At 68.3% G+C, this 57,671-nt stretch carries 50 protein-coding genes (1 of these 50 running past the window's edge); 28 read left to right on the forward strand and 22 right to left on the reverse strand.

Annotation, left to right across the window (positions count from 1 at the left end):
- Positions 1 to 959 (forward strand): patatin-like phospholipase family protein (locus tag BKH28_RS07515; protein WP_256695532.1); only part of this gene is annotated, 959 nt, incomplete at its 5' end.
- Between the two features lie 2 nt (positions 960 to 961).
- Here the strand turns inward: BKH28_RS07515 and BKH28_RS07520 are convergent.
- The gene (locus BKH28_RS07520; RefSeq protein ID WP_075418218.1) at positions 962 to 1,528 is read right to left on the reverse strand and encodes an NUDIX domain-containing protein; all 567 of its coding nucleotides are present in this window, start codon (positions 1,526 to 1,528) and stop codon (positions 962 to 964) included.
- Positions 1,529 to 1,915: 387 nt separating this feature from the next.
- Between BKH28_RS07520 and BKH28_RS07525 the strand changes: the two genes are divergently transcribed.
- The 18 genes from BKH28_RS07525 to BKH28_RS07610 all read left to right on the forward strand — a co-directional run bounded on the left by BKH28_RS07525 (position 1,916) and on the right by BKH28_RS07610 (position 27,090).
- Positions 1,916 to 2,941, forward strand: coding sequence for an alpha/beta hydrolase (locus BKH28_RS07525; protein WP_075418219.1), 1,026 nt, complete (start codon positions 1,916 to 1,918; stop codon positions 2,939 to 2,941).
- Between the two features lie 131 nt (positions 2,942 to 3,072).
- Positions 3,073 to 3,681, forward strand: coding sequence for a biotin transporter BioY (locus tag BKH28_RS07530; RefSeq protein WP_009393990.1), 609 nt, complete (start codon positions 3,073 to 3,075; stop codon positions 3,679 to 3,681).
- 117 nt (positions 3,682 to 3,798) lie between these two features.
- Entirely contained in the window at positions 3,799 to 4,914 is a 1,116-nt protein-coding gene (locus BKH28_RS07535; protein ID WP_075418220.1) for an LLM class flavin-dependent oxidoreductase, read from the forward strand.
- A 164-nt stretch (positions 4,915 to 5,078) separates the two neighbouring features.
- Positions 5,079 to 6,704 (forward strand): ABC transporter substrate-binding protein, encoded by a 1,626-nt coding sequence (locus BKH28_RS07540; RefSeq protein WP_075418221.1) that lies wholly within the window; start codon positions 5,079 to 5,081, stop codon positions 6,702 to 6,704.
- 19 nt (positions 6,705 to 6,723) lie between these two features.
- On the forward strand, positions 6,724 to 7,653 hold the full coding sequence (locus BKH28_RS07545) for an ABC transporter permease (protein WP_075418222.1): 930 nt from the start codon (positions 6,724 to 6,726) through the stop codon (positions 7,651 to 7,653).
- Entirely contained in the window at positions 7,646 to 8,605 is a 960-nt protein-coding gene (locus BKH28_RS07550; protein ID WP_075418223.1) for an ABC transporter permease, read from the forward strand. Before BKH28_RS07545 ends, BKH28_RS07550 begins: the two co-directional genes overlap by 8 nt.
- A complete protein-coding gene (locus BKH28_RS07555; protein WP_075418224.1) occupies positions 8,602 to 10,449 on the forward strand; it encodes a dipeptide ABC transporter ATP-binding protein in 1,848 nt (615 codons plus the stop codon). The genes BKH28_RS07550 and BKH28_RS07555 overlap by 4 nt, the downstream gene beginning before the upstream one ends.
- Positions 10,450 to 10,714: 265 nt before the next feature.
- Positions 10,715 to 11,674, forward strand: coding sequence for an ABC transporter permease (locus BKH28_RS07560; RefSeq protein WP_075418225.1), 960 nt, complete (start codon positions 10,715 to 10,717; stop codon positions 11,672 to 11,674).
- A gap of 30 nt (positions 11,675 to 11,704) precedes the next feature.
- Entirely contained in the window at positions 11,705 to 12,691 is a 987-nt protein-coding gene (locus BKH28_RS07565) for an ABC transporter permease (RefSeq protein ID WP_075418226.1), read from the forward strand.
- Positions 12,688 to 14,895, forward strand: coding sequence for an ABC transporter ATP-binding protein (locus BKH28_RS07570; protein WP_075418227.1), 2,208 nt, complete (start codon positions 12,688 to 12,690; stop codon positions 14,893 to 14,895). The genes BKH28_RS07565 and BKH28_RS07570 overlap by 4 nt, the downstream gene beginning before the upstream one ends.
- A 93-nt stretch (positions 14,896 to 14,988) precedes the next feature.
- A complete protein-coding gene (locus BKH28_RS07575) occupies positions 14,989 to 16,656 on the forward strand; it encodes an ABC transporter family substrate-binding protein (protein WP_075418228.1) in 1,668 nt (555 codons plus the stop codon).
- 60 nt (positions 16,657 to 16,716) lie between these two features.
- Positions 16,717 to 17,424: a PH domain-containing protein gene (locus tag BKH28_RS07580; protein WP_081380085.1), complete on the forward strand. Its 708-nt coding sequence runs from the start codon at positions 16,717 to 16,719 to the stop codon at positions 17,422 to 17,424.
- An 87-nt stretch (positions 17,425 to 17,511) separates the two neighbouring features.
- Positions 17,512 to 18,714 carry an MFS transporter gene (locus tag BKH28_RS07585; protein WP_075418229.1) on the forward strand — a complete coding sequence of 401 codons (1,203 nt, stop codon included), beginning with the start codon at positions 17,512 to 17,514 and terminating at the stop codon, positions 18,712 to 18,714.
- Positions 18,715 to 18,920: 206 nt separating this feature from the next.
- Positions 18,921 to 20,843: a translational GTPase TypA gene (typA, locus tag BKH28_RS07590; RefSeq protein WP_075418230.1), complete on the forward strand. Its 1,923-nt coding sequence runs from the start codon at positions 18,921 to 18,923 to the stop codon at positions 20,841 to 20,843.
- Between the two features lie 15 nt (positions 20,844 to 20,858).
- Entirely contained in the window at positions 20,859 to 23,567 is a 2,709-nt protein-coding gene (locus tag BKH28_RS07595) for a VanW family protein (RefSeq protein WP_075418231.1), read from the forward strand.
- Positions 23,568 to 23,805: 238 nt separating this feature from the next.
- Positions 23,806 to 24,156, forward strand: a complete 351-nt coding sequence (gene fdxA / locus BKH28_RS07600) for a ferredoxin (RefSeq protein ID WP_075418232.1) — start codon at positions 23,806 to 23,808, stop codon at positions 24,154 to 24,156.
- 58 nt (positions 24,157 to 24,214) lie between these two features.
- Positions 24,215 to 25,423 carry a succinyldiaminopimelate transaminase gene (dapC, locus tag BKH28_RS07605; RefSeq protein ID WP_075418233.1) on the forward strand — a complete coding sequence of 403 codons (1,209 nt, stop codon included), beginning with the start codon at positions 24,215 to 24,217 and terminating at the stop codon, positions 25,421 to 25,423.
- 245 nt (positions 25,424 to 25,668) lie between these two features.
- Positions 25,669 to 27,090: a citrate synthase gene (locus BKH28_RS07610; protein ID WP_143224101.1), complete on the forward strand. Its 1,422-nt coding sequence runs from the start codon at positions 25,669 to 25,671 to the stop codon at positions 27,088 to 27,090.
- A 358-nt stretch (positions 27,091 to 27,448) separates the two neighbouring features.
- Here BKH28_RS07610 and BKH28_RS07620 read toward each other — a convergent pair whose 3' ends face one another.
- From BKH28_RS07620 to BKH28_RS13375, 5 genes are all read right to left on the reverse strand, one after another.
- Entirely contained in the window at positions 27,449 to 27,688 is a 240-nt protein-coding gene (locus BKH28_RS07620) for a toxin (protein WP_075418236.1), read from the reverse strand.
- On the reverse strand, positions 27,685 to 27,933 hold the full coding sequence (locus BKH28_RS07625; protein ID WP_075418237.1) for a ribbon-helix-helix domain-containing protein: 249 nt from the start codon (positions 27,931 to 27,933) through the stop codon (positions 27,685 to 27,687). The genes BKH28_RS07620 and BKH28_RS07625 overlap by 4 nt, the downstream gene beginning before the upstream one ends.
- A gap of 65 nt (positions 27,934 to 27,998) precedes the next feature.
- Positions 27,999 to 28,847: a VOC family protein gene (locus BKH28_RS07630; protein ID WP_075418238.1), complete on the reverse strand. Its 849-nt coding sequence runs from the start codon at positions 28,845 to 28,847 to the stop codon at positions 27,999 to 28,001.
- A 96-nt stretch (positions 28,848 to 28,943) separates the two neighbouring features.
- Positions 28,944 to 30,692, reverse strand: coding sequence for a VWA domain-containing protein (locus tag BKH28_RS07635; RefSeq protein WP_334070543.1), 1,749 nt, complete (start codon positions 30,690 to 30,692; stop codon positions 28,944 to 28,946).
- 1,530 nt (positions 30,693 to 32,222) lie between these two features.
- Positions 32,223 to 32,576: a hypothetical protein gene (locus BKH28_RS13375; RefSeq protein ID WP_143224102.1), complete on the reverse strand. Its 354-nt coding sequence runs from the start codon at positions 32,574 to 32,576 to the stop codon at positions 32,223 to 32,225.
- A 393-nt stretch (positions 32,577 to 32,969) separates the two neighbouring features.
- Here BKH28_RS13375 and BKH28_RS07640 point away from each other — a divergent pair, with 393 nt between their 5' ends.
- Positions 32,970 to 33,797: a class I SAM-dependent methyltransferase gene (locus BKH28_RS07640; RefSeq protein WP_075418240.1), complete on the forward strand. Its 828-nt coding sequence runs from the start codon at positions 32,970 to 32,972 to the stop codon at positions 33,795 to 33,797.
- Positions 33,798 to 33,921: 124 nt separating this feature from the next.
- Here the strand turns inward: BKH28_RS07640 and BKH28_RS07645 are convergent, their stop codons facing one another.
- From BKH28_RS07645 to dapD, 4 genes are all read right to left on the reverse strand, one after another.
- Entirely contained in the window at positions 33,922 to 34,677 is a 756-nt protein-coding gene (locus BKH28_RS07645) for a succinate dehydrogenase/fumarate reductase iron-sulfur subunit (protein ID WP_075418241.1), read from the reverse strand.
- A complete protein-coding gene (locus tag BKH28_RS07650; protein ID WP_075418242.1) occupies positions 34,674 to 36,635 on the reverse strand; it encodes a fumarate reductase/succinate dehydrogenase flavoprotein subunit in 1,962 nt (653 codons plus the stop codon). The genes BKH28_RS07645 and BKH28_RS07650 overlap by 4 nt, the downstream gene beginning before the upstream one ends.
- Positions 36,632 to 37,411 (reverse strand): succinate dehydrogenase cytochrome b subunit, encoded by a 780-nt coding sequence (locus BKH28_RS07655; protein WP_081380087.1) that lies wholly within the window; start codon positions 37,409 to 37,411, stop codon positions 36,632 to 36,634. Before BKH28_RS07655 ends, BKH28_RS07650 begins: the two co-directional genes overlap by 4 nt.
- A gap of 171 nt (positions 37,412 to 37,582) precedes the next feature.
- A complete protein-coding gene (gene dapD / locus BKH28_RS07660; protein ID WP_075418243.1) occupies positions 37,583 to 38,566 on the reverse strand; it encodes a 2,3,4,5-tetrahydropyridine-2,6-dicarboxylate N-succinyltransferase in 984 nt (327 codons plus the stop codon).
- 60 nt (positions 38,567 to 38,626) lie between these two features.
- Between dapD and BKH28_RS07665 the strand changes: the two genes are divergently transcribed.
- Positions 38,627 to 39,334, forward strand: a complete 708-nt coding sequence (locus tag BKH28_RS07665; RefSeq protein ID WP_075418244.1) for a histidine phosphatase family protein — start codon at positions 38,627 to 38,629, stop codon at positions 39,332 to 39,334.
- The gene (locus tag BKH28_RS07670; protein WP_256695534.1) at positions 39,331 to 40,101 is read left to right on the forward strand and encodes a hypothetical protein; all 771 of its coding nucleotides are present in this window, start codon (positions 39,331 to 39,333) and stop codon (positions 40,099 to 40,101) included. Before BKH28_RS07665 ends, BKH28_RS07670 begins: the two co-directional genes overlap by 4 nt.
- Before the next feature lie 35 nt (positions 40,102 to 40,136).
- On the opposite strand, the gene BKH28_RS07675 is transcribed toward BKH28_RS07670, so the two are convergent.
- On the reverse strand, positions 40,137 to 40,571 hold the full coding sequence (locus BKH28_RS07675; RefSeq protein ID WP_075418245.1) for a PLD nuclease N-terminal domain-containing protein: 435 nt from the start codon (positions 40,569 to 40,571) through the stop codon (positions 40,137 to 40,139).
- Between the two features lie 109 nt (positions 40,572 to 40,680).
- Here BKH28_RS07675 and BKH28_RS07680 point away from each other — a divergent pair, with 109 nt between their 5' ends.
- On the forward strand, positions 40,681 to 42,036 hold the full coding sequence (locus tag BKH28_RS07680) for an AMP-binding protein (protein WP_075418246.1): 1,356 nt from the start codon (positions 40,681 to 40,683) through the stop codon (positions 42,034 to 42,036).
- On the opposite strand, the gene BKH28_RS07685 is transcribed toward BKH28_RS07680, so the two are convergent.
- A complete protein-coding gene (locus BKH28_RS07685; protein ID WP_075418247.1) occupies positions 42,020 to 42,952 on the reverse strand; it encodes a PfkB family carbohydrate kinase in 933 nt (310 codons plus the stop codon). The genes BKH28_RS07680 and BKH28_RS07685 overlap by 17 nt on opposite strands.
- Positions 42,949 to 43,923, reverse strand: a complete 975-nt coding sequence (locus tag BKH28_RS07690; protein WP_428978943.1) for an ADP-ribosylglycohydrolase family protein — start codon at positions 43,921 to 43,923, stop codon at positions 42,949 to 42,951. Before BKH28_RS07690 ends, BKH28_RS07685 begins: the two co-directional genes overlap by 4 nt.
- A gap of 254 nt (positions 43,924 to 44,177) precedes the next feature.
- Between BKH28_RS07690 and BKH28_RS07695 the strand changes: the two genes are divergently transcribed.
- Both BKH28_RS07695 and BKH28_RS07700 read left to right on the forward strand, forming a co-directional pair.
- Positions 44,178 to 45,158 carry a 1,4-dihydroxy-2-naphthoate polyprenyltransferase gene (locus BKH28_RS07695; protein WP_075418249.1) on the forward strand — a complete coding sequence of 327 codons (981 nt, stop codon included), beginning with the start codon at positions 44,178 to 44,180 and terminating at the stop codon, positions 45,156 to 45,158.
- A gap of 27 nt (positions 45,159 to 45,185) precedes the next feature.
- Complete coding sequence (locus BKH28_RS07700) at positions 45,186 to 45,959, forward strand: hypothetical protein (RefSeq protein ID WP_075418250.1); 774 nt, start codon at positions 45,186 to 45,188, stop codon at positions 45,957 to 45,959.
- A 539-nt stretch (positions 45,960 to 46,498) separates the two neighbouring features.
- Here the strand turns inward: BKH28_RS07700 and BKH28_RS07705 are convergent.
- Positions 46,499 to 47,080, reverse strand: a complete 582-nt coding sequence (locus BKH28_RS07705) for a YagU family protein (RefSeq protein WP_075418251.1) — start codon at positions 47,078 to 47,080, stop codon at positions 46,499 to 46,501.
- Positions 47,081 to 47,359: 279 nt separating this feature from the next.
- Positions 47,360 to 47,869 carry a hypothetical protein gene (locus BKH28_RS07710; RefSeq protein WP_075418252.1) on the reverse strand — a complete coding sequence of 170 codons (510 nt, stop codon included), beginning with the start codon at positions 47,867 to 47,869 and terminating at the stop codon, positions 47,360 to 47,362.
- 225 nt (positions 47,870 to 48,094) lie between these two features.
- On the opposite strand from BKH28_RS07710, the gene BKH28_RS07715 reads away from it, so the two are divergent.
- From BKH28_RS07715 to BKH28_RS07725, 3 genes are read left to right on the forward strand one after another with little or no spacing between them, the layout of a single operon-like run.
- Complete coding sequence (locus BKH28_RS07715; protein ID WP_075418253.1) at positions 48,095 to 49,789, forward strand: cytochrome c biogenesis protein CcdA; 1,695 nt, start codon at positions 48,095 to 48,097, stop codon at positions 49,787 to 49,789.
- A gap of 39 nt (positions 49,790 to 49,828) precedes the next feature.
- A complete protein-coding gene (locus BKH28_RS07720; protein WP_081380088.1) occupies positions 49,829 to 50,461 on the forward strand; it encodes a sigma-70 family RNA polymerase sigma factor in 633 nt (210 codons plus the stop codon).
- Entirely contained in the window at positions 50,458 to 51,375 is a 918-nt protein-coding gene (locus BKH28_RS07725) for an anti-sigma factor (RefSeq protein WP_075418254.1), read from the forward strand. The genes BKH28_RS07720 and BKH28_RS07725 overlap by 4 nt, the downstream gene beginning before the upstream one ends.
- Positions 51,376 to 51,735: 360 nt before the next feature.
- On the opposite strand, the gene BKH28_RS07730 is transcribed toward BKH28_RS07725, so the two are convergent.
- The 7 genes from BKH28_RS07730 to BKH28_RS07765 all read right to left on the reverse strand — a co-directional run.
- Positions 51,736 to 52,827, reverse strand: coding sequence for a 1,4-dihydroxy-2-naphthoyl-CoA synthase (locus tag BKH28_RS07730; protein WP_075418255.1), 1,092 nt, complete (start codon positions 52,825 to 52,827; stop codon positions 51,736 to 51,738).
- 60 nt (positions 52,828 to 52,887) lie between these two features.
- Positions 52,888 to 53,559: a response regulator gene (locus tag BKH28_RS07735; protein WP_075418256.1), complete on the reverse strand. Its 672-nt coding sequence runs from the start codon at positions 53,557 to 53,559 to the stop codon at positions 52,888 to 52,890.
- Positions 53,552 to 54,355: a sensor histidine kinase gene (locus tag BKH28_RS07740; protein WP_256695537.1), complete on the reverse strand. Its 804-nt coding sequence runs from the start codon at positions 54,353 to 54,355 to the stop codon at positions 53,552 to 53,554. The genes BKH28_RS07735 and BKH28_RS07740 overlap by 8 nt, the downstream gene beginning before the upstream one ends.
- Positions 54,356 to 54,881: 526 nt before the next feature.
- Positions 54,882 to 55,076, reverse strand: a complete 195-nt coding sequence (locus BKH28_RS07745; protein ID WP_075418258.1) for a hypothetical protein — start codon at positions 55,074 to 55,076, stop codon at positions 54,882 to 54,884.
- Positions 55,077 to 55,457: 381 nt separating this feature from the next.
- Complete coding sequence (locus tag BKH28_RS07755; RefSeq protein ID WP_256695538.1) at positions 55,458 to 56,723, reverse strand: galactokinase family protein; 1,266 nt, start codon at positions 56,721 to 56,723, stop codon at positions 55,458 to 55,460.
- Positions 56,720 to 57,562, reverse strand: a complete 843-nt coding sequence (locus BKH28_RS07760) for a nucleotidyltransferase family protein (RefSeq protein WP_075418292.1) — start codon at positions 57,560 to 57,562, stop codon at positions 56,720 to 56,722. Before BKH28_RS07760 ends, BKH28_RS07755 begins: the two co-directional genes overlap by 4 nt.
- Positions 57,563 to 57,620: 58 nt before the next feature.
- Positions 57,621 to 57,671 carry the 3' end of a phosphoglucomutase/phosphomannomutase family protein gene (locus tag BKH28_RS07765; protein WP_075418259.1) on the reverse strand. Its footprint extends 1,368 nt past the window's final position, so the window shows 51 of its 1,419 coding nt (coding positions 1,369-1,419); its start codon lies off the right edge, out of view; the stop codon is at positions 57,621 to 57,623.

The following is a 57,671-nucleotide window of genomic DNA, read 5'->3' on the forward strand; positions in this document are numbered from 1 at the left end:
TACGGCCCGTCCCCGTCTCCGGCCCTGTTCTACGGCCCGTCCCCGTCACCGACCCCAACCACCGGCCCGCTCCCATCACCCACGGCCCCGACGACGTCGCCCTCGTCTTCGAGAGCGGCGGCATGCGTGGGGCCTACACGGCCGGCCTCGTGCGCGTCATGCTGGAGGCCGGGCTCTCCTTCCCCTGGGTCGGTGGCATCTCCGCGGGCTGCACCAACACCTGCAACTTCGTCTCCCGGGACACCTGGCGCACCCGCGAGGCCTACCTGGGACTGACCACCGACCCCAAGGCCGGCGGCTGGGGCAGCTTCGTGACCGGCAAGGGCTACTTCAACTCCGAGCACATCTACCTGCACACCTCCGCGCCCGACGAGTCCATCCCCTTCGACTGGGAGACCTTCGCCGCCTCACCGGCCACGGTGCGCCTGGGCGCCTTCCGCTGCGACACCGGCCAGGAGGTCTACTGGGGCCTGGAGGACATGCCCACCATGGCGGACCTGCTGGTACGGGCCCGCGCGTCGTCGTCGATGCCGGTGCTCATGCCCATGGTCGAGGTCGACGGCGCCCCCTACGTGGACGGCGCCGTCGGACCCACCGGCGGCTTCGCCATCGACGCCGCCCGCGCCGACGGGTACGACAAGCTGCTCGTGGTCATGACCCGCCCCGAGGACTACCGCAAACCGCCCATGCGACGCCACGAGATCGAGATCCTCCAGCGGCTCTACGCCCGCTACCCGGCCCTAGTTCAGGCCGTCATCGACCGCCCCGAGAACTACAACCGCACTGTCGAGGAGCTGGAGCACCTGCGCAGCCAGGGGAGCGTCTACCTCTTCCGGCCCGAGCGCATGCCCATCGCCAACGGCGAGCTGCGCTACGACCGCATCGTCACCGCCTTCGAGGCCGGCCTGGCCCAGGCCCGCCGCGAGCTGCCCGCCATCGAGGCCTTCCTGGCGAGCTGAGCTCAGTGCGGCAGGGCGACGCCGTAGCGAGCGATGTCCTGGCCCTCGTCGAAGCCGAAGGTGATGACCGGCGGCACCGGCCGGCCGCCGTCGAGGGAGGCGGCCAGCAGATCCAGGACGTGGCGCTCGTGCGGCGGAACCGCCTCGGGCAGGTCGGTCAGGGAGAACCAGCGCAGGCCCGCGTTCTTGGCCGGCTCACGCACACTCGGCGTGCCCGCCCAGGTCCGCAGCGTGAAGAACAGGTCGATGCGCTGCTCCAGAGCCGCGCCGCCGAGGTCATTGGTGCGGTGCATCGCCGTCAGCGCCGTCAGGTCCTTCGCCTCGACGCGGATCCCCAGCTCTTCGTCGGTCTCACGCACAGCCGTCTCGAGGACACTCTCGGCGGCCTCGACGTGACCCGAGGCGCCGCAGGCCCAGTGTCCGTCCATGTAGCCGGTGCCCTGCCGCAGCTGGAGGAGCACCTGGGGCGCGGTGCTCACCGGGCCGGCGTCCCAGTCGGAGACACCCGGATGGGGGCGCAGGAGGTAGACGTAGGCGGCGGGAACAAGGGTGAAGGAGTGGACGGCCATGACGACCACCGTAGACCAGGTGCCCGACCGGAGTAGGTGGAAGGGTTTGTGGGGAGAACTGTCGGGATATGGGTGACAGGGACTCATGAAACCATCAGGAATGTAGGCGATGCTCCGGTGCAGTCAGTCATCAGTGGCCGTCTGTGGCAATTCTGCAGTGTGCCCGCTCTGGGGGCATCGGAGATTCACCTCGGCGGTAACGCTGCCGGCTCGGCGTCGGACAACTAGGCTTCTACCTGGGGCGACGGGACACTGTGGGCCCAGCCCGCGAACCCGGTTCCACTGCCGATCGTCAGCCGTCGACACGATCAATGATGACCGATGCCGACCCGAGCACGACCGACGCCCCGTTGACGTCGATTGACGACGCTGCCTGAGGAGGACTCGATGCAGACCAGCCTTACTCGGCTCACGGCCGACGACGGAGTGCGTCTGGTCGTGCACATCTGGCTCCCCGAGTGGCTCATTGACGGCTCCCTCCTGGTGGCCGACGCTCCCGAGGACGGCGCCCCGGTGCGCCCTATGGCCGCGCCGCGCCCGCAGGTACCCGGCGCCGCCCGCCCCCGGGGCATCATCGTCATCGCCCACGGCATGGCCGAGCACGCCTCGCGCTACGCCCGCTTCGCCGCCTCCGCGGTGGAGGAGGGCTACGCGGTCCTGGCCGAGGACCACCGAGGCCACGGGGCCACCGCCGCACCGGATGGCTTCGGCTTCATCGCCGAGCGGGACGGGTGGGACAGGGTCGTGGCCGACATGGGCACCGTCCTGGACGCGGCCCGGCGGGCCTGGCCCGATGTTCCGGTCTTCCTGGTGGGCCACTCCTGGGGCTCCTTCCTGGCCCGCGACCTGGCCGCCCGCCGCGGCGGCGAGCTGGCCGGCCTCATCCTGTTGGGGACCGGTGCGGGAATCGGTGCGTTGGCCGGCCCCGCCGCAGCGATCTGCGCCGGGGAGTCCCGGCTGCGCGGCCCACGCCGCCCCTCCCGGCTGCTCAACGCACTCGCCTTCGGTCCCTACCAGCGGCACTTCGCCCCCAACCGCACCGAGGCCGACTGGATCAGCCGGGACGTTCACGAGGTCGACCGCTACGTCGCCGACCCCTGGTGCGGGTTCGCCTACCCCTCGAGCTTCTACCGCGACATCATTTCAGGGCAGGAGGTCGTCAACACGGCCGCCCACGCCGCGGCAGTGCCCGCGGGGCTGCCCATGCTCCTGGCCTCCGGGGGCCGGGATCCGGTCGGTGCCATGGGAAGGGGCGTCCAGCGGGCCGCCACTCTCTACCGCCGCGCCGGCGTACGGGAGGTCTCCGTCATCCTCTACCCGGGCGGGCGCCACGAGCTGCTCAACGAGACCAACCGGGACCAGGTCACCGGCGACATCCTCACCTGGATTGACGGACACCTGCCTGAACTGTGAGAACCACCGGGTAATCGCGGATTCTAAGGCGGACACCCGCGTAATTCTTGTAGGAAACCTACAAGTCATGGTCTGGCTCTTCGGTGGGAACCGGTCGTTCGTCATGTCGGCGGTCCCCGTATGGTGGAGCCATGATCACCAAACCCTCCACCCCGGCCGCCGGCTCCGCGGCCCGCTCAGAATCCGTTACCAGCGCCGCCAACCCCGCTCTTGTCCGCGTTCGTGAGGTCGGGCTGATCCTGGCCGGCACCGTCGCCCTGATCCTCATCGGTCAGATCGCGATCCCCCTGCCCTTCACCCCTGTGCCGATCTCCATGGGCACCTTCGCCGCTCTGGGCGTCGGCGCCGTCCTCGGTTCGCGCCGCGGCGCCCTGTCCGCGATGCTCCTCGGCGTCCTGGCCGCCGTCGGCGCCCCGGTCCTGGCCGGCTGGAACGGTGGCGTGGGCGTCACCTTCGGCTACGTCATCGGCTACACCCTCATCGCCGCCATCGCCGGACGCGCCGCCACCGTGTGGTCGCGCCACTCCGGCTCCACGACCGCTCGGGTCGCCACTGGCGTCGCCCTCATGCTGCTGGCCTCGGCCTCGGTCTACGTCCCGGGCCTGATCTGGCTGAAGGTCGCCACCGGCGCCAGCTGGGGCACTACCCTGACCCTGGGCCTGGTGCCCTTCATCGTGGGGGACATCCTCAAGTCAGTGGTCGCCACCGGCCTGCTGCCCGTGCGCAGCCGGATTCGCTGACCATCCCCGAACGGCACGAGTCCGACCCTCCGTGTGCCCTGCCGCGCTGCGCGCTCGGCGGGGCACACGGGCCTCAAGGCCCGCTTCCGGGCGGTCGGTGCGGGTTAGAGTGCCCGTATGAGTCAGCCCGAAAGGCGGGCCATACCCGTCCTGTCCGTCATGGACATGGTCCCCGTCAGCGCCGGATGCAGCCGCACCGACGCCCTCACCGACATGATCGCCCTCGCTCGAGCCGCCGACGCCGCCGGCTACGAGCGCTACTGGTTGGCCGAGCACCACGGCTCCGCCACCTACCTCTCCTCGGCGACCATCGTCCTCATGGGGCAGGTCCTGGCCGCCACCGAGCGCCTGGGTGTCGCCTCCGGTGGGATCATGCTGCCCAACCATGCCCCGCTCGTCGTCGCCGAGCAGATCGGAACCCTGGCCACCCTCTACCCAGGCCGGGTCGAGCTGGGACTGGGGCGGGCCCCGGGCACCGACCGGCGCACGGCCGCCGCGCTGCGCCGAGGGGCCTCCGACCCGGGACACTTCGCCGAGGAGATCCTCGAGATCCTCACCTACCTCGGTGACGAGCCCGTACCGGAACGGGTCCCCGGATCCCTCCTCCTGGGCGCCCCCGGCGTTCCCGACGACGCCGTCCAGACACCCGATCCCGACGGCCCCCGGGTGCGGGCCATCCCGGGGGAGGGCACCCACCCGAACGTCTGGGTGCTCGGCTCCTCCGTCAACGGGGCGCGTGTGGCCGGCCGGCTCGGACTGCCCTTCGCCGTCGCCTCGCACTTCGCCCCGGTCCAGGCCGAGGCGGCCATCGCCACCTACCGCTCCGTCCTCGAGTCCAGGACGGAGGACGCCCAAGGACACCAAGGCGCGCCGGGTGCTCCGCGGGTCGCGGCCGCCGTCAACGTCATGGTGGCTCCCAGCCAGGAGGAGGCCCGCCTGCTGTTCAGCACCGCCATGGCCGCCGCCGCCCGTATCGTCGGCAATCGGCCCGGCCCGCTCGACTCACCCAGCGAGGACCCGCAGGCCTGGCGCGCCTACGCGCCCGGCAGGGAGGGCGCCGTCGAGGCGGCCATGTCCCTGTCCTTCGTCGGGACGGCCGACGACGTCGCCGCCCGCCTGCGTGAGCAGGCCGCCCGGTGGGACCTCGACGAGATCCTCGTGGTCACCTACGCCCACGACCCGGCCCTGCGGCGCCGCTCCTACGAGTTGCTCGCCCAGGCCTGGACCGCCTGAACACGCCAGTTTCTCACGGTTTAACACCTGTTCCACGTGTTGGTCCTGTTTCCTCAGTGGACGTAGTATCCCCGCCTATGGGCGGCGCCTGAGCCCCTCAGTGCGCCGGAAACCCCCTGATCCAGTGACGAATCCCAGTCGGTTCCATGCCCCATGGAGGTCGCATGAACAACGCCCTGACAGTGTCGCGCCGTGGCTTCGGGCTCGGCGCGGCCGCCTTCGGCCTGCTCCTGGTCTCAGGATGCTCGCGCGGATCGAGCTCGACAGGAGGCGGACTGGGCAGCGGCAGCGGCAAGCTGACCCTGGCCTACAACTCCGACGGTCCTCACAAGACCTGGGCCGAGGCCGTGTGCCACTCGGTGTCCAACGTCCTGGGCATCACCATGGAGCCCCTACCGGTGGCCCAGTTCTCCGAGATGCGTTCCGCCATCACCAAGCACACCCTCCTGGGCGCCTTCCGCAGCGGCTGGTTGGCCGACTACCCCTCACTGGAGAACTTCCTCAACGCCACCTTCCAGACCGGTGCCGGCGCGAACGACTCCCAGTACTCCTCGAAGGCCTTCGACGACCTCCTGGCCCAGGCGGCGGGCGCCACCGATCCCCAGACCGCCTACGGCTACTTCCGCCAGGCCCAGTCCCAGCTCTTCGCCGACCTGCCCGGTATCCCGCTGTGGTACCAGAACGGGATCGGCGGCTACTCCCGCAACGCCTCCAACGTCGACTTCAACTGGACCGGTATCCCGGTATACGAGGAGGCCCGCTCCAGCGCCAACGACGGCGTCATCCTGGCCAATCTCTCCGAGCCGCAGAACTCCTTGCTGCCCACCAACACCAATGAGTCCAACGGTGGGCGGGTCCTCGACCTGATCTACGCCGGCCTGATCCGCTACGACAAGGACGGCAACGTCATCAACGAGGTGGCCTCCTCCATCGAGACCAAGGACAACCAGCATTACACGATCACCCTCAAACCGGGCTGGACCTTCTCCGACGGCAGCCCGGTGACATCCGACTCCTTCATCAAGGCCTGGAAGTTCGGCGCCCTGCTGTCCAACGCCCAGCTCGGCTCCTCCTTCTTCGAGAGGATCAAGGGATTCTCCTACGACGAGGACTCCGAGCTGACGGGGCTGACCAAGGTGGACGACCTCACCTTCACGGTCGAGCTGAACGCCCCGGCGTCGGACTTCAAGATCAGCCTGGGGCACTACGCCTACTATCCGATGCCGGAATCCGCCTTCAAGGACCCCAAGGCATACGGCGCCAAGCCCGTGGGCAACGGCCCCTACCGGCTCGTCTCCTGGGACCACGACAGCCGGATCGTCCTGGAGCCCAACCCCGCCTACGCCGGCGGGCGAACCGTGGCGAACAAGGGCATCACCTTCAAGCTGTACACGAGCTTGGACTCGGTCTACAACGACTTGCTCGCCGATGCCATCGACATCACTGACGGAGTCCCCGACTCCTTCCTGCCCATCTTCCAGAAGCAGCTGGGCGAGCGTGCCATCAACAAGCCGGCCGCATACTTCCAGGGACTCGCCATCGACGTCACCCACGAGCACTGGAAGATGGACGAGGAAGGGCGCGCCCGCCGCGCCGCCATCTGCCGGGCCATCGACCGCAAGCTCATCTGCGACAAGCTCTACTACGGCACCCGCACGCCCGCCAAGGACTTCACCGCTCCCACCGTTGTGGGCTGGACGCCGGATGTCCCGGGCAACGAGGTTCTCACCTACGACCCGGACGAGGCCAGACGCCTGTGGGCCAAGGCCGAGGCCATCTCCAAGTTCTGAGCGGGAGGAAGAAGGAGACATGCTTCGCTACGTCGCACGCAGGCTGCTGCAGATGGTCCCGGTGTTCTTCGGTGCCACGCTGCTCATCTACGCCATGGTCTTCGCCCTGCCGGGCGACCCGATCGCCGCTCTCGGGGGCCAGCGCTCGCTCAGCCCCGAGGTGATCGACCAGATCAAGGCCAGCTACCACCTCGACAAGCCCTTCATCGTCCAGTACCTGCTCTACCTCAAGGGGCTGTTCACCCTGGACCTGGGCCAGTCGCTGCGGGGGACCGAGTCCGTCCTCGACGTGCTGGTGCGGGCCTACCCGATCACCATCAAGCTCTCCCTCATGGCCCTGGCCTTCGAGGCCGTCGCGGGCATCGGCTTCGGCCTCGTCGCCGGGGTGAGGAAGGGCGGCTGGTTCGACGCCACCGTCCTGGTGCTCTCCCTGGTGGTCATCGCCGTGCCCACCTTCGTCATCGGCTTCGTCCTGCAGTTCATCATCGGGGTCCGCCTGGGATGGCTGCCGGTCACCGCCGGTGAGAGCCCCGGCTTCACCGAGCTCCTCATGCCGGCCATGGTGCTGGGCGCTGTCTCCTTCGCCTACGTGCTGCGCCTGACCCGCACTGAGGTGGCCGAGAACCTCACCGCCGACCACGTGCGCACCGCCCGGGCCAAGGGCCTGAGCGGGGCCCGTGTCATGATCGTCCACGTCCTGCGCAACTCCCTGGTCCCGGTCGTCACCTTCCTGGGCGCGGACCTGGGGGCCCTCATGGGCGGCGCCATCGTCACCGAGGGCATCTTCAACATCAAGGGCGTGGGAGGCACCCTCTACTCCGCCATCATCCGCGGCGACGGACCCATGGTCGTGTCCTTCACGACTGTGCTCGTGCTCGTCTTCATCGTCTCCAACCTCCTGGTGGACCTGCTCTACGCCGCCCTGGACCCGAGGATCCGCTATGCCTGAGAACAACACGTCCCCCACCACCCGCCCGGGCCAGGAGCGCTTCGTCATCGCCGACGACGAGATCGGCCTGGGGGCCGTCGACGCCGTCGCCGACGAGTCCGCTCCGGCCTCCGTCTGGGTCGACGCCTGGAGGCAGCTGCGCCGTCGGCCCATCTTCTGGGTGGCCTCGGTGCTCATCGCCGTGGCCGTGGCCTTCTCCCTCGTTCCCGGGCTCTTCGCCCCGCGCGACCCCGGCTACTGCACGCTGGTCAACTCCTACCAGGGGCCCTCCTGGGGCCACCCCTTCGGATTCGACATCCAGGGCTGCGACATCTTCGCCCGTACCGTTCACGGGGCCCGTGCCTCGGTGAGCGTGGGCATCTTCACCACCCTCGTCGTGGTCCTCGTCGGCTCGGCCGTCGGGGCCCTGGCCGGGTTCTTCGGCGGCTTCTTCGACGCGCTGCTCTCGCGCGTCACCGACATCTTCTTCGCCGTGCCCTTCGTCCTGGCCGCCATCGTCGTCATGCAGATGTTCCGCAACGACCGTTCGATCCTCACCGTCATCCTGGTCCTGGCCCTGTTCGGCTGGCCCCAGATCGCCCGCATCACGCGAGGCTCGGTCATGAGCGTCAAGAACGAGGACTACGTGACCGCCTCACGCGCCTTGGGCTCAGGACGCATGGCCATGCTGCTGCGCCACGTCATGCCCAACGCCGCCGCCCCCATCATCGTGACCGCCACCGTCGAGCTCGGCGTCTTCATCGTCTCGGAGGCCACCTTGAGCTTCCTGGGCATCGGGCTGCCGTCCTCGGTCGTCTCCTGGGGCGCGGACATCGCGGCCGCCAAGGACGCTCTCAACAGCCACCCGAGCGTCCTGCTCTTCCCCGCCGGCGCACTGGCCCTGACCGTGCTCGGCTTCATCATGCTCGGCGACGTCGTCCGCGACGCCCTGGACCCGAAGGCCCGCAAGTGACACCCTCCAACGCATCCACCGCCACCGCCTCAGGCGCCTCCGACAAGACCTTCGCCCCCGCGGCCTCCTGGAGCGCCGAGAACGACCCCCTCCTGGAGATCAGGGACCTGGAGGTCGCCTTCCGCTCCTCGACCGGGCTCGTGCCGGCCGTGCGCAAGGCGAACCTGACCCTCTACCCCGGCCAGTCCGTGGCCATCGTCGGGGAGTCGGGCTCGGGCAAGTCCACCCTGGCCCATGCCGTCATCGGGCTGCTGCCCGGAACCGGTCGGGTCACCGGCGGCACGATCCGCTTCCAGGGCCGCGACATCACCCACCTGGGCACCCAGGAGCTCACCGCCCTGCGCGGCTCCTCCATCGGACTGGTGCCCCAGGACCCCATGTCCAACCTCAACCCGGTGTGGTCCATCGGCTTCCAGGTCAAGGAGGCGCTGCGGGCCAATGGACTGGCCGGCGTCGCCGACGACCGCCTCGCCAACCTCATGGCCGAGCACACCGAACACGCCGGCGAGGCCCGGAAGCCGGCACCTTCGGCCGGCGGGCACATCGACGTCAACGAGCAGGTGGCCCTTCTGCTGGAGCAGGCCGGTCTGCCCGAGGCCTCCCGGCGGGCCAAGCAGTACCCCCACGAGTTCTCCGGCGGGATGCGCCAGCGCGCCCTCATCGCCATCGGCCTGGCCGCACGCCCCGACCTGCTCATCGCCGATGAGCCCACCAGCGCCCTGGACGTCACCGTCCAGCGACGCATCCTCGACCACCTCCAGACCCTCGTGCGCGAGCTGGGCACCGCGATGCTCTTCATCACCCACGACCTGGGGCTGGCCGCCGAGAGGGCCGAGCACATCGTCGTCATGCACCGCGGCCGGGTCGTCGAGTCCGGACCCAGCCTCGAGGTGCTCCAGGACCCCCGCCACCCCTACACCCAGCGTCTGGTCAAGGCCGCCCCCTCCTTGGCCTCCCGGCGCATCGAGTCCGCCCACGCCCGCGGCATCCAGGTCACCGACGACGAGCTCCTGGGCGCCAGCCTGGGATCGAGCTCCACCGAGGAGATCCTGCGCGTGGAGCACCTCACCAAGGTCTTCGAGGTGCGCGGCGCCAAGGGGAAGGACAAGACCCTCACCGCCGTCGACGACGTCAGCTTCGGTATCCGCAAGGGCACGACGACTGCGCTCGTGGGAGAGTCCGGTTCCGGCAAGTCCACGGTCGCCAACATCATCCTCAACCTCATCGACCCCACCTCCGGCAAGGTGTTCCACGGCGGGGTGGACCTGTCCACCCTGGGCCCCAAGGAACTCTTCGCCCTGCGGCGCATCATGCAGCCGGTCTTCCAGAACCCCTACGGGTCCCTGGACCCGATGTACTCGATCTTCCGCGTCGTCGAGGAACCGCTGAGGGTCCACGGGATCGGCACCGCCAAGGAGCGCGAGGCGCGCGTCGCCGAGCTGCTCGACATGGTCTCCCTGCCGCGCTCGGTCATGCGCCGCTACCCCCATGAGCTCTCCGGCGGACAGCGCCAGCGCGTCGCCATCGCCCGGGCCCTGGCCCTCAAGCCGGAGATCGTCGTGCTCGACGAGGCGGTCTCCGCCCTGGACGTGCTGGTCCAGGCCCAGATCCTGCGCCTGCTGTCCGACCTGCAGGCCGAGCTGGAGCTGACCTACCTGTTCATCACCCACGACCTGGCCGTCGTGCGCCAGATCGCCGACGACGTCGTCGTCATGGAGCACGGGCGGATCGTGGAGGCCGGGGCGGCCGACGAGCTCTTCGCCGATCCGCGCCAGGACTACACCCGTGAGCTGATCCGGGCCGTTCCCGGGGCCGGCATCGACCTCTACGGAGATGAGAAATGATGAGGTCTGAATGAGACCTCAATCGGGGGTGGACCCCTGGTGACGCGGCGGTGGACTCAAGGCCACCGCCGCGTTTTATTTCTCCTCCACTATTAACCATTTGGGCATTTCCTGAATACTGGAAATGTATCCATCGAGTTTCATGCGACAGGTATTGTGACCCCATTCATTTGTTCGTACACGGTGTCACCTCCAACGCCGCCAGGTGCGCCTGCTGCGGGCCAGTGATCCTTGCACCGGTGGGTTGTCCGAAGGAGGAGAACGCATGCTCCCGTACCTGGCGCGCCGGATCGCGAACTACGCGGTCCTGCTATTCATCGCCACGTCGTTGGCCTATCTGTTGGCCTCGGCCTCCCTGGATCCCTCGGCCCTGTGGAACCGCCAGGACCCATCTCTCAACTGGGACGCCATTCACGCCAACCTCGTCAAGTACAACATCAGCCACGACCTGCCCGTGTGGGACCGCTACGTCACCTGGCTGCGCAACGTCGTCCTCCACTGGGACTGGGGCCGCACCCCCAAGGGTGAGCTCATCAACACCCTCATCGGCACCAAGATCTTCGTCTCAGTGCGGCTGGTGTTCCTGGGCGCCGCCATCGGCATGGTCGGGGGAGTGGCCCTGGGGGCCTGGACCGCCACGCGCCAGTACCGCTTCTCCGACCGCGCGATCTCCCTGATCTCCATGATCATCATCTCCACCCCCGCCATGGTCATCGCGATCCTCCTGCAGGTCCTGGCCGTTCAGATCAACCGCTCCTCCGGCTACCAGATCTTCGAGTTCACCGGTGAGGGGGAGGGCGCCCTCGGTCGCCTCCAGCACCTTCTGCTTCCCACCTTGTCGATGTCGCTGGGCGGTATCGCCTCCTACTCCCGCTTCCAGCGCAACCTCATGCTCGACACCCTGGGGGCCGACTACGTGCGCACCGCCCGAGCCAAGGGCCTCGTCAAGCGCAAGGCGCTGACCCGCCACGCGCTGCGCACCGCGCTCATCCCCATGGCCACCTACTTCGCATTCGCCCTGGCCACCCTGTTCACCGGCGCCGCCATCACCGAGCGGGTCTACGGCTGGCACGGCATGGGCGAGTACTCCATCAGTGCGATCTCCGGCATGGACATCAACGGGGTGACGGCCGTCGTCGCCTTCTCCGGGCTGTGCACCCTCACTGGTGCGCTCCTGTCCGATGTCTTCGTGGCGATCGTCGACCCGAGAGTGAGGGTGAGCTGATCCATGGCGCGCAACGCTGAACCCAATGGGATGGCCTCCATCGGCAAGCAGATGACGGTGGGCGGCTACGCCGCCGTCGAGCAGGGCGGGGAGGCCCCGCTGAGCCCCGAGGACCTGGGCGACATCACCAAGGAGACCCCCAGGGACTCCCGGCGTCTGACCCGCAGGCAGATCATCACCCGGCGCTTCTGGCGCAACAAGGGGGCCGTCGTCGGCGCGGTCGGCTTCCTGGTCATGGTGCTCTTCGCGCTCTTCGGCGACGCCGTGACCCCCTGGACCTTCACCGACGTCGACTCCTCCGCCTTCCTCCAGGCCCCCAGCGCCGATCACTGGTTCGGCACCACCCAGGGCGGCCGTGACGTCTACGCGATGGTGGTGGAGGGCACCCGCAAGTCCATGATGATCGGCGTCTTCGTCGCCCTGCTTCAGACGGGCGTCGCCGCCGTCATCGGCTCCTCTGCCGCCTACTTCGGCGGCTGGTGGGAGAAGATCGCCCTGTGGGCCACCGACCTGCTCCTGGTGGTCCCCTCCTTCCTCATCATCGCGATCCTCTCCCAGCGTGCCGGAGCCGCCAAGGGCTCCATCGCACTGTTCATCATCCTCCTGGCCGGCTTCGGCTGGATGCTCACGGCCCGCGTGGTGCGTTCCCTGACCCTGAGCGTGAAGAACCTGGAGTACGTCAACGCCGCCCGGTTCATGAACGTGCCCAGTCCCGTCATCATCGCGCGCCACATCCTGCCCAACATCGCCTCTCTGCTCATCGTCGACGCCACCATCAACGTTGCCTACGCCGTCATCAGCGAGACGACGCTGTCCTACTTCGGCTTCGGGGTCCAGCCGCCCAACACCTCCCTGGGCACCCTCATCGCAGAAGGGCAGCGCTCGGCGACCACCTACCCCTGGATCTTCCTGGCCCCGGCAGCCGTGCTCGTCCTCATGCTCCTGTGCGTCAACGTCATGGGTGACGGTCTGCGCGATGCCATCGACCCCTCGTCCAAGTCCGGAGGCAAGGCATGACTCCCACGAGCAGCTCCAGCACGTCCACCGAGGCCACGAAGAGCACCGCGGCCGTTCCCGCCGTCGACGCCAGAAGCACCGACGACGCGCTCCCGGACCCCTCCAGCACCGCCCCGCTGCTGGAGGTCGCCGACCTGCAGGTCTCCTTCCCCTCCGAGGACGGGCGCGTCAACGCCGTGCGCGGAGTCAACCTGTCAGTCGCACGCGGTGAGGTGCTGGCCCTGGTCGGCGAGTCCGGCTCGGGCAAGTCCGTCACCTCCACGGCGGTCATGGGCCTGCTCGACGAGTCCGCCGAGGTCACCGGGTCGGTGCGCCTCCACGGCACCGAGCTGCTGGGGCGGCCCGACGGCTACATGTCCCGCATTCGCGGCTCCCAGATCGCCATGGTCTTCCAGGACCCGCTCAGCGCCCTGACCCCCGTGTACACGGTGGGCGCCCAGATCGTCGAGGCCCTGCGGATCCACCATCCCGAGATGAGCGAGGCGGACGCCCACAAGCGCGCCGTCGAGCTGCTCGACCTGGTGGGCATCCCCAACCCGCAGGTGCGTGCCAAGGCCTACCCCCACGAGTTCTCCGGCGGCATGCGCCAGCGGGCCGTCATCGCGATCGCGATCGCCAACGACCCCGATCTCATCATCGCCGACGAGCCCACCACGGCTCTCGACGTCACCATCCAGGCCCAGATCCTCGACGTGCTGCGCACCGCCCAGAAGGAGACCGGTGCCGGCGTCATCATGATCACCCACGACCTGGGGGTCGTGGCCGGTATGGCCGACCGGGTGGCCGTCATGTACGCGGGGCGCATCGTGGAGACCGGCGACGTCGACGACATCTTCTACCGCTCGCGCATGCCCTACACGATCGGCCTGCTCGGCTCCCTGCCCCGTCTGGACGCGCGCAAGGACTCGGCCCTGGCCACCCTCGAGGGCAACCCGCCCTCGCTGCTGGAGCTGCCCCGAGGGTGCCCCTTCATCCCCCGCTGCCCCATGGCCCAGGCCGAGTGCGCCCAGGGAGAGCCGGAGCTCGCCCTCGTGGAGCGCGGCGGGGCCGACGGCGAGGAGGCCGGCTCCGGCGCCCAGTACTCGGCCTGCCGCCGCCGCGATGAGATCGAGCGGGACCAGCTCGACTACTCCCACATCTACCCCGTCCCGGCTCTCAAGACCGCCGAGACCATGAGCCTGCCGCATGCCGAGCGCCCCGAGGTCCTGCGCGTCACCGACCTCGTCAAGGAGTTCCCCCTCATGAAGGGAGCCGTCTTCAAGAGGCGCGTGGGCACCGTCCACGCCGTCGACGGCGTCTCCTTCGACGTCCGCCGGGGCGAGACCCTGGCCCTGGTCGGCGAGTCCGGCTGCGGCAAGACCACCACCCTCATGGAGGTCCTCTCCCTCCAGGCGCCCCAGGAGGGCAGGATCGTGGTCCTGGGCAAGAACACGGCTGACCTGGGGCGGGCCGAGCGTCGCCAGGTGCGCCGCGACCTGCAGATCGTCTTCCAGGACCCCATGGCCTCCCTGGACCCGCGCCTGCCGATCTTCGACATCATCGCCGAGCCGCTGCGGGCCAACGGCTGGAAGAAGGCGGACATCGGGCCGCGCATCGAGGAGCTCATGGAGCTCGTCGGGCTCGAGCCCAGTCACGCCAACCGCTACCCGCGCAACTTCTCCGGCGGGCAGCGTCAGCGCATCGGCATCGCCCGCGCCCTGGCCCTCGAACCCAGTCTCCTGGTCCTCGACGAGCCGGTCTCCGCCCTGGACGTGTCCATCCAGGCCGGCGTCATCAACCTGCTCGACGAGCTTCGCGCCACCATGGGGCTCAGCTACCTCTTCGTGGCCCACGACCTGTCAGTGGTGCGCCACATCGCCGACCGCGTCGCCGTCATGTACCTGGGGCGGATCGTGGAGATCGGCGATGTCGACACCATCTTCGAGGCCCCGGCCCACCCCTACACCCAGGCCCTGCTCTCGGCGATCCCCATCCCGGACCCGGCCAAGGAGCGCGGTCGCAGCCGCATCGTCCTGGAGGGCGACCTGCCCAGCCCCGCCAACCCGCCCTCGGGTTGCCGCTTCCGCACCCGCTGCCCGAAGTTCGTCACAGGACTCACCGACGACGAGCGCTCGGCCTGCCTGGGAGCCATGCCGGAGTTCCTCTCCCAGGGCGAGGACCACGAGGTCGCCTGCTACTACCCCGAGCGCACGGCGGTCTTCTGACGTCCCTCGCCCCCGAGTCCACCCATCGCACTGTCCACGATCCTGCCCACCACCGCGCGCCGACGACGGCGCCCTCAGTGAACGGAGATTCCCATGAAGCTCAACCGCCGCATGTTCCTCGCCACGACGACCTCCGCGGCCGTCCTGACCGCCCTGGCTGCCTGCGCCAAGAACGGCTCCGGCTCCTCGGGCTCCACCGCCGGCGTGCCCACCGCCGCCCCCGACGAGCTCCAGGACGGGGGCACGCTGCGCTTCGGCATCGGCTCGGCGCCGGCGAACTGGAACGCCGTGACCGTGGACGGCAACATCGTCGACATGTGGCTGATCATGAAGTTCGTCTCCCCCTTCACCGTCGACTGGGCCGCGGACGGCAAGGCGACACCGAACCCCGACTTCCTCACCAAGCTCGAGGCCGCGGAGGTCGGCGGCAAGACCGTGGTCACCGTGGCCATCAACGAGAAGGCCACCTGGGGCAATGGGCGCAAGTGGGACTCCGAGGACATCAAGGTGTTCTTCGACCATGTCAAGGACCCCAGCTACTCCTGGGCCACCGTCGAGGGACTCGACAAGGTCGAGAAGGTCGAGATCGTGGACAAGCAGACCGCCAAGGTCACCTTCAACTCGGTCTACCCCGACTGGTCCTACCCCTTGGCCGGCATCACCCCCAGGGAGCTCATGGCCGACGCCAAGACCTTCAACGAGTCGATGGCCGGCGCCACCAAGTTCAACAACGACTACTTCGCCGGCCCCTTCAAGATCAAGAGCTACGACGAGTCCAAGCAGGTCATCACCCTGGAGCGCAACGACAAGTGGTGGGGCGCCACCCCCAAGCTCGAGACCGTCACCCTGCACGTCCTGGATGACTCGGCCTTGGGACAGGCCTTCGCCAACAAGGAGATCGACGTCCTGGACTACATCTTCTCCGCCGACGTCTACCAGCAGGCCAGTGGCCGCGACGATGCCGAGGTCCGCCAGAACACCGGCCTGCAGTGGCGTCACATCATGTTCAACGCCTCCTCCGGTCCTCTGGCGGACAAGGCCGTGCGTCAGGCCATTGTCCGGGCCTGCAACCGCGAGGCCATTGCGGCCTCCGACCTGGCGGGTCTGCCCGTGGACGCCAAGAAGGTTCTCCTGGGCAACCGCTTCTTCCTGCCCGTCCAGGAGGGCTACCAGGACAACTCCACCAGCTGGGGCCACGACGTCGAGGCCGCCAAGAAGCTGCTCGACGGCGCCGGCTGGGTGGCCGGCTCCGACGGCGTGCGCGCCAAGGACGGCAAGAAGCTCGAGCTGGTGATCACCATCCCCTCCAACGCCCCGGTGGCCACCAACGAGGCCAACCTCCTCCAGAAGCAGCTGAACGAGGTCGGCATCAAGCTCAGTGTCTCCACGGTCGAGATCGACAAGTACTTCCCGGAGTACATCAACAAGAAGAATTACGCACTGACGGTCTTCACCGGCGAGAAGACCCAGTACCCCCTGGCCAACACGGGTCAGTACTACGCCTCGACCAGCCAGTCGAATTACACCGGACTGTCCGTCCCCGAGGTCGACCAGTACGTCGCCAAGATCGGCTCGACCCCCGACGGCGCCGAGCGTAACAAGCTCGCCAACGAGCTCGACAAGGTCCTGTGGGAGAACGTCTTCAGCATCCCGATCTACCAGCGCATGCAGCTGACCGCCGTGCCCAAGACGCTGCGCAACTTCGGCGCCCAGGGGCTGGCCTCCTTCCGGCCCGAGAGCATCGGCTACGTCAAGAGCTGAGCTGTGCCCGCAACCGGAGCGGATGACGACGGACGAGAGCTGGTGCGGCATGATGCGCCCGTGCAAGAAGACGTGTCCTCCACTGTGCCCACCACCGTGCCCCCTGTCATGCCGACCGTCGTCATCCGGTCCCTGCCGGCTCGCCTCGGCACCGCCCTCATCGGCCTGGCCGCAGGGGGGATGTCCCTGACGATCGGCCTGGCCGACGGCGCCGCCCACGGGCTGCGCACCCTGGCCTGGGCGGGAACACTCGCCTTCCTCACCTGGCTGCTGTGGTGGGCCCCGCAGATCACCCTGACCCCGCAGGCCCTCACCATCCGCAACGCCTGGCGCACCCACGTGCTGGGCTGGGACGAGGTCGAGCTGTGCCGCACCCGCTGGGGACTGTCGATCATCACGCCCGACGACGTCGAGGTGCGCGCCTCGGCCGCTCCCCGCCGCGGCGGCATGGCCGAGTCCTTCCGGCGCCGCCAGGCGCTGCGCGAGCAGCAGGAGCGGCGCGACGGCCTGCGAGACTCCGAGCCGGCCCCAGCGGTGCGCCCGGAGTACCTCTCGGGGGAGGGGACTCACTGCACCAACCTCGACACCGGCGACGCCGGAGCCCTCATCGAGGCCTACGTCGAGCAGGTGCGCAGCCGTCCCGGTCGGGCCGCCGACAATACGGCGCCGGGCACGACCACCGGTGTGACCAGCAGCCTCAACCGTCCGGTCATCGTCGTCGCAGCGCTGCTCGCCGTCGCGCTCGCGGCCGTGACAGTGCTCCTATGACCCGCCCTATCGGCGCCTTGGTGTACTCGGTGGACGGCGGCGAGACGGACGATCACGCACGGGGAGTGCGGCGGGAAGGGTAGCTGAATGAAGCTGATGGCGGAGGAGTACGTCGTTGAGTTTCTTGTGTCGCGAGGCCTGTATGTCCTGGCGAATTCGGCGGTTCCCGTATTGCTGGCGATAGCTGTGGCGTCGGAGGGTTACAGTGCCTCCGGTGTCGGGCTGGTTCTCGGCGTGGGCGCGTTGCCGGGTATCTTGGGTGCGTTGCTGGCTCCGCAGATGCTGGTTCACGTCAGCCCCAAGACCATGTTCGGCGGTGCGGCAGCCGCATGGATCGTCATCTGCGGCGGTATCGCGATGCTGAGTCATGCCGGCTCGGTTGGGCTCGGCGTATACGTCACTGTGTCATTCGCCTTGGAGTTCGTCGCATCGATCATGTACCCAACGATGGGGTCCTATGTCGCAGACCTCGTGCGGTCGGATCTGTTGGATCGGATGAATTCCGCCAGGGCTGTTGTCGCTGGTTTGTGCGCGGTCGCCGGCCCTGGACTTATTGCGGTGGTGCAGTCATGGCGAGGTGTTGCCGACGCTTGGTGGCTGGTCTCCCTGCTGATGCTCGTATGCCTGCTGTCGCAGGCCCGCCTGCCGAAAGGGCGCAGAACGGGTCGTGCGGATCGCGTCACCGCGCTGAAGCGGGGCCTGCGGGTCGCCGCACGTTCCCGAGGTGTTCTCGTTGTGCTGGTCGGCTCCGGTGTGTGGCACTTTACGGTGTGGGGGAGTTACATGACGATATACCCGGTGATGCTGCGCGATGATTATCGGGCGTTATGGTTCATCGGAGTCAGTGAGTCCTTGTTTGCGGTCGGTGGAATCGTTGGGTCCTTGCTTCGTGTGCCATCTCGCTTGTCGCGCCCGGTGCTGTGCCTGGTTGCGCTCCTCAGCTTCGTACCGGTTCCGGTCGGCGTGGTACTCGGTGCGCCTCTTTGGCTTGTCGCGGCGTTGGTATGTGTGTCGAGTACTGTGATTGCGTCGACGAGCGTGGCTTGGGAGACGTTTCTTCAGTCTCGAGTTGAGCGTGACGCGCTGCCCTCTGTCTTCGCCTTGGACTACCTCGCCGGGGATGGTGCTGCGCCGCTCGGCTACGTGGCTGTTCCCGCCCTTGCGGTGTGGCTGGGCCAGGGTGTGGGTGTGCTGACGACCGCCGGGGCATGCGTATTGGTGCTGGTCGGGTGTCTGTGGGCGTGCGCCGTCTCCCCGGAGGTGGAGCAAGTCGAAACGGCTGTGGAGTGACCGGCGGCTCGTGGCTCGCAGTCCCGCCCGGCGGTTGATGCCGTCGGCTCCTGAATGGTCGAGGTGAGAGGCGGCACAGGCCGGGTGTCGGCCCTGCCATGGCAGGTCGCGACCGGCGTCCTCTAGTCTTTCCCTGTTTCATGCCCTGTGGCCGGTGCCGTGAGAGGTGCCTGGCCCGCGGCGTCCCCCACCGGAAGAAGTGCCCCATGAGCGTGCGCCAGGACCTGCGTAACGTCGCCATCGTCGCCCACGTCGACCACGGCAAGACCACTCTTGTCGACGCCATGCTCTGGGAGGCGGGCGCCTTCGGGGCCCGGGCCACCGAGGAGACCACCGGCGAGCGCGTCATGGACTCCGGCGAGCTGGAGCGCGAGAAGGGCATCACGATCCTCGCCAAGAACACGGCGGTCCACTACTCGGGCCCCTCGGCCGCGGACGCCGGCTGCCCCGAGGGCATCATCATCAACGTCATCGACACCCCCGGTCACGCCGACTTCGGCGGTGAGGTCGAGCGCGGGCTGTCCATGGTCGACGGCGTCGTTCTCCTCGTCGACGCCTCCGAGGGGCCCCTGCCCCAGACCCGCTTCGTGCTGCGCAAGGCCCTGGCCGCGAACCTGCCGGTCATCCTCGTGGTCAACAAGGTGGACCGCCCCGACTCCCGGCTCGACGAGGTCGTCGCCGAGTCCACCGACCTGCTGCTGTCCCTGGCCAGCGACCTGGCCGACGAGCACCCCGACATCGACCTCGACGCCGTCCTGGACGTTCCCGTCATCTACGCCTCCGCCAAGGCCCGCCGCGCCGACACCGAGGCCCCGGCCGACGGCGAGCTGCCGGCCAGTGAGAACCTCGAGCCGCTCTTCCGCACCATCATCGAACGGATCCCCGGCCCCTCCTACGAGGACGGCGCACCCCTGCAGGCCCACGTCACCAACCTGGACGCCTCACCCTTCCTGGGGCGTCTGGCACTGCTGCGCATCCATAACGGCACCCTGCGCAAGGGGCAGACGGTGGCCTGGGCCCGCCACGACGGCTCGCTCACCTCCGCCCGCGTCTCCGAGCTCCTCGTCACCGAGGGCCTGGACCGCAAGCCGGCCGAGGAGGCGCACGCCGGTGACATCGTCGCCGTCGCCGGGATCGAGGACATCACCATCGGCGAGTCCCTCGTCGACCCCGAGGACCCGCGCCCCCTGCCGCTCATCACCGTGGACGACCCGGCCATCGCCATGACCATCGGCATCAACACCTCCCCGATGGCCGGGCGCACCAAGGGCGCCAAGGTCACCGCCCGCCAGGTCAAGGACCGCCTGGACCGTGAGCTCATCGGCAACGTGTCCCTGCGGGTCCTGCCTACCACTCGGCCCGACGCCTGGGAGGTACAGGGACGCGGCGAGCTGGCACTGGCGATCCTCGTGGAGCAGATGCGCCGCGAGGGATTCGAGCTGACCGTCGGCAAGCCCCAGGTGGTCACCCGCACCATCGACGGCAAGCGCCACGAGCCCATCGAGCGCATGACCATCGACGTCCCCGAGGAGTACCTGGGCGCCGTCACCCAGCTCATGGCCGCCCGCAAGGGCCAGATGGAGACCATGACCAACCACGGAACCGGCTGGATCCGTATGGAGTTCCTCGTGCCGGCCCGCGGCCTCATCGGCTTCCGCACCCAGTTCCTCACCGAGACCCGCGGAACCGGCATCGCCTCCTCCATCGCCGAGGGATACGCCCCCTGGGCCGGGCAGATCGTCTCGCGCACCACCGGCTCCCTCGTCTCCGACCGCGCCGGGGCCGTGACCGCCTACGCGCTCATCCGCCTGCAGGACCGCGGCAGCTTCTTCGTCGAGCCCACCCAGGAGACCTACGAGGGCCAGGTCGTGGGGGAGAACCCCCGTGGCGAGGACATGGACGTCAACGTGGTCCGCGAGAAGCAGCAGACCAACATGCGCTCCTCCACCGCGGACACCTTCGAGGCCCTCGTGCCTCCGCGCCGCCTCACCCTGGAGGAGGCCCTCGAGTTCGCGGCCGACGACGAGTGCGTCGAGGTCACCCCGGAGGCCGTGCGCATCCGCAAGGTCATCCTCAACTCCCAGGAGCGTTTCCGCGAGAACGCCCGTCGTCGCCGTGCCGAGGCCTGAGAGGAACCGCCGCCCATGAGCCAGTCCGTCAACCGCGGGGAGAAGTCCGCCGCCTCCGAGGTCGCAGCCGACGTCGTCGAGCCGGCTGAGCCTGTCAAGCCGGCCGAGTCCGTCGAGAGGGAGGCCGAGGAGTCCGAGAAGACCCCGGCCGTCGTTGAGCAGCCCGAGGGGAGGGGCGCTGGGGCTGACTCCGCCGAGGGCGGGCGCGCTGATGACACGCCGACTCTCAACCTCGATGACGAGTCTCAGGATGAGTCGGCTGAGGAGCCCGGCGGCGAGGCCCAGGAGGAGCAGCCTGCCGATATTGCCGAGGTCGTCAAGCCCGTCGAGGCGGCTGAGTCGGCCCAGTCCGCTGAACCTGTCGAGCCGGCCGAGTCCGTCGAGGAGGCTCCCGTCGTCGCCGAGCAGCACGAGGAGAGGACTCCCGTCACCGAGGACACTGGCGAGGTCGCGGATCAGGGCGTGGGCGAGGCCGCCTCCCCTGCTGACGAGTCTGATGAGGCGGCCGATTCCGAGCCGGCCGCCGCCGATGCCGCAGTCGCTGAACCGGTGACGACGCCGGTGTCGACGAGCGTCGTCGACGAGGCCACCACCCCTGCCGAGGCCCTCTCGCCCTACGAGTCGATCAGTGCCGATGCAGCGGCCGAGCCCCGGCAGGGCAGCGCATGGAGCCCCGACTCCGGCGGCATGCCGCCATCGATCGCACCGAAGAGCCCGGCATCCGGGTCGTCGCCCTCGACGCCCGTGCAGGCCACGCCCGCCGTCGTCGACGCCGCCGGAATCGCTGAGGCCGCTGCGACCACCGAGGCATCCCCGGCCACCGGAACCGTCGCGGCCCCGGTCTCGCCGGGGCGGGAGCCCATCGGGGGCGCTACTGATCCGGTGGGGGAGAACGCTGTTCCCGCCGCCGTCCCCGGGGCCCTGGCCACGGCTGAGAGGGTGCAGGAGCCCGTGAAGGCCCACGTCACGCAGAAGACCAACGGTGCGGCCGCCGGATCGAGCGCCTCGCGCCGTCGGCGCCTCATTCCCGCCGCCTGCGCCGCCGGGGCCGCCGCCCTGCTGCTGGCCTGGGGCGGCATCGCCTGGTGGACCACCCAGCACATCGCCTCGGGCACCACCGTCTCCGGTGTCGACGTCTCCGGCCTGAGTCCCAAGGAGGCCCGCGACCGCATCAGCAAGGGCGTCGGTGACCAGCTCGCACAGCCCGTCACCCTCACCGTCGGGCAGGGGAGCGCCGAGCTCGTGCCCGCCAAATCAGGCGTCTCGGTCGACACCAACGCCTCGGTCAAGAAGCTCACCGGGTTCACCCTCAATCCCGTCACCCTGACCCAGCGCCTTGGCGGTCAGCGCACCGACGCCGTCATCCGGGTCGATTCCACCGCCCTGCGCGGCGCCCTGGAGGACCGGGTCGACACGATGGCCAACGGTGCGGTCTCGGCGACCGTGACCCTGGAGGGCACCAAGCCGGTCACCACCCCTGCGAGCAACGGCATCGGCCTCGACGTCGATGCCTCTCTCAAGCAGCTCGCCGGCACCTGGCCCCTGGGGAAGAAAACCCTCGCCATGGCCGAGGGCACTGCGATCCCCGCCATCACCGATGAGGAAGCCACGAAGTTCGTCGACGGCACCCTCACGCCGCTGCTCTCCAGCGGGCTGACCGTGAATGCGGCGAGCGCCGGCGCACAGAGCAAGAATCCCGGTGCGGCCGCGGCCTTCTCGCCGCAGGACACCGCCGCGATGCTGAAGATCTCCTCCGAGGGCGGCACCTTGAGCGCCACCTTCGACCCGACCGCGCTGCGCGACGCCGTCGTCGCCAGGGTCGGCCAGGTCGAGACCCCGGTCCAGAACGCGACCTGGAAGATCGATGGCTCCGCCACCGGCGCCCCCGGGGCGCGTCCCCAGTATGTCCCCGCCGCCCAGGGCAAGGTCATCGACACCGCGGCCCTGTCCGCAAGCCTGCTCAAGGCCGGCACCTCCGCCACCGATGCTGCCGGTCGGACCGTGACCCTGCCGATGGTCGTGGCCGAGCCGACGGTGACGACGCCGCAGAACGAGTGGGGCATCAGCGAGGCGATCGGCGAGTTCGCCACCCCGTACAACGCCGGGGACGCGCCGCGCACGCAGAACCTCACTCGCGGAGCCGAGCTCGTCAACGGCACGGTCGTCAAGCCCGGCGAGGTCTTCTCCCTGGAGAAGGCCCTCGGCGAGGTCGACTACGAGCACGGGTTCGCCGCCGCCGGGGTCATTCAGAACGGAGAGCATGTTGACGCGATGGGAGGTGGACTCAGCCAGGTGGCCACCACCACCTTCAACGCCGGTTTTGAGGCCGGGATGGATGACACCGAGCATCATCCCCACCAGTACTACTTCGAGCGTTACCCGGCTGGGCGTGAGGCGACCCTGTGGACCGGCAATCTCGACATGAAGTTCACGAACTCCACGCCCCACGCGGTACTGGTCCAGGCATGGCTGGACGGTGAGCAGATCCACGTGCGGATGTGGTCCACGAAGTACTACGACGTGTCGATCACCTCCTCAGAGCGCTCCAACTTTCGTCCTGTGAGGACCGAGCACGGGTCCGGTCCCAACTGTGAACCCACCTCCGGGGGGCAGCCGGGATTCGACATCACTGTCACCCGCACCCGCAAGCACGACGGCAAGGCCCTGCCCGACGACGTCCTGACCACCAAGTATGACGGCGATGTCGATATGATCTGCAACTAGTGCTGCGTGAGTCTGCGGCTCCTGTGACGGCGGGCATGCAGATCGGGATGCATCGATTGTTGCCTATGACATTCGCGCCGCGGTAGTGACGTAATCGCGGTTTGACAACCCTGAGTTTTCGGCGTGCTGACGGCCACTCTCTCACCTCTTGGGTCGACGGGCACTGGGGGACCATACTTGCTCCGACCCCGCCCACCCGCGCGGGAGGATCCCCCAGAGGAGAAAGGACACTGCTGCTATGACGTACGTCATTGCCCAGCCCTGCGTCGACGTCAAGGACCGCGCCTGCGTCGACGAGTGTCCCGTCGACTGCATCTACGAGGGTGAACGCAGCCTCTACATCAACGCCGACGAGTGCGTCGACTGCGGAGCCTGCGAGCCCGTCTGCCCCACCGAGGCGATCTTCTACGAGGACGATGTTCCCGAGGAGTGGGAGGACTACACCCGCGCCAACATCGACTTCTTCGAGCTCAAGGGACTGGGCTCGCCCGGGGGTGCCCAGAGGACCGGTGCCCTGGACTACGACGACCCCATGATCGCCGCCCTGCCCCCGCAGAACGTGGAGTGGAGAGAGGCCAACGGCTACTGAGTCGACGGGCGGGGCCGGGGTGGAGACGCCCCCGGCGTGTGAGGAAGAATCAGGGTCCGTGACCACCAGTGCGACACCTGAGACCGTCCCCAGCCACCACCTGCCCCGCCGGCTCGCCCTGCCCGACTTCCCCTGGGACTCTCTGAGCCCCTACCGGGCGCGGGCCGCCCAGCACCCGGACGGCGTTGTCGACCTCGCGGTGGGCACGCCCGTCGACCCCACCCCCGAGATCGCCCGCAACGCCCTGTCCACGGCAGCCAACGCCCCCGGCTACCCGACGGCGGTCGGTGCCCCCGTGGTACGTGCCGCCATCACCGAGTGGATGGAGCGACGTCGGGCCGTGGCCGGCCTGGGCGACGACGAGGTCATCCCCACCATCGGCTCCAAGGAGTCCGTGGCCCTCCTGCCGCTGCACCTGGGGGTGCGCCCCGGCGACCTCGTCCTGCACCCGCGAGCCGCCTACCCCACCTACGACGTCGGTGCCCGCCTCGTGGGGGCCACCCCGGTCCCCGTGGACACCGATGCCGACCCCGCCACCTGGGGCATCTCCGAGGACGCACCCGTGGCCATCGTCTGGCTCAACAGTCCCGGCAACCCCGACGGTCACGTCCTGAGCGTCGAGCAGATGGCCCGGATCGTTGCCTGGGCTCGGGCGCGGGGCGCCGTCGTCATCTCTGACGAGTGCTACGCCGAGCTCGGGTGGGAGTCGCCGTGGGACACCCAGCCGATCCCGAGCCTCCTGGACCCCCGGGTCGGAGGGGAAGCGGGCCGAACCGGTCTGCTCGCCCTGTACTCCCTGTCCAAGCAGTCCAACCTGGCCGGCTACCGGGCGGCCTTCCTCGCCGGTGACGCGGAGCTGGTGGGCGCCGTCACCGAGGTGCGCAAGCACACCGGCATGCTCATGCCGACTCCGGTGCAGGCCGCCCTCGTGGCCGCCCTCGGCGACGAGGCTCATATGGAGGTGCAGAAGGAGGTCTACCGGGAGCGCCGCGAGGTGCTCGTCGAGGCGACCGCCGCCGCCGGGCTCGTCAACGACCCGGCCTCCGTGGCCGGCCTGTACCTGTGGCTCCGGGGGCCCGAGTCGATGAGCGCCTACGAGCTCGTGGGGGCCTTCGCCGAGCTCGGGATCATCGTGGCCCCCGGTGACTTCTACGGCGAGGCCGGGGCCGGGCGGGTGCGCATGAGCCTGACCGACACCGACGAGCGCGTGGCCGCCGCCGCCGCGCGCCTGCGCTCGCCCGAGGCCGCCGCCCTCTTCGCCGGCTGAGGCTGGAACAGCCGACCGAATCAGCCGCCGCCGGGCTTGATAAATTTATCAGGCGCGGACGGGTGTCCAGCTGCTGCGCCCGGCGGGCTGATCCGGGCTGATCGGCCGATCCGGTCGCCCGCGGTGGGTCCATGAAACGACACCGTGACAGTGCACCCCGTACAGTGGGCGCTGGGCCTGCCGGAACCCCGTGGGCCCAGGTCTCGCCGTCGCGATGCGTGCGGCCCCGAGCCCCAGGAGGCATGATGACGAGCACCCCCACCCCCGCTGCGGCTGAGCAGGCGGAGCAGAGCCGGTCCGGCGTCGTCGGCGGTCCTGGCCTGCTGGCCGTTGACGGCAAGAACCTCGAGCTGCCGCGCACCCCGGCGACCGACGGTGCCGACGGCCTGGGCGTGTCCAAGCTGCTGGGATCCACCGGCGTGGTGACGCTCGACCCGGGCTTCACCAACACGGCGTCCTGCACCTCGCAGATCACCTACATCGACGGCGCGGCCGGGATTCTGCGCTACCGCGGCTACCCGATCGAGGAGCTGGCCAAGTCCTCGACCTTCCTGGAGGTCGCCTACCTCCTCATCAACGGCGAGCTGCCCGACCGCGAGTCCTTCGCGCGCATGGAGCGGCGCATCTCGCGCCACCGGCTCCTGCACGAGGACTTCCGCGGCTTCTTCACCTCCTTCCCCTCCTCGGGCCATCCGATGGCGATCCTCCAGGCGGGGATCGCGGGCCTGGCCACCTACTACGAGGACACCCTCAACCCGCACGACCCCTACGAGCGCGAGCTCGCCACCGTGCTGCTGCTGGCCAAGATGCCCACGATGATCAGCTACATCGCCCGGCGCGCCATCGGCCTGCCGCTGCTCTACCCCGACCCGCAGCGCTCCTACGTCGAGGACTTCATCCGCCTGACCTTCGGGATGCCCTACCAGTCCTACGACATCGACCCGGCCGTGGTGCGCGCCCTGGACATGCTCCTCATCCTGCACGCCGACCACGAGCAGAACTGCTCGACCTCCACGGTGCGCCTCGTGGGCTCGGCCGACGCCAACATGTACGCCTCCGTGGCCGCGGGTGTGGGCGCCCTGTCCGGGCCGCTGCACGGCGGCGCCAACGAGGCCGTCCTGCGGATGCTGGACACGATCCAGAGCTCGGGAATGAGCACGGCCGAGTTCGTCCGCAAGGTCAAGGACAAGGAGGACGGCGTGCGGCTCATGGGCTTCGGCCACCGGGTCTACAAGAACTACGACCCGCGCGCCGCCATCGTCAAGGAGACCGCCCACGACGTCCTGACCCGCCTGGGCTCCGATGACGGCGACCGCAAGCTCGAGATCGCCATGGAGCTCGAGGAGACGGCGCTGCGCGACGAGTACTTCGTCTCGCGCAGCCTCTACCCGAACGTCGACTTCTACACCGGCCTCATCTACCAGGCGATGGGCTTCCCCACGAAGATGTTCACGCCCCTGTTCGCCCTGGGGCGCCTGCCGGGCTGGATCGCCCAGTACCGCGAGATGATCGCCGACCCCGCCAAGCGCATCGGCCGGCCCCGCCAGGTCTACGACGGCTCCACCGAGCGCCACTACGTGGCCATGCACCGGCGCAAGCACGACGACGGACAGTACCCGGCCACCCGCGCCGGCGTCCCCAGCCTCGACCGCGTCACCAGGGTCTGAATCACGAGGGTCTGAGGCTCACGGGCTCACGCCGGTTGCTCAGGCCGGGTGGTGCGGGTCGGGGACGTACTTTCCCGACGAGGACTGCGTTCTCCCCCAAACCACTAAGGGCGGACCTCAGTGGTTTGGGGGAGAAGTACGTCCCCGATGCAGAAGTACGTCGTCGATCAACCGCTTGTGGGGCGCCACCAGTCGCTCGTGGACCGGGCGGCTGTCACCGAGGATGAACAGGGGATCTCCGGTCGACACGAACGCCACCACCGGGCAGTACTCGACTGCATCACGAGGGGCTGCCTTGCGCTCCATCGAATCAGGATGCCTGGTGCAGAGGTGAGGTGGGCCCCTGGTCTGCTGGGCATCAGTCGATCAGATCCAGGAGATGGCGACGCGCCTTCATCGCACGGATGAGTAGCTGGTGACCACTGTCGAAGGTGAGAATGACGAGTTCCAGAAGCCGTCCTTGGCTGTCGAAACCCATGACGAACTGCTTGGCTGGTACATCGTCGTCCGGCCAGCTCTCGTAGATCCGGTGGTTGGCGGCGTAGAGGGCGTCCGCAGCGCTGATGCCATGCTTGAGCGCTGAGTTGTGGACTTTCACGCGACGAAGGCTCGTACGGCCGAGCGAATGATCTCGGAGCGGCTGGTGCCATCCTTCTCAGCGCGCTGGTCGACCGCGGCCACCAGACTCTCGTCCATACGGACTGGGACGACCCGCGCCGCACCATCCCCGATAGGGCGGCGTCCTCGCTTCTTCAGCACTTCGACGTCGTATCCACGTTCCGCTTCGTCAGCCCACTCCTGGATCATCTCGTCGGTGACTGGCACGCCATTAATGGATTCCATACGACAAGTGTAATACGAAATGTCTGCCTGAACGTCGTCGAGACCGTCATGATGAGCTCTGCGGCCTATAGGCCGGCCAGGTCGATCTTGCCCATGTGCAGGAGCTTCTCGCGCGTGGCGGCGTCGGCCATGAGCTCAGCGATGTTGTGGGGGACGACCTGCCAGGACACGCCCCAGCGGTCGACGCACCAGCCGCAGCGCTCGGCCTCGGGCACGGCCGACAGGCCCGTCCAGCAGCGGTCGATCTCCTCCTGGTCCCGACAGAAGACGATCATGGAGACCCCGGGCGTGAAGGTGAAGTCGTGGAAGGCCCCCGAGTCCATGGCCGCCATCCAGGTGCCGCGCAGCGTGAAGTCGGTGAACATGATGGTTCCTGCCTCCATCGGACCGCCCTCCTCGTAGCGACGCAGGGCCCCGCGGTGGGCGTCGTCGAACAGGTTGATCCAGGCCTCGGAGGCCTCCTCGGCGTTGGCGTGGTTAGTGCCGCCGAACATGAAGGAGGGCAGGATGAAGGGGCGCGGCTCGCCGGCCGGGTCGGTGAGCATGAGCCGCCAGGTCATACCGAAGCGGTCGCGGACCCAGGCGTAGCGCGGCGAGAAGGGGTACTCGCCCAGCTCCATGAGCACGCCGCCGGTGGAGAGTCGCTCGTAGAGCTCATCGAGGTAGGCCCGGGCCTGCTCCTCGCCGCCGAACAGGAGCGGGTCGAAGTTCAGGATGCAGCTGATCGACGGGTTCGGGCCGTCCTGGTCGCCGCCGTTGATGAGCGAGAGCCGAAAGCCGTGGATGCTGACCGTTGACGCGTACCCGGGCACCTGCTCGACGACGGAGCCCTCCCGGAAGACGTCGGCGTAGAACCGGGCCGCTTCGTCGACGGTGCCGTTGCACCGAATGGCGGGAGTGATGAGCTGAGCCATGTGGACACCGTATCGCGACATGCGTTGGGGCCGCTCCGGAGAGGAACGGCCCCAACACTGTGATCGGCGAGCCGGGTCATGCCCGGGTGTCACCGGCTAGGAGGTGACTTTGCGGCGGTGGTGGAGAACTGCTGTGCCGGCGAGCAGCCCGAGGATCGCCAGGGCCGTCAACCTGCTCGCGTTGATCCCTGTGTTGGGGAGGGGGCGCTTTGAAGCAGTAGTTGTCGGAGCGGCCGTGGGCGCCTGGGTGGGTGCTGGTGCGACGGCAGGAGTGGGTGTCGAGCCTCCACTGGGCGCAGGAGTTGGCTGGGTGCTGGGAGTCCCGCTGTCGGGTGGGCAGTTCTCGCCGACGACGCAGACACCGGGCTTGTCCTGGGTGGGGAAGCCGGGGTCGGGGTCGCACTCGTCTCCGACTCCGTCGTTGTCGTAGTCGGTCTGACCCCAGTTACTGACGTCGGGGCAGTTGTCTTGGTCGCGTGGCGTGTTGTCGCCGTCGTCGGTGATATCGACCTGGGTGGTGGCGACGGCGGTCTGCCCGTCTGACTGGGTGACACGCAGCCCGATGACGCCGCTGAACTCCTCGGTGAAGGTATGGGTGATGCGTGGGGAGGTTCCGGTTTCGTCGTAGACGCCGTCACCGTTGAAGTCCCACTCATAGGAGGTCAGGGAGCCAGAGACTGCGTGGGAGGCTGCGGCATCGATATCGACAGGATCTCCGACCTTGGCGACATAGGGACCCTGGATCCAGGCGAAGGGCTTGTTGAGCTCGCTGCTGATGGCCTTGTTGACGAGGTCGCTGACCTGATCGGGAGAGGAAGCATTGGCGGTGGTGCCCGTGCTGGAGGTGACCAGCGTCTGGAAGCTGGTGGAGTTGAGCTGTCCGGTGTCAATACCGTAGACACTGACCGGGTCTACTTCGTAGGCGGCCTTAGCGACGGAGGCGGCGGTGTAACCGGTGCCCGGCTCTGGGTCGCGTGGAGGCGCGTCACCGATGACGACGACGATCTTCTTAACCCCGTTGCGCCACTTCATATTAACGGCCTGCATGACGCCGCTGTAGACGCTGGCGTTGGTGTTGCCGAGGTTTCCTCCCTCATAGGTTAGAGAATTCAGTCCTGCATCCAATGCAGATATGTTGGACGTGAAAGCGACGTCGGTCCGGGCCAGGTAGTTTTTTGGGTCATATTGAGGGTGGTCTTTGTAGTTAACGAGTGCGAACCGATAAGACAGCGCCTTCTTGCCTGTTTCTTCCGCTATCGAATGAATCTTCGATCGAACTGCCTCGACGTTACTGTCCATCGAGCCTGTAGAGTCTACAACGAACGCGATATCGATATCCTCTCCATTGCTTTTGGGGTTCTTGATGGATGGGACCCCGATTTTGGTCTCTATGAGTTTTGCTATCTCTTCGTGTCCGATGAGATTGGGGTGGTAGAATTCATTTGGGTCCCCGCTTGTCTTGGCGTGCGTGTTTCCATTCTGGTCTTCCTGCCCCTCTGTCTCAAAAAACTCATTAATCCAGCGGTGAGGATTGACGACAGGGAATGATGGGTCTGGTTCATGTCCATCGAATGAGTTGATGACGCCATCTACGTAGGTTACCTTCAGGCTTGGGTGTGAGCTATTCCATTCAGAAACAAGGTCTGATTGAATGACCTTTGCGTCGTCACCGAGTTTTCTGACTGCCGCGCCGGCATTGTATGAATCTGTCCATAATGCGTGGCTGTCCCTGAGGGTAAAATTATCCTTGGATGATAGTCGAGGGTAGCCTACAATGACCACCTGGGCGTTGTCGTCTAAGCGATTATCAATTGCCTGAAGAATGTCAAGAGTTTGCTTCTTCACTCGCGGTAGCTTGGAGTTAGCGCCATCGATTTTCTGACGGCAAGTGGCAGGGTCTCTCATTCCAATCATGAAACACTGCGAAACAATGTCGGAAAAGTTAACATCGTTACCGCCGATAGTGAACATCACTAAATTTGTGTTAGAGTCCAATCTTTTCATTTGGTTACTGAGGACGTCGTCCGAAACGTGGCCACTATGTGCAACATTATTTAATATTGCGTGAGCCCCCTGGTCGTTAAGCCAGTTTACGTAGTTGTGTGCCCAATTGCGAGAACTTCTGTAGGCTTTCTTGTCATCGCCGTAGTAGTGTCCTGCGCCATTCCCCGCAGAATAAGAGTCTCCGAGTAGGGCTACTCTGAGTGGAACGTTGGTTGTGATTGCCGCAGAGGCGTTTGGAAGAATGGTAGGCAAGGGGAGTTCTTGGTTGAACAGTAGTAATGTGACAAGAATGATGAAAGATAGCTGTTTCAGGCAGCGTACAATGTTCGGATTGCCGTGTCGGGAAGGCTGATTCACTTCGGTTTCCTTTCAATCTGCTGCACTATATTTTGCGTGTCATTAATGGTGATGGTTACCGAGGTGGCGATCTAGAATCTCGCCAACTTAATGGTCGTGCCATTGCGAGGCTACTTTAGATATCTAGAAATAACATAATAGTATGGCGATGCTATTATCGCCTGCATTGGGTGGGGGAGTAGGGTCGTCAGAGGATAAGTATATTGCGAGAAACATGTCATCAATGGGTTGCGTACCTCCATGTCTTCCAACCCATGAGGTTGGGGTGGTTGGCCCTGGATCATTCTCCCATCCGTGATGTTCAGCGTACTCAGTAAACTGATTCTTGAGTTCTTTTGGATCTGTGTTGTCATCTCTGAACCACCGTCTCAGGCGAAGTCCTGGATACTTATATTCAAACCATTTTGGGAGCGGGGAGTCGTTGGTCTGAATAGCCTCGTGGCCGAGGATTTTCTTTTTTCCCATCGGGTCATTCTTGAGGGCCCTCAGTCGTCTCGCCTCATATGACAGGGGGCCTCCTGGGCCATATGCCCAGGTAAGGCCACCCCCGATAGTAAGGCCTCCTGCAAGTGTGCTGCAGCCGATTCTTGCCAGCAGTTTTCGCCGAGATGGGTGGTGTGGAGGTGGTGTGGTGAACTCTGTGGAAGTGGTGGAACTGGCGTGGGGGTGTGGGACTGCCGTATTCACGTCACGATTCTATAACGCCCGTCCGTTAGGTGTGCAGCTTTGCATGCTGATGCTTGTCAGTGTTTCCTGGGCATCATTTGAAGGCGTGCTTTTATGTACCCTCAACTTGGAATGGTGTTCTTCTGTTTTAGTTGTGGTAGTGTTCGAGCTCATTATGAGGGGTAATTGTCGTAGTGGATTATTTTCTGAAGTGCGGGAAACTGGAGCGTATAAGGTGTGGCCGGGCGGCCTCAGGTGATCCGAGGGGTGGAGGTGCTCTCGCTGTGTCGGTTCCCCGTTGTATGCGGTAATACCTTTCATCTTGGCTGTGAAGTGTTGTGGAAATAGTTAAGCAACTGAGTCTGGGTCGACAGGTAGGGCGTAGTTAATTGTGATACCAACTTCACTACCCTCGGGTGGCGTGTCTTCTGAAAGTCCAATAAATAGTTGCATGTAGTCGTCAGGTTTTCGGTGTGTGTGTTGGGCGAGCCATAATGTCGAGGTAGTGACTCGGCTCTGTTCCTCCCATCCGTGAGACTTTGCGTAGTCTATGAACTCGTCCTTGAGTTGCTCTGAGGGTTTTGATGGGTCTCGATACCATCGTTCGAGATGAACTCCTGGGTATTTCCAAGTTGTCCAACCTGGAAGCTCGGACTCTTCTGTGCGGACGGCGGTGAGGCCGAGGATGGTCTTGGCTCCCATGGGGTCATTCTTGAGGGCTCTCAGTCGTCTCGCCTCATGTGACAGGGGGCCTCCTGGGCCAAAAGCCCAGGTCAGTCCGCCTCCGATGGCGAGCCCTCCGGTCAGTGTTCCGCAGCCGATTCGGGCCAGCAGTTTACGGCGTGATACATGTGGGGGTGGGCCTGTTGATTCCGAAGGAGGGGTGGGAGAGTGGAAGGGGTGGTGGGGTTCTGGGACTGCCGTAGTCATGTTGTGATTTTAAGAACTCCGTGAGATGGCGGTGCAGGGTGGTGCGTTGAAGTTAATCAGTGTTGCCGAGGGCATCTTGGGATGATGAGTTCTCGCGCCGAGGTGGGTGTGCCGAAGCCCGATGTAACCTCGTCGAACCGCAGTGGTTGTGGTTAGGCTTGCCTTATGAGCAAGAAGTCCGCCGCCTCTGCCGCCTCGACCGACCTGCCGCTGCCTCACGCCGACCGCCCCATCGCCTCCGCGCCCGGCCACTGGGTCCTGGCCCGCGCCGGCAAGCGCGTCCTGCGCCCCGGTGGCGCTGCCCTGTCCGCCGCCATGCTCAGCCATGCCGGTCTGACCGGTGCCGACGTCGTCGAGCTCGCCCCGGGCTTGGGGCGCACCGCCGCCGAAATCATCAAGGCCCGCCCCGCCTCCTACACGGCCATCGACCGCGACCCCGACGCCGCCCGGCGCGTGGCCGCCGTCGTCGGGAACCTCGGCACCGTCCGCCAGGGCGAGGCCGCCGACACCGGCCTGGATGAGGCCAGCGCCGACGTCGTCGTCGGCGAGGCCATGCTCACCATGCAGGGAGACAAGGGCAAGGCCGCCATCGTCGCCGAGGCCGCCCGCGTCCTGCGCCCCGGCGGGCGCTACGCCATCCACGAGCTCGGTGTCACCCCCGACGACATCGACGAGGACTACTACACCCAGCTGCGCCGCGACCTGGCCCGCTCCATCCACGTCAACGCCCGCCCCATGACGGCAGCTGCCTGGAAGGAGCTCATGGAGGACGCTGGACTCGTCGTCGACTGGGTCGACACCGCCCCCATGGCCCTGCTCAAGGTCGGCCGCAACATCCGCGACGAGGGACTGGGCGGCTTCCTGCGGATCGCCCGCAACGTCGCCGCTGACCGGGAGCTGCGCCAGCGCGTCCAGGAGATGGCCGCCACCTTCAAGCGCTACGAGAAGGACATGGTCGGCATCGCTCTCGTCGCCCACAAGCCCGAGTCCTGAGCCCCGCTTCTCGCCGGTCGTCGACGTCGCGGTCGTACCTTAGGTCGCGCGTTCGAGGGGTAAAGGGTACGAACGCGCGACCTAAGGTACGAACTCGCGGATGCGTCCCTACTTGCAACGGGCCCTAGTCGTCGCGGGTCGCCCCGCGCAGACCGGCGCGCAGAACCTCCCGGTTGAGCAGCGCGATCGCCTCGATCGGGATCCCCGCCGGGCACGCCGGCAGGCACTCGCCGTACTCCGAGCACGGCCCGAAGAGTTCATCGAGCTCCCTCGTCATCGCCCGAGCCCGGCGGCCCCGTTCGATACGCCCCTGAGGCATGAGCGACAGGTGCGCCAGCTTCGCCCCCGCGAAGAGCGCCGCCGCCCCGTTCGGGCAGGCCGCCACGCAGGCCCCACAGCCGATGCAGGCGGCGAAGTCCAGAGCCCGCTCCGCCTGCAGATGCCCCTGGGCGACGTCGTCGGCGTCCGGGGCGGTCCCAGCGGCCACGTCCACGGTCCCGCTCGCCCGGATGAGCTCATCGAGCGCCGTACGGTCCACCACCAGGTCCCGGATGACCGGGAAGGCCGCCGACCTCCACGGCTCCAGCCGGAAGCGCCTCACTGCGGGGAAGGCCCGCAGGTGTTGACGACAGGCCGGGGTCGTGTCCATCGGCCCGTGCGGCACCCCGTTGACGAGGAAGCCGCAGGCCCCGCACACCCCCTCCCGGCAGTCGGACTCGAAGACCACCGGCTCGCCACCGGCCTCGATGATCTGGTCGTTGAGGCGGTAGAGCAGCTCGAGCAGACTCATCTGCGGCTCGGCGTCCTCCACCACGTGGCTCTCGAAGAAGCCCCGCGCCCGCGGCCCGTCCTGCCGCCAGATCTCCAGCTCGATCCTCATCGGTAGTCCCTCACCTGCATAGGCACCAGCGAGAAGCTCAGTGGCTCCGTGCGGCGCGTGTGCCCGCCGTCGGGCCCCGTCTGCCAGGCCGAGACGGAGCACCAGGTCTCATCATTGCGCTGGGCCTCGCCGCCCTGCGTCGCGTACTCCTCGCGGAAGTGGGCGCCGGCGGACTCGCGCCGGTCCAGGGCGTCGAGGATCATGACCTCCGCCAGCTCCAGGAAATCGGCGACCCGCAGCGCCTTCTCCAGCTCCTGGTTGAGCCGCGCCTGGTCACCAACCACGGTGACGTCGGCCCAGAACTCCTCGCGCAGGGCGCGCACCTCCTCCAGGGCACGCCGCAGCCCCGCCTCGGAGCGGCTGACCCCGCAGCCGGTGTAGAGGACCTCACCCAGACGGCGGTGGAACCACACGGGGCGGTGGGTCCCACGCACCGCCATGAGCGCCTCAATGCGCTCGCGGGTGTCGGCCACGGCCTGAAGCGCCTCCGGCGCGTCGGGGCTCAAGGGGCTACTGCCCACCAACCCGGCCAGGTAGTTCGGCACGGCCAGCGGCAGCACGAACCAGCCGTCCACGCTGGCGCTCAACAGCGAGTTCGCCCCCAGGCGGTTGGCGCCGTGGTAGTTGTTCGAGGCCTCCCCGCCTACGAACAACCCCGGGATCGTGGACATCTGGTCGAAGTCCACCCACAGCCCGCCCATCGTGAAGTGGGCGCCCGGGGCGATGCGCATGGGTACCTCATAGGGGTCCTCGCCGGTGGCGTCGAGGTACATCTCGAACAGGTTGCCGTAGCGCGAGGCGATGGTCTCCTTGCCCAGCCGCTTCAGCGCGTCGCGGAAGTCGAGGTAGACCGAGTTGCGCAGCGGCCCGACGCCGCGGCCGGACTCGATCTGCTCGCGGGCGTTGCGTGAGGCCACGTCGCGCGGGGTGAGGTTGCCGAAGGCCGGGTACTTGCGCTCCAGGTAGTAGTCGCGCTCGTCCTCGGGGATCTCGTTCGGGGGTCGCTCGTCCCCGGGGCGCACGGGCACCCAGATGCGCCCGTCGTTGCGCAGGGACTCGCTCATGAGCGTCGTCTTGGACTGCCAGTGGGAGCTCACCGGCAGCGCCGTGGGGTGGAACTGCACCATGCAGGCGGAGGCGAAGGCCGCCCCGCGCCGGTGGGCGCGCCAGGTGGCGGTGGCGTTGGAGGCCATGGCCAGGGTCGAGTAGTGGTAGACGCTGCCGTAGCCGCCGGTGGCCAGCACGACGGCGTGAGCGGTGTGGGCGCTCACCTCACCGGAGAGCAGGTCTCGGGTGACGATGCCCTGCGCGCGGGAGTCGGCCACGATGAGGTCGAGCATCTCGGTGCGGGTGTGCATGCGGACGCTCCCGGCGGCGACCTGCTCCTGGAGGGCCTGGGCGCAGGCGATCTCCAGCTGCTGACCGGTCTGCCCTCGCGTGTAGTAGGTGCGCGAGACCTGCACCCCGCCGAAGGAGCGGGTGGCGAGCTGGCCGCCGTACTCGCGGGCGAAGGGCGCCCCGATCGCCTCCATATGGTCGATGACCCGGCCGGACTCCAGCCCCAGGCGCACGACGTCGGCCTCCCGCCCCCGGTAGTCCCCGCCCTTGACGGTGTCCTTGACGAAGCGCGCCAGGGAGTCGCCGTCGACCTTGCGGGCCCGGGCGGCGTTGATCCCGCCCTGCGCGGCCACCGAGTGGGCGCGGCGCGGGGCGTCGTGCAGGCTGAAGCACTCCACCCGGTAACCCAGGCGCCCCAAGGTGGCGGCCGCCCCGGCGCCGGCCAGCCCGGCACCCACCACGATGACAGTCAGCTTTCGACGGTTGGCGGGATTGACCAGGCGGTACTCGTCGCGTCGGCGCTCCCAGGCCTGCTCGGGCGGACAGTCCGGCAGATGCGCATCAAGATCCTCACCGACGTCGTACAGGCCGCCGACGGCCCCCGGCGCGTTCGCACTCATCCGATCACCCCCGTGCAGATGAGTACGGGAAGCAGGCCGTTGACGACGGCGATGGTCAGGGCCACGGCCAGGGCGACGGCGCGGCACACCTTCCGCAGCCTGGGACCCGTGCCGCCCAGGTCGATGACCACGTTCCACAGGCCCTGTGCCAGATGGAGGGAGAGCGCCAGCATGACCAGGCTGTAGAAGACCGCCATGCCGGGGCGCGACAGGCTCGCCACGAGGTTGTGGTAGGCGCTGACCTGCAGCTCACCGTTCGACGCCGTCGGCGCCTGAAAGCCCTCAGGGGCGATGAGACGACCGACGGTCAGGTCGAGAATGTGGATGAGGACGAAGACCCCGATGAGGACACCGGTCAGCAGCATGGACCGAGCGCCGATAGTGCGCACGGGCAGGGCCCGGCGCCGGAAGGCCCCGCGAGCGCTCCTCGCACGTCGCCACAGCGTGATCCCCGCAGCGACGTGGGCCGCGATGCAGACCCCCAGAGCCAGGCGCATCACCCACAGGAGCCCTTCGTGCGGCAGGAGCGGGTAGGCGACCTGTCGCAGCCATGCGGCGTACCCGTTGAACGCCTCCGGGCCCGCGAGAACCTTGAGGTTGCCGACCATATGGACCACGACGAACAGGGCCATGATCGTGCCGGTGACCGCCATCGTCGCCTTGAGGACGCGCTGCGACGCCCACACGGGGGTGCGGCGTCTGCGCCGGGGAGGAAGCGCGTCACCAACGGGCCGAGCAGCCTCAGGGATGTGGGCGACCGTGGACGTCGCAGCCATCTGACCCACCCTCCTATGCGCAGAACAACCCATAACTATGATAACGAACACTGTGATGCTGGCATAGGGCGTGCACCCTGTGCTTCGACGGGCCGTCCAACGCGACCGGCCGCCTCCCGCCGTTGAGGCGGAAGGCGGCCGGTACGAGAAGCGCGGCGGAGGAGAGGAACCCTACTGGCCTGCGTGCTGTGTTGAGCCCAGCTCGATGCTCTTGCCGCCGCGGGCCAGCGCCTCAACGGCCCCGGACTGGGAGTTGCGGCGGAACAGGACGTTGGAGGCACCGGCCAGCTCGCGGGCCGAGACCACGCGCGGCTCCTTGAACAGGCCGTGGTTGCCGGGCACTACTCCGCCCTGCGGCATGAGGGAGACCTTCGTGCCGGCCGTCAGGTACAGGCCGGCCTCGACGACGCAGTCGTCACCCAGCGGGATTCCGAGCCCCGAGTTCGCCCCCAGCAGGCAGCGCTCACCCAGCGCCACCCGCTGGCGCCCACCGCCCGAGAGCATTCCCATCGTGGAGGCACCGCCGCCGACGTCGGAGCCGTCACCGATGACAACCCCCTGGGAGATGCGGCCCTCAACCATGGAACGGCCCAGCGTCCCGGCGTTGTAGTTGACGAAGCCGGAGTGCATGACCGTGGTGCCCTCGGACAGGTAGGCGCCCAGGCGCACGTTCGCGCCGTTGCCGATCCGCACGCCCGAGGGCAGCACGTAGTCGGTCATGCGGGGGAACTTGTCCACCGAGTGCACCTGGACGGGGCGTCCCACGTCGGCGCGCAGGCGCATGCGGGTGGTCTCGAAGTCCTCAGCGCGGCAGGGGCCCGCGGAGGTCCACACCACGTTGGGCAGGCGGGAGAAGATTCCGTCCAGGTTGACGGTGTTGGGCCGGGCCAGGCGGTGGGACAGTGCGTGCAGGCGCAGGTAGGCGCCGGCCACGGTCTGGGGGGCGTCGTCGAGGTCGGCCCAGGTGCGCACCACGGTGGTGTGGACGCCGCGGGCCTCGTCGCGGCGTTCCATGGCACTCAGGGAGGCCAGGAGATCGGCGTGCCCGTCCTCGGGCTCGTCACCGAGAACCGGGCGGGGGTACCACACGTCAAGGGTGTTGCCGTCGTCAGTCACGGTCGCCAGACCGAGACCCCATGCGCTACGAGTCGTCATGGGAACACCTTACGGTCCCCGGTGGCTGACCGTTGCCGGCGGGCGTGCGAGAATCACCGCATGGCGCGCACGACGATCCACCTCATGCGGCACGGCGAGGTGCACAACCCCGAGGGCATCCTCTACGGCCGCCTGCCCGGGTACCACCTGTCGACCCTGGGCCACCAGATGGCCCAGCAGGTCGCCGACGTCCTGTCCGCCTCCGGGCACGACATCACCCGGGTCATCACCTCACCCCTGGAGCGGGCCCGGGAGACCGGCGCCCCCACTGCCGCAGCCTTCGGTCTGGCGCCGACGACGGACGCCCGACTCATCGAGGCCGGCAACTCCTTCGAGGGCGTGGCCGTCAACCGCAACCGCTGGGTCCTGGCCCACCCCACCTACTGGCCCAGCTACGTCAACCCGCTGCGCCCCTCCTGGGGCGAGCCCTACAAGGAGATCGTTGAACGGATGCGCGGCGCCGTCGTCTCCGCTCTCGACGTCGCCGAGGGGCACGAGGCGCTCCTCGTCTCCCACCAGCTGCCCGTCTGGTCGCTGCGCCTCTTCCTGGAGGGGCGCTCCCTGGCCCACGACCCGCGCCGCCGCCAGTGCGCCCTGGCCTCTCTGACCTCCCTGACCTTCGAGGACCGCACCCTGGTGGGGCTGGCCTACTGGGAACCGGCCGGCGACCTGCTGCGCCAGGCCCGCGACATGGTTCCCGGCACCTCCTCCGCCCGCCCCGCCACCGGCAGCGTCAGCCGCGACAGGCACGCCGAGGCGGCGCGGTGACCCAGCAGCCGCCCTCGCGCCCGGTCGGCGGCGAGGTCGTGCGCACCGGCCCGCCCGGTGAGGTCCTCCGCCCCGGCCGCGCCCGCCCCGCCCCACGCCGCCCCTGGACCGGGCAGGACTTCGTGTGGTGGCACACCGCCGCCGTCCTGACCGCCACCCGCCAGGGTCGGCGCCCCAACCCGGTCTCACCGACCATCGACCCCGTGCGCCCGGCCCTGGGGTCCGGTGAGGTCATGCTGGCCACCTGCGACGCCGAGCTGCTCCTGTGGCGGCGCGGGGACGCCACCTACAACCCCTCCCGAGGCTTCTTCCTGGCCGGAGGCCCCGTCGGCCTGGCCCTGACGGCCGCCTTCTTCGGTGGACAGGCCTATCTCAACCACCGGCGCCGACGCTCCGCCGAGGCCGACGCCGTCGAGAAGTGGCGCCACCTGGCCGGCGCCCGCCTGACCGTGTCCACCCACGGCATCTACCTGGGCACGGGGGAGGGCGTCATGCCCATCTCCTACGCCGACATCCAGGAGGTCCAGCTCACCGCCACCGGAGAGATCGTCATCGCCGCAGCCAACTCCTCCGGCTCGGTGCGGCTCAAGATCCGGGCCCAGTGGGCCGAGCTCGTCCTCATCCTGTGGTCGGTGCGCTACATGCCCGAGCACCCCCAGCTCATCGGGCGAACCTGGATCCCCGGCGACTGGCTCATCCACGCCGCCGCCCACGGATACGACGTCGACACCACCCCCTGGCCCCAGGCGCGCCCCGCCCTGCCCTGAGGGCGCAGCGACACGGCCGGCCGGCGCGTCCCCGGTCAGTGCTGGTCGGTCCCGGACCGGTCGGTCTCGCCGGCGTCAGGACCCTCGTCAGTCCCGTCATTGCTGCCGTCGTGACCGCCGGCCGGCTCCTGCGGGTGGTGCTTGCGACGGCGGATGTCCTGCTCCAGGCCCCTGAGGAACTCCGGGTCGTCGTCGGGCGCCGTGGGCCGGGCGCGCTGCGGGCGACGGAAGCTCGTGCCCTCCCGGGAGGACCACACGGTGGGCTCGACGTAACCGCCGCGCTCCTCGGCGGCCTTGACCCGCGAGACGATGATCCAGGCGATCGGGCCGATGGTCGGGAACAGGACGACCAGGGTGATCCACAGGTACTTCGGCATCCTGGCCGGCATGCCCTCATCCGGCGTGCGTGCGCAGTCCAGCAGGGCGTACAGCGTCAGAGCGAACACCAGGACGATGAGGACGATACGCATGGGCCAACCCTAACCGAGCCGGACGGTCCCGCAGACCCCTCACCTGCCCGGACCCTCCCGTCCACGCCGGCTCGTCCCCATCCGGCCGGGGCCGTGGCACGATCATGCCGTGCCCGCCCCGCCCGCCCTCCGCCTCCTGACCGGCGGAACCGCCCCCGACGACGTCGCCGCCCTGCGCACCGCCCTCGCCGAGCGCCTGGCCCTGCGCGGCCTGCTCGCCAGCCGCGATGGCCGCCCAGCGTCCACCGCCGTGGACGGAGCCGACCGGACGGACGCGCCTCCTCCGCCGCTCGTACCCATCGGTCCCGAGGAGGACCCCTCCCAGGTCCGCGCCGACCTGACCCGCCGCATCACCCGCATCCCTGCGCGCACCGACCTCATCCTGCGCACCTCCGGCTCCACCACCGGCACCGGCAGGCTCATCGCCATGAGCGCCGCCGCCCTGGTGGCCTCCGCCCGCGCCACCCACGCGCGCCTCGGCGGCCCGGGAACCTGGCTCCTGCCCCTGCCCGCCCACCACGTCGCCGGCCTGCAGATCCTCATCCGCTCCCTGGAGGCCGGAACCGAGCCCGTCGTGGTCGACACGAGCGCAGGATTCAGCCCGACGGCGCTCGCGGACGCCCTGAGCTCGGCGCACCCGCTCACCGGTCCGGCCGCCTCCCGGCTCTATGTCTCCCTGGTCCCCACCCAGCTGGTGCGCATCCTGCAGGACCCGGCGGCCGGCCGGGCCCTGTCCACGGTCGACGCCGTCCTCCTGGGCGGTGCCGCCGCCGACCCCGGGCTGCTGGCCCGGGCTCGAAGCTCCGGCATCACCGTGGTCACCACCTACGGCATGAGCGAGACCGGCGGCGGCTGCGTCTACGACGGCCGTCCCCTGGAGGGGGTCGAGATCGCCATCCAGGAGCCCGATGCCGAGGGCGCCGGCCGCATCCTCATCTCCGGTCCGGTCCTGGCCGAGGACTACCTCCAACCCCCCGGCCGCACGCCCGACGACGCAGGCGAGGGCTTTCACCGCAGCGGCGGCAAACGCGTCCTGGCCACCTCCGACCGCGGCCGACTGCACCCCGACGGGCGCCTGGAGGTCCTGGGACGCCTGGACGACGTCATCATCACCGGGGGCGTCAAAGTCGAGCCCCGCCACGTGGAGGAGGCCCTCGCCGGCATCGAGGGCGTTGCCGAGGCCTGCGTCGTCGGCCTGCCCGACGAGCAGTGGGGAAGCCGCGTGGTCGCCGCCGTCGCGCTCGAGCCGAGTGGGCACCGGGACCGCTCGCACCGGTGGGACGGCGCCGCCCTGCGCGAGGCGGTCCGCGCCCGGCTGGACGGTGCGCACGCCCCCAAACGGGTTGTTGTCCTGGAGGCCCTGCCGCTGCGCCCCAGTGGGAAGGTCGACCGGCGCGAGGTCGCCCGACGCCTCGCCGCAGCCACGACAGACGTGACGGCGGGGCCTCCTACGCCAGGGCCCTGATCTCCGCCTCACTCGGGCAGGTGGCCGGACCGAAGCGCGTCGTGGTCAAGGCGCCGGCCACATTCGCCCAGCGCAGCGCCGTCGTCAGATCGACGCCCCGGGCCAGGGCCGCGGCCAGGACACCGGAGTGCGCGTCCCCGGCCCCATTGGTGTCCACCGGTGTCACCGGGATGCTCGGGGTGTGGCGTGCCCGACCCCCATCGGAGAACCAGGATCCCTGCGCCCCGGCCCGCACTAGGACGATGCCGAGCCTGGACGCCAGCGTCTCGCAGACAGCACCGTGGTCGCCGATCTCCGCCCGCAGCCCCAGGCGGCCGGCGAGCAGCCCGGCCTCACGCTCGTTGAGGGACCAGATGGGCGCCAGTCCACCGATGCGCTCCAACGCGCTCATGGGGACCGAACCGACCATGGGGGAGACGTCGAACAGTGCCGTGCACCCCGCCCGGGCCTCGATCAACCTCCCGGCCAGCCGCTCCAGCGCCGTCCTGGAGGCATCATCGGCCAGGGAGTAGCCGGAGAGGTAGACGATGTCGTCGTCGCTCACCTCCAGGTGGTCGAAGGCATCCGCCGGGCCACGAGTCTCGGCCCCGCAGGTGGAGATGAAGGTGCGCTCGGCTCTCGCATCGGTCATGGCCACGCAGTAGCCCTGGTCGCCGGGTGCGACCGGGCCGACATGGTCCACCCCGATCGTCTCCAAGGCCTCGCGGGCTGCCTCGGCGAAGGGCCCCTCACCCAGTGGTCCGGCGTACAGGGTCTCGACACCCAGCCTGCGGGCGGCGGCCAGCACGTTGAAGCCACCGCCGACGGCCATGGAGGACTCGTCGGCGAACACGTCGCCACCGGGCTCGGGAATCGCCTCGACGCGCAAGGTGAGGTCGATGACGACCTGGCCGGTGTGAATGACCCGTCCCATCATGGCCGCCTCTGCTCCGGAGCGGCCTTCCGGGAGCGCCCGATGCCACCACGGAGCGTCAGCAGCGCCTCGCAGACCGGGGCGAGCCTCAGGCTGGAGCGCGCCAGTACCTGACGGACCGGCTCGGTGGGAAGAAGACGGGGTGAGCTCGCCCCCAGGACCGCGCCGGCCATCGCGGCAATGGTGTCGGTATCTCCCCCGAGCTCAGCGGCGAAGCACAGACCATCCAGGGGCTGCTGCGCGAACTCCCGCACAATCACCAGAGCGCAGGGGACCGACTCCGCCGACTCCACCGACGTTCCGACGTAGGTGCGCAGATGCTCGGCCAGGGCGTCCCCGTGCAGGTCGCGACTCGTCGCCAGGGCCAGGCGAGTGCGGGCGGCGACAGAGGCCTTCTCCGTCCAGTGACCCTCCCCGGGGTGGGCGGCCACGAAGTCCAGCGCCGCCTCCAGCGCACCCGCCGCGTCGACGCCGTCGATGGCCGCGCTGACCGCTGCGGCCAGGAGCCCAGCGGCCTCGAAGCCCTGCCGGGTGTCGTGGGTGACCAGGCAGGACTCGTGAACGGCCTGGGCCAGCGCGTCGCCGTCGGTGCTCAGGGAGAAGGCGATGCCCACCGGAGCCACCCGCATCGCGGCGCCGTTGGTGGTGCCCTCCCTGCCGGTGCAGTGCGGGTCGGCCCCGGCGCGCACCCGCTCCAGAGCGAGCTTGGTGGAGGGGCCCAGCAGGTCCAGGGAACCGCGGGCGCGCATGTCATCCTCCCAGCTCAGGAGGGCAGCGGCGAGCTGGTGGGGGTCGATGCGGCCGCCACCTTCGGTGAGGAGTCCGGCCAGGATGAGAGCCTGCTCGGTGTCATCCGTGACGCTGCCCGCAGGCATTGAGGGGGCGATGGGCTGCTCGGCGACGGCGTCGCGCAGCCCGGTGATCGCGCCGTAGCACCGGCGGATCTGTGTCGGGCTCATGGACTGGGTGGGCATCCCCAATGCATCGCCGAGGGCCAGCCCGGTCAGCGCTCCCAGGGCGCGTTCGCCCACCGAGGGCTCAGACGCGGCAGGCTCAGACCCGGGTGAAGGAGTACGAGGACGGGGATCGGGGTGTCTCACGGAGGTCCTTCTGGCGATCAGGGTGCCGGCTGCATCACCGGTCGAGGTGTGGCTCATGCGCTCGCACCGGTGAGGGCCACGGCGCTGGTAGGGTCACTGCCGCCTACCCTAGAGGATCGGAGGAAGCCGTGAGCGGCGAGAACGGCGAACACGCGCAGGACAGCGGCCCCCGCGCCACCAGCTGGGGGGAGGTGGTACGTCTGCGCACCCTGCCGGCCGCTGTCGCCCCCGTCATCCTGGGTGCCGGGGCGGCCGCCGCGGTGGGGGAGCTCTCAGTGCTGCGGAGCCTGCTGGCCGCGGGCGTGGCCCTGGCGCTGCAGATCGGCTGCAACCTGGCCAATGACTACTCCGACGGCGTGCGCGGCACCGACGACGATCGCACCGGGCCGCCGCGACTGACCGCCTCCGGGCAGGTCGCCCCGGGCGCCGTCAAGCTCGCCGCCTTCGGCTGCTTCGGGATCGGAGGTCTCCTGGGCCTGGGTCTGGTGGTGCTGACCGGCCAGTGGTGGCTGCTGGTCATCGGGGCCGCGGCGATCGCGGCCGCCTGGTTCTACACCGGCGGCTCCCACCCCTACGGCTACGCCGGCCTGGGGGAGGTCTTCGTCTTCGTCTTCTTCGGCCTGGTGGCCACGGTGGGAACCGCCTATGTCCAGGCCGGCACGGTGCCGGGGTGGCTGTGGCCCTCGGCCTGCGGGATCGGCCTACTCGCCTGCTCCCTGCTCATGGTCAACAACTTGCGCGACATCGACACCGATCCCGCCCACGGCAAGATGACCCTGGCGGTCCGTCTGGGGGAGGGGGGCGCTCGGCGCGCCTTCTCAGTCATGCTCTACCTGCCTCTCCTGCTGGGGGCCGTCGCCCTGGTGTGGGCGCGTGAGACCGGATCAGCCAGTCCCGTCGACGGCGGGGGCCACATCAGCCCGCTGCTGACCCTGGTCATCGCGCTGGCGGCGCCGCTCCTGCTCCTGCCGCTGGTCCGACGGGCCACCGCGCCTGTGCGTGCCGGCGCCCGGGGACGCGATCTCATCGCCTCCCTGCGTGACGCCGGCCTGCTGGAGCTGGCCTACGGCGTCGTCTTCGCCGCCGCCACTGTCATCATCACCCTGTGAGCCCGGGCTCGGGAGAGCGTCAATCTCATGCGGGGAGATCTCAGGGCGTCAACGAAGTACATCGACTGGGCGCTGGTTCCATCCCGCTGGATTGAGCGGCGATTCCTCATCTTCACGGCACTGCGCAGCCCGGGGTACATCCTGCTGCATCTCGTTGCTGGCCTGCCTCTGGCGGCTATCGTGGGAATCACTGTTGGGGTGCTTCTGGAGCTGGTGGGAGTGCCTGAGGTGAACGGGGCGTGGGCCTTTGTGCTGGGGGCCCTGCTCGTGGCCTCTCTCATGGGGTACCGGCTGCTGAGCTTCACCGTGTTCAACACCTCGGGCGTGCACATCTTCCGGTTCATCGGATGCTGGTGGTGGCGCAAGGACATCCCGTGGGTGGCCTTTCGCGAAACGGCGCGTGTGGACCTCCAGGAGGCGCCCTATGACATCCACGGCTTCACACCTCCCGATACCCACAATCTGGCGCTGCATCTGACGACCATGGAGCAGTGGGCAGGGTTCGTCGGGGCCTGGGCGGCACAGGGGGATCGCTCTGATCCGGTGGCGGGACTTCCTCCGAGGGACCGCATGGCGCTGGTCAAGGCATTCGATAAGCAGGGCACGTTCTGGAAGCTGGACAGTACTTCGACGATCGTCCCCGGATTCGTACGCCTGTCTCGACCTGACGACCGGCGTCAGGGGGCTCAGGAGCGCATCGCCCGCGACTGGCGCGCCCTCATCGAGTGGGCGGAGCAGAAGCAGTACCTGCCCAGACGGCTCTACCCCTTCGAGTCCTACCCGGGCTTTCTTCCCTGGTAGCCCGAAGCTCCAGACTCGCCTGCGGGCTAAGCAGTCGGAGTCGGCGTTCGCCCCGCGATTGGTACTGCATCAGTGTGGGCAGAGGGGGAGAGGTCTGGAGGGCCGCTGGTGTCCATGGTGCTGACATCACCCCCCTCATCGGCGTTGCACGCCGAGGAGGAATCCCGTAATTCCAACGATTCTTGGGGAGGGCTTTCGCGGTGGGCTCGTTGATGTCAGCGCTGTGGACACTGAGCCGTGGGACTGAACGACTCTGCGGGGTCTAGGTGGCGGGGTCGGGCTCCCTTACCCGCGCTGGCCGAGCCTTCCTCTGCCTGTCCCCTTTCGGCTCCTGCGCAGGAGCCTGGACGCCATGGTTCGACGTCGGCCCCGGCCTACTCCACGAGGATGGGGGTGCACTGGCCGAAGTTTGTGCGTACTGCACGAGCCCCCGCCCCTGGTGGAGTACACCCGAGGCTCACGCAGTAGCCCCCGGCCCTCGTGGAGTACTGGCGGACGCCGACCGCCGCACCGATGGAGACGCACCAAGCCCTGAGGACTCAGCGGGTCGGTTCGGTATCGAGCGGAACCCACGGGTCGGGCTGGTGGGTGATGCGGTTGCGCACGTCCCGGCGCACGAGCTCGATCGACCACAGCCAGATGACGTGCCCCAGCGCCTCGGAGAAGTGCTCCGCCCAGGTCTGCCCACCGGCGACCCACGGGAAGGGCGAGGGGACCGTGCCCGTCAGCGGCATGAGCACCAGGTGCGCCCCCACCCACACGAGCAGACCGAAGGCGGCCCCCTGCCACAGCGTGATCGACTTGTAGTACTCCGCCATGACGCAGTAGAAGACGGCGAAGACGATCGCGAAGCTGAAGTGGATGATGAAGGAGTAGATCGGCAGCCCCTCGTTGCCATTGAAAGTGATGCCGGTGTGCGACTGCTCCGGGCTCATCCCCAGCTGCTCAAGGAGCTGCTGAGGCGGGTTGGTGGCGTTGCGCTCCGGGGTACGGGGCGGGAAGGGAACCTCCCAGCCGAACTTGACGATGGCGGAGAAGAAGCCTCCGATGATGCCGACGACGATCGCTGTTCCGACTCGCCGCCGCGTGGGGTCGGTCTTCTTCAGCAGGGTGGACAGCATGGGTGTCTCCAGGTGGTGGGAGTAGTCATGGTGACCGAGTCGGTGGACGGCTTGCAGATCGAACGGTGTCCTAGTCGTCCGTTGTCCACCGACCCGGCCTCCCGGAAGCCTGGCATGGGAGGCGGCCGGGCCGCAACGTTATCGTGACCTAATCCGGTCGCGTCCCGTGAGCCGTGGCGAGGTCGAAGCGCTGAACCGGGAACGGAAACCGGCGAGGGCCTCGCCGCAGCTGGTGCTGCAACGAGGCCCTCGCCAGATTGATGGTGCAGGTCTGTCGGCTCAGTTGCCGCCGCCCTGCTGGCCCGGCTGCTGGGCGCCGGCGCTGCTGTCAGCACCGCCCTGCTGCTGGCCACCCTGCTGGCCCGGCTGCTGACCGCCCTGCTGGTTGTCGCCCTGAATGGAACCGCCCTGCTGCTGGCCGCCCTGCTGCTGGCCCGGTTGCTGGCCCGGCTGCTGACCGCCCTGCTGGCCCGGCTGCTGACCATCCTGCTGGGTGCCGGCGCTGCCGCCTGCACCGCCCGGCTGCTGACCGCCCTGCTGACTGTCGCCGCCCTGCTGGCCCTGGGGAGCGCTGGGCTGGCTGCCTCCGCCGGTGGCGCCACCGGTCGCCTTGCTGTCAGCACTGGGCGTAGCGGCACCGCCGTCGCTGGTCTTACCCGCGGTCTGCTTGGTGGCGGGTGTGGTCGAGTCGCTCGAGCCGGAACCCGAGCAGGCTGCCAGACCGAGTCCGGCGGTGACGATGAGGAGCGAGGTGGCGAGGGTCTTGGCACGTGTAGCGGTGAATCGCATGAGATCTCCTATGCGGTTGCTGGTGCAGTGTCAGTGCGGGATGGCCCGCTCTTGCCGATCCGGAGTCGCCGTCGTCCATGGTGCTTAAGGAAGAGCCCACCGACACCCGTTGCGAGTGACGATCGTCATAGACGGCTATGTGGTTGTTCGACAATCCCCGTTGCCGATGGCTCCGAACCTCTTTCGAGACTAGCAACAAGAAACGGACCGAAAGGGTGAATTATCGTGACAACCGTCTCGAGTCTGGTGGCCATCGGGCTGCTGGGAGGTCTCATCACGGGTATCTCCCCGTGCGTCCTGCCCGTGCTCCCCGTCATCCTCCTCTCCGCAGGAGCGCAGGGTGTACGTAGTGATGACGAGGAGGACAGCGGCGGCTTCGCCTCCCGCTTCCACCCCTACCTCGTGGTGACCGGCCTTGTGGTCAGTTTCACGGTCTTCACGCTCCTGGGATCGACTCTCCTGAGCCTGCTCCATCTGCCGCAGGACCTCATCCGTTGGATCGGCATCGTCATGCTCGCCCTGATCGGCCTGGGCATGATGGTCCCGAAGGTCATGGAGACCCTGGAGCGTCCCTTCTCGCGCTTCCAGCGCTTCGGTGGTTCGAAGAATCCCTCCAACGGCTTCCTCCTGGGCCTGGTGCTGGGAGCCGCGTACGTGCCCTGCGCCGGACCGGTCCTGGCTGCTGTCGCCGTCGCGGGCGCCACCGGACGGATCGGCGTCGACACCGTTGCGCTGGCCGTGTCCTTCGCCGTCGGCACGGCGATCCCGCTGCTGGCCTTCGCCCTGGCCGGACGTGGCATCACGGAGAGGATTCGCGCCTTCCGCACCCGCCAGCGCGCCATCCGCGTCACCGCCGGCGTCGTCATGCTCGGGCTGGCCGTGGCGCTCGTCCTGGACGCCCCGGCCGCGCTCCAGCGCCGCCTGCCCGACTACACGGCCTCCCTTCAGGCCCGCACCGACAGTCTCCTTCACGGTGACTCCACCGGGGCCTGCCGTCCCGGGGCCACCGCTCTCGGCGACTGCGGCCCCCTGCCCGCCATCGACGGCGCGGTGGCCTGGATCAACACGCCCAGCAACCAGCCCCTGACCCAGCATGACCGCGCCGGCAAGGTCACTCTGGTCGACTTCTTCGCATACTCCTGCATCAACTGCCAGCGCTCGATCCCCGGCATCGAGAAGCTGCACGAGACCTACGCCGCCTCCGGCCTGCAGGTGATCGGCGTCCACTCCCCGGAGTACGCCTTCGAGAAGGAGGTGGACAACGTGCGCGGCGGCGTCGAGAGCCTCGGCATCACCTACCCCGTGGCCGTCGACTCCAACCTGGTCACCTGGACCAACTTCGACAACCACTACTGGCCCGCCCACTACCTGGCCGACGCCCAGGGCAACGTCCGCCAGACCCACATCGGTGAGGGCGGGGAGGCCGCCACGGAGAAGCTCGTCCGTGAGCTGCTCACGCAAGCCAACCCGAAGGCGACCCTCCCCGCCCCCGTCTTCTCCGAGGCGAACGACGACGCGGGCACGAACAGCCCCCGCACCCCCGAGACCTACCTGGGCTCGGACCGGGCCTCCGGCTTCGCGCAGGGCACCCTGCACAAGGGCCGGCACTCCTTCTCCTTCCCCTCCCGTCTTCAGGCCGACACCTTCGCCCTGGACGGCACGTGGAAGGTTGAGCCGCAGTCCATCGCCCCGGCCGAGGGCAAGGGACGTCTGCGCCTGTCCTACCGCGGCAAGCAGGTCAACCTCGTCGTCTCCGGTGAAGGGGACCTGACCTGGACGGTCAACGGGAAGACCCGCACCACCCACATCTCCGGCGTGCCCAACGGGATGGAGCTGGTCCGTACCGACGAGGTGGGATCGGGCGAGCTCGAGCTGGAGGCCTCGCCCGGGCTGCAGCTGTACTCCTTCACCTTCGGGTGACCCGACGGTGACGGCAGGGACGCTCCAGGAGGCGGTGTGATGGGCCTGGTGACGCTGGAGCCGCGGACCGGGACGCGCACCGTCTCCTCCTGCGGGCTCGCCTACCATTCCCCTGTGACAAGCAGCAGCTCCAGCAGTTCTGAGGGGGAATGGATCGCGCAGGTGGCCGACGGTGACGCCGACGCCTTCGCCCGCCTCTACGACGCCTGGTCCTCTCGTCTGTTCGCGCTGATCCTGCAGATCGTCGTGGACCGCGCCCAGAGTGAGGAGGTACTCCAGGAGGTCTTCCTCGAGGTGTGGCGTACGGCCGGTTCCTTCTCCCAGGCGCGAGGCAGCGCCCGCGCCTGGCTGGTGACCATGGCCAGGCGCCGTGCCATCGATCGGGTCCGCTCCTCCCAGTCCTCCCGGGACCGGGAGAGCCGGTGGCATGACTACATGCCCGACGTCGACCTGACGGTCCAGCAGGTCGAGGACAGACTCGTGGGCGAGCAGGTGCACCGGGCGCTCGAGGCCGTGGGGGAGCCCTACCGCTCCACCATCGAGCTGGCCTACTTCACGGGCCTGACTCACCGCGAGATCGCCCGCCGCACGGGCACGCCGCTGGGGACGGTCAAGACACGCATCAGGGACGGAATGGCACGGTTACGACGAGAGCTGGGGGTGCAGTCATGAGCGACCGCGACAAGACTCACGAGGACACCATCAACGGCGACGCCGATACGCCGGACGCCGAGGGGCTCGACGGTGCGCAGGACCTCGACGGCGTCGGGCTCTTCGACGACGATCTCGACTCGGAGACGGCCGCCCTGCTGGGGTCCTCGCTCAGGCCCGTGCCCCCGCCGGCCGCGATCCGCTCCTCCCTTCTGGAGGCCATTGCGCGCGAGCCTCAGACGGGCCAGGCCGGCGAGGCCACCGGCACCATTGAGGAGGACGCTGGCGCCGCCGCCGGCGGCAGCGATGGTGGCAGTGACCGCGACTCGGTGGACTCCTCCGTCGTCAGCCTCGGTGCGCGCCGCCGACGCCGCTCCGCCTGGCGCACCGGCCTGTTACGGGCGGCCGCAGCCGTGGTCCTGCTCGGCGTCGGCATCGGTGTGGGGCGCTGGAGCGCGCGGGGTGCGGTCGATGAGGCCATGGACTCCATGGCCAACTCCATGGCGCCGACCCAGCACTACGCCCACCTCAACCAGGCCCAGGACGTCCAGCGCGTGACCGACACGATGCCCGACGGGCATGTTGCGACCCTCACCTGGTCCCGGGACATGAGCATGACCGCGCTGACACTGCCGGCCGCCATGAAGGAGTCGGCCGGTGAGCGCAGCCTCCAGGTCTGGCTCAAGGAGGGGGAGACGACCACCTCGCTGGGCGTCTACGACCCCCGCGGCGGGGCCGGCTTCTCCTTCCTCGACATCATGCCCAAGCCCGGCCAGCAGATCGTCATCACCATGGAGCCGGCCGGCGGATCGGCCCAGCCGACGACGCCGCCCCTGGTCACCCTGCGAGTGAGTGAGGACGCCGGCCAGGCCGGCACCGCGACCGGCTCACCGACCCCCGCACCCTCGGCCGGCCCCACCGGGGACTCCGCCTAGCGGGGGCCGCGGCGGGGAGGAACGACACGAGCCCCGAATTGTGATGTAAATAACACTAAAGTCATCTCGAGGGGGCCGACCTCGGTGCTGACGGACGTCAGTGTCTCTGAGGTGATTTCCTGTCATTCCGCGGCTTTCTGAGGGTTGATGGAAGCGGCGGGCGACGAGGGCGGTCGTTGTTGCTGTGAGCGGAAGACAATGAGTACTTCTTTTCCATCTTCGGCATGAATGCACAGAGAATTCTGAGGGCGTGAATTCTCTTTCAGAATATTCGCTCCATTCCGGTACGCACCACGATTCTGAATGCCCTCGATATGTCGACCCTGAGCTCTCTCATGCGGTCGTGACGATGCCTCAGAGTCAGAAGTAGTACGGGAAGGGCGACCAATCGGGGGTGCGGCGCTGGAGGAACGCGTCGCGCCCCTCAACGGCCTCATCGGTCATGTAGGCCAAACGCGTGGCCTCGCCGGCGAAGACCTGCTGGCCGGCCAGGCCGTCGTCGGCCAGGTTGAAGGCGAGCTTGAGCATGCGGATGGCCTGCGGGGACTTGCCCGCTACGGTGGCCGCGTACTCCAGGGCCCGTTCCTCGAGCTCGGCGTGGGGGACCGCCTCATTGACGACGCCCCAGCGTTCGGCGGTGACGGCGTCGTAGGTGCGGGCCAGGAAGAAGATCTCGCGGGCGCGCTTGTCCCCGACCTGGCGGGCCAGGAGCGCGGAGCCGTAGCCGGCGTCGAAGCTGCCGACATCGGCGTCGGTCTGCTTGAAGCGCGCGTGCTCGATCGAGGCCAGCGACAGGTCGCACACGACGTTGAGGCTGTGACCGCCGCCGGCGGCCCAGCCCGGGACGGCGGCGATGACGGCCTTGGGCATGGTGCGGATGAGACGCTGAACCTCCAGGATGTGGAGTCGGCCTGCCCTCGCGGTGTCGAGACGGGCCTGGGCGGCGGCGACATCGGCGTCATGGCTGTAGGTGCGGTCGTCGGCCTCGCCGGCGGCAGTCGGGCGTTCCTGCGAGGCGCCCGGCGAGGTCTCCCGCTCGTAGCGGTAGCCGTCCCGGCCGCGGATGCGCTGGTCGCCGCCGGAGGAGAAGGCCCAGCCGCCGTCGCGTGGGGAGGGGCCGTTGCCGGTGAGGATGACGGCGCCGACGTCGCCGCTCATACGCGCATGGTCCAGGACCCGGTAGAGCTCGTCGACGGTGCGGGGGCGGAAGGCGTTGCGCACCTCGGGCCGGTTGAAAGCCACGCGGACCACCGGCAGGTCCTGGAGCCAGGTGCCGTCCTCGTCCCGGACGCAGCCCCTGTGGTAGGTGATGTCCGTAAGGGCCTCCGCCTGCTGCTGGGGGGCGTTCGTGCCGGCCTCGGCGTGAGGGAAGCCGGACACCTCCCGCCAGCGGGCGGGGGCGAAGATCTCTGAGACTCGGCGCGGCAGCGGGTGGGCGGTGGTGGCGTTCATGGCCTCAGCGTAGGGCCGCCGGGGCTTGTCCCGCCCCAGGGGGTGTGGTCGTCGTGGCTCCTAGTTTCCCAGGGCTGCGGCGATGAGCTCGGTGCGCGAGGTGTGGCCGAGGCGGTGGAGGACCTCGGAGACGTAGATGCGCACGGTGTTCTCGGAGATGCCGAGCTTGCGGGCGATGCGCCGGTTGGTCAGCCCCTCCAGGAGGCAGGTGTAGATGTCCTGGAGGCGGGGCGGCAGCTCGCTGACCAGCTCCTGAATGCGGGCCTCCGCGGTGGCGCGCTTCTGCTCGGACTGGTAGGCGCTGACGAGCATCTTCGTGGGGCGTGAGGACATGACGGGCTCGCCGCGGCTGGCGCGCAGCAGCGCCGCGGCGACATTCTCCGTGCTCTCATCCTTGGTGATGAAGCCGTTGACGCCCTCGGCCAGGGCCTCGGTGAGCATCTCGTCACGACTGAAGACAGTGAACATGACAATGGGCATCCTGGGGAAGCGCTCATAGATCGCTCTGGCCGTCTGGGCGCCATCCATATCCGGCATGTCGCTGTCCAGCAGGACGACGTCGACGGGCTGCTGCCCGGTCATGAGCAGGCTGATGGCCTGCCGTCCACCGGAGGCGGCGGCGACGACGGTAATGGCCCGCTGCGAGTCGAGCTGTTCGGCGAAGGTGGTGCGGATGAGCGGGTCGTCATCGACGATGAGGACTCGCAGGGAACGCAGGGTGTGACTAGGCATAAGCGGCTCCGTCCGGTGGCGACATGAGGGATCTCGCATTAGTGGTTGGTGTGGCGATCTCGTTCCAGGGGAGGCTGGCGAGAACGGTCCAGGAGGCTCCGATCCGGTTCGAGCTCAAGGAGCCCCCGGCATTCTCGAACCGGTCCTGGAGGGCCCATAAACCGTATCCTCCGTGCATCTCCTCAGGCACTTTCTGATCATGCCAGGGCGAGCTGAAGCTGATGAAGAGGGTGTCCTGCTCCTGCTCCACGAAGAGGGAGACAAGATCGTGGGGAAAGTTGTACTTGAGGGCGTTGAGGGTGTTCTCGCGGATGAAGGCGACCAGGAGTCGACCGAGCTCAGAGCGGTGCAGTGCCGGAATCCTCTCGATGCCGTCGAGGTCGGCGTCCAGGACGATCTTGCGCTGCGCCAGCGTGTAGGCGCTGGAGTCGACGATCTCCTGCAGGGTGGGCTCCTCCTTGGGAGGCCCCTGGGAGACGGCGAGGTTGTGGATGAGCAGGCGCAGGTGGGCGAGGGCCTGCTGAGTCCGGTCCTGCAGGTCGAGGATGCGGTCGCGGTCATCGCCGTTGGGAAGCTTGATGGAGCGGGAGATGATGAGCATGCGGGTGAGGTCGGCGGCCAGGTCGTCATGGAGGCTGTCGGCGATGTCGCGGCGCAGCTGCTGAATGAGCTCGGCGGCAATCTCCTTGGAGCGCTCCGCCTCCCGCTGCATCTCATCCAGGCGGTCTTTGGTGTTGCGGATCAGGACTCCGAGGGAGGCGGACAGGGTTCCCCAGAATACAGTCCAGACTGTCACGGGAAGGAAGGGGATTCCTGATATGAGCTGCGCCAGAAAGAACACAGAGAGCTGAATAAGGGCGAGTTTAGGTTTTCTGGCCGCCAGGAGGTCGGCAACCATGACATACACAAGAGTCCATGCCCATGATAGCTGTGATTCTGATGCATAAAAGACTACGAGGAGCGTGGTGGAAAAAGTAAATATTCCGAGTCGTCGATCTTTTGCGTAGACGTATGGGAGGAATGAGAGTATCTGAAATATCTCCCCGATAATGATTGAACTTATATTGGCTCTGAAAGTGATGTAGGTGTATGTGTCTAGGAGAACGAGGGCGGTGACAACTGAAATGAGGATGGCTCGCCTCAGGCGCGGCAAAAACCTCTGGTGTCGTATCCAGAGTCTTGATAGGAAACTATCGTTTTGCATGGTCTGTGAGGTGAGTGCTGAAACCGTGGGTGGAGTGTGTTCTATCTCAGGTGCTCGGTGGTGGAAAAATGCCGCCACCCCTAAGGGGTGAGCTTAGGGGTGGCAGTGACGGCACTTCTCAGGAGTACCAGCGGTTCATCTTCCTGTCGCACCAGGCGGTGGGTGGGAAGATGCACCAGTCGGGGCGGGGCCTCAGGAAGGCTCCTGCCGAGTCGTCGTGTCGTGCGGGGGTGGTGGCCGGTGCGGCGCTGGCCGGCGCGGCGAAGCCCGCCATGAGGAGGGCGACGAGGGAGATGCGGACAACGGATTTCATGGAGAGAACTCCTGTCTCAAAGGGGTGTTGCGAACAATTTATCTTACCATTCCACCGGTTTGCGACAACTGCGTTCTTCGCCGCCCCGATTGATTCTTCGCTCAACAAAACCTGTTGATGGCGGGGCTCTGCCAACTCCATAACCCTGGAGCCGTGCCTGTGTGAGACCGTCGGCTACGAGGCCGTCTACCGCACTACCCGGCCTTCGCTCCGCGCCCGGCCGAGCTCGCCGACTCCGACGACACGGTCGCCCGCCTGCGGCGCGAGCAGGGACGGGGCTTGGCCGCCTCGACCATCGAGGGCGGAGGCTTCGAGATCCTGGGCAGCCTGACCCTCGTCATGGGACTCACTCACCACTCCACTGCCTGCCGGTCAGGGCGCTCAGGACAGCCGGCACGCCCCCGGCCCCGGCCTGGTCACGATCACCGCGGCCCGCTCAGCGCCTTGCTCTCGGTCCCGGTAGGCCCGGAGCCACTGCGAGGCGAAGGCCTCAGCGTCATCGGCCCGAACCAAGGCGTACACCGACCCGCCCCACCCGGCTCCGAAGGAGGAGGCGCCGATGGCGCCCGCCTCACGGGCCAGTGACACCATGAGTCGGGTCTGCGGCACCTGGTTGCACAGGCAGCGGTCGGCCAGCTCCTGAGAGCGCTCAAGGACCTCGCCCACGCCGGGATCGGCCGCAGCGATCAGCCGGGCGCCGTCGGGAACCAGGACGAGGGACTCGATGAGGAACTGCTCGATCCGCTGCCTCTCGTAGCCGGGGCCGCACAGCCTCAGCAGGTCCTTCAGCGCCGGGTCGCCGGCCGCCTGCTCACCGGTGGCGTCCCCGACCAGGTGCCTGACCGCGCCGGCCAGGGAGGCATCGGTGCGCCCAGTGGCCGCGTTCCACCTGGCCAGTACCGCCTGGACGGTGTTCGGCCCGCGGTTGTAGTCCTTCAGGGCCGCACCGGTCTTGTGGGCCAGCACCCCGCTCACGCCGACGACGAGCGCCCACTGGGCGGGGAAGGAGATGGTCCGCTCGATGCGCATCGGATCGAATCCGGCCAGCAGCAGCCGGTCCTGGGCGCCGCACAGCATGCCGGTGTGGTCCTCACTCCCGCCGCGGGTGCCCACTCCGCTGGTCCCCGGCAGGTCCCGCCACGCCCGTCCGCCCTCCACGGCGGCAAGGTAGCCGGCCAGGGACAGGCGGTTGGGCATCGACTCGATCCACCGGGGATCCTCGTCCCAGCCGTTGAGGGAGGCCAGGGCCAGCGCCGTGGCGCACACCAGCGCGGAGGACGAGCTCATCCCGGAGGCCGGCGGAAGGTCCGAGGAGATGGACAGGTGGGCCGCGGTGCCTGCCCCGAAGTTGAGGGTGAGGCGGTCCAGCACCGTCTGAAGGTAACGGCCCCAGTGGCCCGGCTCCAGGCCCGGGTCCACCCCGGCGAGCAGGGTGACCGGCTCGCCGCCGTCCGTGGTGGCGGTCAGGGAGGCGGGAGGCCCCGCCACGCGACGCGCCCGCGCCGTGATCGCTCGGTCGACGGCGCCGACCAGGACCGAGCCGCCGGCGTAGTCGGTGTGCTTACCCAGGACCTCGACGCGTCCGGGCACCCGCCACGCGGTCTCCCCGGGCCTCTCACTCATCGCCCGGTGCGTTCCCTGGTTCACAGCGACACCTTCGTCCCGGACAGGCGGGCCTCGACCTCGCGGATGTCCTCACGCCGCGACAGGTCCAGGACCCCTCCGGTCGCGGGGAGGACCGAGACCGGACCGGGCAGGGCGCGCACGGCGTCGACGATCTCCAGCTCGCCGCGCGGCGAGGGAGTGATCCGGCGGCAGGCGGAGAAGATCTCAGGGGTGAATCGGAAGGCGTTCATCGACACCGGGGCGTGGGCTCCGGCGGCCCGGACCGCCTCTGCTGAAGGCTTCTCCACGATCTCCCCCAGCGCCCCGTCGCAGGCGCGCACGAGAGCGAAGGCGGCGATTCGCTCGGCGGGGATGTTGGACTCGGCCACCAGGGCGGCGCGATCGAAACCGGCCAGGGCGTTGCCCCGGTGGCGAGCCAGGTCTCGCAGTACCTGACGGGGGTAGTAGTTGTCCCCGTTGACCATGAGGAAGGACTCCTCTCCCACGGCCGCCTCGGCGGACAGGACGGCGTCGGCCGTCCCCAAGGGGTTGACCTGGACGGCCAGGTCGATCGTGAGTCGGGCGCACTCCAGGGAGTCGACGTGGCGGCGGAAGTCCTCGTGCTCGGGCCCCACGACCAGGACGGCCCGCTCGATCCCGGCGTCGGCCAGGGCTGAGAGGCTGTAGTCGATGAGCCGGTGCTCGCCGATGGGCATGAGGGCCTTGTAACCGCTGGCCGCGGCCGTGGCCTGCTGGGAGGTCAGGCCGGAGCCGGCTGTGCTGCTCGCCCGCATGCGTGTGCCCAGTCCCCGGGCCAGGACGACGGCGACACGGGTGCGGTCCGCCGCATCGCTCACCGTCTCCGTCATAGGGCCGGTCATCGCGTCAGCCATCGTGTCAGTGTTCGTGTCTGTCATGGGATCCTTCCTCCTGTCCGTCTCAGGCGTCCAGGCCGTAGTGGCTCGCGACAGCGGCCGCGGTCTCCCGGGC

The sequence above is a fragment of the Actinomyces oris genome (genome assembly GCF_001937665.1).
In the GTDB taxonomy this organism is placed as follows: domain Bacteria; phylum Actinomycetota; class Actinomycetes; order Actinomycetales; family Actinomycetaceae; genus Actinomyces; species Actinomyces stomatis.

Bases quoted from the DNA above. Each gene is read 5' to 3' on its own strand.
- BKH28_RS07665 (WP_075418244.1), top strand. From the start codon at position 38,627: ATGGCGCGCACGACGATCCACCTCATGCGGCACGGCGAGGTGCACAAC.
- BKH28_RS07760 (WP_075418292.1), bottom strand. From the start codon at position 57,562: ATGACCGGCCCTATGACGGAGACGGTGAGCGATGCGGCGGACCGCACC.
- BKH28_RS07730 (WP_075418255.1), bottom strand. From the start codon at position 52,827: ATGAACGCCACCACCGCCCACCCGCTGCCGCGCCGAGTCTCAGAGATC.
- BKH28_RS07645 (WP_075418241.1), bottom strand. From the start codon at position 34,677: ATGAGGATCGAGCTGGAGATCTGGCGGCAGGACGGGCCGCGGGCGCGG.
- BKH28_RS07675 (WP_075418245.1), bottom strand. From the start codon at position 40,571: ATGCGTATCGTCCTCATCGTCCTGGTGTTCGCTCTGACGCTGTACGCC.
- BKH28_RS07735 (WP_075418256.1), bottom strand. From the start codon at position 53,559: ATGCCTAGTCACACCCTGCGTTCCCTGCGAGTCCTCATCGTCGATGAC.
- fdxA (WP_075418232.1), top strand. From the start codon at position 23,806: ATGACGTACGTCATTGCCCAGCCCTGCGTCGACGTCAAGGACCGCGCC.
- BKH28_RS07655 (WP_081380087.1), bottom strand. From the start codon at position 37,411: ATGGCTGCGACGTCCACGGTCGCCCACATCCCTGAGGCTGCTCGGCCC.
- BKH28_RS07565 (WP_075418226.1), top strand. From the start codon at position 11,705: ATGGCCTCCATCGGCAAGCAGATGACGGTGGGCGGCTACGCCGCCGTC.
- BKH28_RS07720 (WP_081380088.1), top strand. From the start codon at position 49,829: ATGGGCCTGGTGACGCTGGAGCCGCGGACCGGGACGCGCACCGTCTCC.
- dapD (WP_075418243.1), bottom strand. From the start codon at position 38,566: ATGACGACTCGTAGCGCATGGGGTCTCGGTCTGGCGACCGTGACTGAC.
- BKH28_RS07705 (WP_075418251.1), bottom strand. From the start codon at position 47,080: ATGCTGTCCACCCTGCTGAAGAAGACCGACCCCACGCGGCGGCGAGTC.
- BKH28_RS07545 (WP_075418222.1), top strand. From the start codon at position 6,724: ATGCTTCGCTACGTCGCACGCAGGCTGCTGCAGATGGTCCCGGTGTTC.
- BKH28_RS07595 (WP_075418231.1), top strand. From the start codon at position 20,859: ATGAGCCAGTCCGTCAACCGCGGGGAGAAGTCCGCCGCCTCCGAGGTC.
- BKH28_RS07610 (WP_143224101.1), top strand. From the start codon at position 25,669: ATGACGAGCACCCCCACCCCCGCTGCGGCTGAGCAGGCGGAGCAGAGC.
- BKH28_RS07560 (WP_075418225.1), top strand. From the start codon at position 10,715: ATGCTCCCGTACCTGGCGCGCCGGATCGCGAACTACGCGGTCCTGCTA.
- BKH28_RS07700 (WP_075418250.1), top strand. From the start codon at position 45,186: ATGCGGGGAGATCTCAGGGCGTCAACGAAGTACATCGACTGGGCGCTG.
- BKH28_RS07625 (WP_075418237.1), bottom strand. From the start codon at position 27,933: ATGGAATCCATTAATGGCGTGCCAGTCACCGACGAGATGATCCAGGAG.
- BKH28_RS13375 (WP_143224102.1), bottom strand. From the start codon at position 32,576: ATGGGAGCCAAGACCATCCTCGGCCTCACCGCCGTCCGCACAGAAGAG.
- BKH28_RS07745 (WP_075418258.1), bottom strand. From the start codon at position 55,076: ATGAAATCCGTTGTCCGCATCTCCCTCGTCGCCCTCCTCATGGCGGGC.
- BKH28_RS07535 (WP_075418220.1), top strand. From the start codon at position 3,799: ATGAGTCAGCCCGAAAGGCGGGCCATACCCGTCCTGTCCGTCATGGAC.
- BKH28_RS07690 (WP_428978943.1), bottom strand. From the start codon at position 43,923: ATGCCCACCCAGTCCATGAGCCCGACACAGATCCGCCGGTGCTACGGC.
- BKH28_RS07640 (WP_075418240.1), top strand. From the start codon at position 32,970: ATGAGCAAGAAGTCCGCCGCCTCTGCCGCCTCGACCGACCTGCCGCTG.
- BKH28_RS07630 (WP_075418238.1), bottom strand. From the start codon at position 28,847: ATGGCTCAGCTCATCACTCCCGCCATTCGGTGCAACGGCACCGTCGAC.
- typA (WP_075418230.1), top strand. From the start codon at position 18,921: ATGAGCGTGCGCCAGGACCTGCGTAACGTCGCCATCGTCGCCCACGTC.
- BKH28_RS07650 (WP_075418242.1), bottom strand. From the start codon at position 36,635: ATGAGTGCGAACGCGCCGGGGGCCGTCGGCGGCCTGTACGACGTCGGT.
- BKH28_RS07585 (WP_075418229.1), top strand. From the start codon at position 17,512: ATGAAGCTGATGGCGGAGGAGTACGTCGTTGAGTTTCTTGTGTCGCGA.
- BKH28_RS07710 (WP_075418252.1), bottom strand. From the start codon at position 47,869: ATGCGATTCACCGCTACACGTGCCAAGACCCTCGCCACCTCGCTCCTC.
- BKH28_RS07725 (WP_075418254.1), top strand. From the start codon at position 50,458: ATGAGCGACCGCGACAAGACTCACGAGGACACCATCAACGGCGACGCC.
- BKH28_RS07570 (WP_075418227.1), top strand. From the start codon at position 12,688: ATGACTCCCACGAGCAGCTCCAGCACGTCCACCGAGGCCACGAAGAGC.
- BKH28_RS07575 (WP_075418228.1), top strand. From the start codon at position 14,989: ATGAAGCTCAACCGCCGCATGTTCCTCGCCACGACGACCTCCGCGGCC.
- BKH28_RS07540 (WP_075418221.1), top strand. From the start codon at position 5,079: ATGAACAACGCCCTGACAGTGTCGCGCCGTGGCTTCGGGCTCGGCGCG.
- BKH28_RS07550 (WP_075418223.1), top strand. From the start codon at position 7,646: ATGCCTGAGAACAACACGTCCCCCACCACCCGCCCGGGCCAGGAGCGC.
- BKH28_RS07520 (WP_075418218.1), bottom strand. From the start codon at position 1,528: ATGGCCGTCCACTCCTTCACCCTTGTTCCCGCCGCCTACGTCTACCTC.
- BKH28_RS07685 (WP_075418247.1), bottom strand. From the start codon at position 42,952: ATGATGGGACGGGTCATTCACACCGGCCAGGTCGTCATCGACCTCACC.
- BKH28_RS07525 (WP_075418219.1), top strand. From the start codon at position 1,916: ATGCAGACCAGCCTTACTCGGCTCACGGCCGACGACGGAGTGCGTCTG.
- BKH28_RS07530 (WP_009393990.1), top strand. From the start codon at position 3,073: ATGATCACCAAACCCTCCACCCCGGCCGCCGGCTCCGCGGCCCGCTCA.